This window comes from Mesorhizobium sp. BH1-1-4 (assembly GCF_020165665.1).
In the GTDB taxonomy this organism is placed as follows: domain Bacteria; phylum Pseudomonadota; class Alphaproteobacteria; order Rhizobiales; family Rhizobiaceae; genus Mesorhizobium.
Genome location: NZ_JAIUIN010000032.1, coordinates 1 through 54465, shown reverse-complemented (window position 1 = coordinate 54465; position 54465 = coordinate 1). Strand labels below are relative to the sequence as shown.

Sequence of the window (54465 nt, the reverse complement as noted above, 5' to 3'; positions counted from 1 at the left end):
GCGGCCACGGCGCGGCGTGGTGCCGACGGCGGCCGGACAGGCGCTGCTCCACCACGCGCGCGCCGTGCAGAACCAGATCGAGGCGATGGCCGGCGACCTCGGCGCCTATGCCACGGGCCTGCGCGCCCGCGTGCGGCTGATGGCCAACACGGCGGCGACCAGCGAACTTCTGCGCGAAGCAGTCCCTGCCTTCCTGGTCGCGCATCTCGGCATCGACATCGAGCTCGAGGAGCGCCCCAGCCATGAGGTCGCCGAGGCCGTGGCCAATGGTGCGGCCGATCTCGGCATCGCCGCGACCTGGGCCGGGCTTGCGCATCTCGAGCAGAAACCGTTCTTCGTCGACCGCCTGGTGGTGATCACCGCGCGGAACCGGCCCGGCCTCGCAGGGCATGGCGTCGGCATGGCCGATATCCTGGGCGAAGCCTTTGTCGGCTTGAGCGCCGGCCATCCCTTGCAGGAACACATCGCCCGCCAGGCGGCCCGGCTCGGCGGCCACCTGCACTTCCGCATCCGCGTGCCCGGTCTCGACAATGTCTGCCGGCTGGTCTCGCAAGGCGCAGGCATCGCCATCGTGCCCGAAAGTGCGGCGCGCCACGCAGGCCGCACGCTGCGCGCCTTGCGGCTCGGCGATGACTGGGCAACGCGCCAGCTCAATCTCTGCGCCCGCAGCTTCGAGGCGCTGACGCCGCAGGCGAAACTGCTGGCGGCGGCGCTGGCGTGAGGCCAAGCCCCTTGCTCACACCACTTCCAATACCTTGCCGGTATCATGCTGGCGCACGAAATCGACGCGGCCGCCGTCCCAGTGGTAGCTGTAGTGGCGGCCCTGGACCGGGACACCGATGACGTCGGGCCAGAAGATGCCGATGCACGCTCCGTCGGGCATGCGCACGCTGTTCCACACCAGCCCGTCGCTGCCCGAGGCCCGCAGCGCCCGTCCTTCGGCCTGCGAGGCGCTGTAGTCGTCCGGGTCGAGCACGCCGGGCACGGCGTTGACGTCGTCGAGGTCGCGGTCGACGCTGCCGATCAGCACGCGGAAATCGGCCGTCCAGCCCGGCGCCTCATGGGTGGCGCGCATGAATTTCTGGTGATGGTGGATGGTTTCTGCGAGCGCCACATCCTCGCTGTCGCCGGCATAATAGATTCCGTAGCTGCCATCCGAGAAGCGGCCGGGCCGTAAGGTCGAACAATGCACGAAAGGCGCCATGACGAAGCTGGCGCCGGGGCCGGAGACCCGCCTTGCGGCCGGCACCTTGCCGAGGTCGCCGAGTTCGAGCCGGATGCGCGGATTGGTCTTCTCCTCGACGGCGGCCAGCGCCTCCCAGTCGCGCGGGTCGGCGATGTCCTCGAACAGGTCGATCGGCGGATGGATGGAGCGGATGATGCGAAAAGTCTGGGGCCAGTGGACGCGACGCCGGACCGCGAGCCCACTCACCATGCACCACGCTCCGCGTCCAGCCATTCGCGCATCGCCGCGAGATCGGAGATGTCGCCGCGCAGCATCAGATCGAGCGCCGACTGGCCGCCGAATGTGGCATTGGGCTTGCGGATCCAGGCATAGCCGCGCGCCGGCTCGGTGAAGAGATAGCGCAGCCCTTTGTGGATGCCCATCAGATGCGCCATGCGGGTGCGCAGGTCGCGGTCGATCCGGCCGACGCCCCCTTCCTTCCAACGCGCCCAGGTGCGCGCCGAGATGCCGCCAAGCAGCACGCAGGCCTCGAAGTCGGTGAGATTCCACGCCTTGAACAGATTGACCGTGGTACGCGCCAAGGCGCCCGCCTCTTCATCCGAAATGGCCGAGCCGACCGTGGCCGGCGTCGTGGTGATGGCTTGAAGCTGCATGTTTAGACCTCGCTAATGGCAGATATATAGCATGTATCTGCCAATTGGCAAGGATGGTCTGACTGAGCGTCCCTCTCCCCGTCTATACGGGTAGAGGATGCCGCAGGCAGGTGAGGGGCGGCGCCGGCGCCTCTCCAGCTATGCTGCAGCCAAAGAACTACTCCGCCGCCTCGTAGCCCGCGATGCCCTTGATCTCCAAGAAATCCTCCAGGCCGTATTCGGCATACTCCCGGCCATTGCCCGACTGCTTGTAGCCGCCGAAGGGCAGGCCGGCGTCCCATTGGGGATAATTGATGTAGACATTGCCCGAGCGCATGCGCGCCGCCACGTCGCGCGCCTTCTGCAGGTCCTTGGCCTGGATATAGGAGGCAAGGCCGTAGACGGTGTCGTTGGCCTGCTCGACGGCCTGTTCCACCGTGTCATAGGGCAGGATCGCCAGCACCGGCCCGAAAATCTCCTCGCGCGCGATGCGCATGTCGTGGGTGACGTTGGCGAACACGGTCGGCCTGATGTAATAGCCGCGGTTGAGTTCGGCCGGACGGCCGGGGCCGCCGGCGACCAGTGTCGCCCCCTCGTCGATGCCGGCCTGGATCAGGTCCTGGATCTTGTCGAACTGGACCTGGCTGACGACAGGGCCGAGCTTGGTGTTGGCGCCGTCGGCCGGGCCGACCGTGAATTTTTCAGCCGCGACCTTGGCGTATCCGGCGGCCTCGTCGTGGCGGTCGCGCGGCACGAACATGCGCGTGGGCGCGTTGCAGGACTGGCCGCTATTGCTGAAGCAGCCGGCAACGCCCTTGGAAACGGCGGTGGCGAGGTCGACATCCGGGAACAGGATGTTGGCCGACTTGCCGCCAAGCTCCTGGTGCACGCGCTTGACCGTATCGGCGGCGGCCTTGGCCACCAATATGCCGGCCCGCGTCGAACCGGTGAACGACATCATGTCGATGTCGGGGTGGCTGGACAGTGCCTGGCCGACGCCTGGACCGTCGCCGTTGACGAGGTTGAACACGCCCTTCGGCACGCCGGCCTCGTCGATGATCTCGGCGAAGATGATGGCGTCGAGCGGCGCGATTTCGGACGGCTTCAGCACCATGGTGCAGCCGGCGGCGAGCGCGGGACCCACCTTGCAGGTGATCTGGTTCAGCGGCCAGTTCCACGGCGTGATCAGGCCAACGACGCCGATCGGCTCCTTGACCACGAGATGATTGCCCTTGACGTGGCGGAACTGGAAATTCTTCAGCGTCTCGGCCATCTTGGCCAGATGCGCCAGCCCAACGCCGACCTGGCTGTCGAGCGCCATCTGGCGCGGCGCGCCCATCTCGCGCGACACCGCGATCGCCAGGTCCTTGGAGCGCTTCTTGTAGACTTCGATGACGCGGTTCAGAATGTCGAGGCGCTCCTCGACCGAGGTGAAGCCATAGGTGTCGAAGGCGTGCTTGGCGGCGGCCACCGCCTTGTCGACATCGGCCTTGGCGCCGAGCGAGATCTGCGCGAAGGCGTCTTCATTCGACGGATCGATGACGTCGAGCGTGTTGGGCACGACAGGATCGACCCACGCGCCGTCGATATAGAACTGCAGATTGTGTGACATGGTTTTCTCCTGGGGTGCCGCTTGGCCGGTCCGGCCGTAATATCGGGTCAGAAATAACGATGCGCGAACGGCGCTGTCAAACGCAACCCCCGAAGTGGTTGAGCCAGCGCGCCAGTGGTTGATCCAGCGCGCCAAGTTGATCAGGGCCAGCGACGAGCGGACTATAGCAGCGTATGCCCGGCTTCGCCCAGCAAGCCTCTCGCCTTGGGCTCGTCCGCCGCTTTCACCAGCAGGTGATCGCCATCGAAGGTCGATACTAGGAAGATGCCCAGTTCGTTCTCCGACAGCGGCTGGATGACAGACAGCACGATGCCGGTTTCGTCGAAGGCAAACGGCCCCTGCAATTTGAAGGCGACCCAGTCGTGATCATGCTTGACGGCATCCGGCACGCGATCCTGAAGGCAGGTTATCGAAAGCTCGTCATCGGTCCTGGTGATGCTGACGAAGCCTGGTCCGTCCGCCCAGGCAGGAATGCCGTCACCGGCCTGAAGCCGCGAAATCGCATACAGGCCGGGGAGTTGCCTGAGCTTGATCCTGGCGGCCATCCTCACGCTCCGGTCGGTGGGCATCCAACAAGCCGCTTGCTCATGTAGACGGTCGTTCCGTTCAGGAACGGCTCCTCGCGGTCGACCGTATAGCCAAGCTTGCGATAGAGCGACACATTGGCTTCGAAGGCACCGTTGGTCAACAGGCGGAGCTCCGGGCGGCCTGCCGCGCGCGCCTTGGTTTCCGCGCGCTCCAGCAGCAGCCGGCCGATGCCCCTGCCCTGCGCCTGCGGCGCGACGCAGACATTCTCGATCCAGAGGTGATCGTCGGCGAGCAAAGTCTCGATCATGCCGACGATGCGGCCGTCGTCGATGGCAAGTTCGAACGGATGCGCGGCGACGGCCTTGTCGTAATCGGCACGCATCGGCAGCGGCTCGCGGCCGATCACCGGCACCCATTTGCCATAGGCGGCGCGCACGATGTCGCGGATGGCGGCAGCGTCGGCAGGCTCGGCCGGCCGAAACCGGATGGAAGGATTGGTGGTCATCGGAAAGGCTCCAGGCATGAAAAAGCCCGCCGGCGTATTTCGCGGGCGGACTGTGGAAACGAAGCGGATTTAGGAAGCCGGTCTTCGTCGTCGCACAATCAGCCTGCCGGCCCGCACGGGGCGGCCTCGCTTGCTGTCGGGGGGCGCGAGATCAACCATGGTGGCAGGCTGGAGCGGCAACCGTCACGCGTCAAGGCATCGTCTCGCCCGGTCATTGGGCCAACCGCCCACAGCGCCTGGCAGAGCAGTTCAAGCGAACCCTGCCAGAAACCGTTTCCTGTCGGATTCGTCTTTCTTAACGTTCGCACTGCTGTATACGGAACCGTTTTAGCCCGCCGACGTTCACGGTGGTTAAATGGAACCTTGCGCATGACGGACCTGTCGAACAGCTCGACGCTCGATCTATCCCATCAAATCCTCGATAATCTGCCCGTCGCCATCTACACGACCGATAGCGAAGGCAGGATCACCTATTTCAACCGGGCCGCGGCCGATTTTGCCGGGCGCGAGCCCGAGCTCGGAAAAGACCAGTGGTGTGTCACGCACAAGCTGTTCACGACCGACGGGCAGGTGTTGCCGCACGACCAATGCCCGATGGCCGTTGCCTTGCGGGAGAACCGGCCGATCAGAAACCAGTCGGCCATCTCGCAGCGCCCGGACGGCACGCGCGTGCCTTTTCTTCCCTATCCCACCCCGCTCCATGACGAGCAGGGCAGGCTGGTGGGCGCGGTCAACATGCTGTTCGACCTCACCGATCGCCATCTTGCCGACGAGGCCAGGCATCATCTGTCGGCCATCGTGGAATCCTCCTTCGATGCCATCGTCAGCAAGGATTTGAACGGCGTCATCAAGAGTTGGAACGCAGGCGCCCAACGCCTGTTCGGCTACACCGCCGACGAGACGGTCGGCAGGTCCGTGACCATGCTGATACCGGACGACCACCTGGACGAGGAACCGCGCATACTGGAGCGCATCCGCAAAGGCGAGCGGGTCGAGACCTACGAGACCATCCGCCGCCGCAAGGACGGCAGCCTCGTGCCCGTGTCCCTGACCATCTCGCCGGTACGCAACGCCGTCGGCCAGATCATCGGAGCCTCCAAGATCGCCCGCGACATTTCGCTGGCCAAGGAGAACGAATATCGCATCCGCATGCTGATGCGCGAGGTCAACCATCGGGTCAAGAACCAGTATTCCGTCATCATCTCGATGATCCGGGAAACCAGCAAGCGGTCCTCGACGCCGACGGAGTTCGAACGCCAGGTGCGCGAGCGCATCATGGCGCTGTCGCTCTCGCATGACCTGCTGGTGTCAGGCGACTGGAGAGGCGCGACGATCTTCGAACTGCTGCTGGCACAGGCCAAACCGTTCGGCAACGAGGAGCGGATTTCCATGGCGGGCCCTTCCCTGACGCTGAACCCCAATGCCGTCCAGTATCTCGGCATCGCGTTTCATGAACTGGCGACCAATTCAGCCAAATACGGCGTGCTTTCGGCCGCTGAGGGAACGATATCGGTGCAATGGAAGGTGACCGGGGCAGGCGACCTGAAACGGTTCCAGCTGATCTGGAAAGAGCGCGATGGTCCCCAGGTGCAGAACATCGGCCATGGCGGTTTCGGAACCGTCGTGCTCCAGCGCGTCGCTCCAGCCGCTGTAAGCGGCACCGGCGTTCTCGAATATGACAACCACGGCGTCACCTGGACCCTTGAAGCACCCTCGTCGCAGCTCGAAGCCTCGGTCGACAGCGAACACGTCGACTCGCAGGCGATCGACGAGGTGATCGGCGAACCGGAATTGGCAGTCCTTCCCTGATGCCGCACTCGCAATCCGGCATTGGCGCGCTATGTCTCCCCCGAAAGCATTTCTCGCCGTCTGGAACAGTCGCATAACGATGCGGGTGGGGCAAAGCGCCGGAGCATGCCGTGACCGATGAAGATCTTGCCAAGAGCTATCGTGGCTACATCGCCTGCCTCAACGCCCAGGACTGGCAGAACCTCGGCAGCTTCGTGCACCAGGAGGTGCACTACAATGGCGACCGGGTCGGGGTATCGGGTTACCGCGACATGCTGGAACGGGATTTTCGGGAAATTCCCGATCTTTATTTCGACATCCAGTTGCTGATCGCGGATACGCCTTTCATCGCCAGCCGCCTCCAGTTCAACTGCACGCCAAAGGGGACTTTTCTCGGCCTGCCCATCAACGGCAAGAAGGTCTCCTTCAGCGAGAACGTCTTCTACGAATTTCTCAACGACAGGATCAGGAACGTCTGGTCGGTCATCGACAAGGCGGCGATCGAAGCGCAGCTTTGATGTCATGCGCCACCTATCCTCTTGCGGCTGGTGGTAAACCACGATGCGCGAGGTCGTTGCGGCGGGCGAATACGCTTCGGCGAGCGAAGTCATGCGCGAGGCCTTGCGGAAGTTTCGTCGGACGCAACGCGACAAAGCCATCGACGAGTTAGGCCGGCTATGGGACGAAGGCATGGCAAGCAGCGATCCCGTCGACGGCCGCGATGCCTTTGCCCGGATCAAAAGCAAGCTTGATGCTGGGATCGCCGAGCGCACATCGCGATGACGCTGCGCCTACGGGTTTGCGTACATTCCCTGCGGGAAACTACTTGATCATCTATCGCCAAACGGACGACGGTGCGGAGATCGCGCGTGTTATTCGTGGCGCGCGGCGGTGGCAGGAATTGTTGTAGCCCAACGGGTTGCGTCCTCGTGGTTGGTGCGCTTGCTTTGGCCGCCAAGCCACCCAGCATCGCCCGCAGGCGCGCTTAAGGCTGTTTGGAAGACCAACCGTTCGCAAAAACAGATCATTTCAACTATAATAATTCGTTGGAAAGATCGGTTGTGAAATGGCATTTCCCCGGCATTCCCGCCTGGAGAATTCCATTGTCTTCCCTGAGCCGCATCGCGAACGATATTCCCAAGACCACGATTTCCGCCGATCTGGCGCAGGGCCGCAAGCGCCTCGATTCGCTGTGGAACGGCGTCATCCCCGGCATCGTGCTGGTGGCGATGATCACGGCCGTCGCCTTCTCGGCCCGCAATGTCTCCGGTTTCGCCTTGTTCAGCCCGATGATCCTGGCCGTGGTCGCCGGCATGATCTATTCCAATGTGCTGGGCACGCCGGCGCATGCCAAGGCCGGCATCGCTTTTTCGCAGAAGCGCCTGCTGCGCTTCGCCATCGTGCTGCTCGGCTTCCAGCTGACGCTCGGCCAGGTCGTCTCGATCGGCGCCGGCGGCGTCGGCATCGTGGCGGCGACCCTTGGCGCCACCTTCCTGTTCACCATCACGCTCGGCCGGTTGATCGGCGTCGATGCCAAGCTCACCCAGCTGATCGCCGCCGGCACCTCGATCTGCGGCGCCTCGGCGATCGTGGCCACCAACATCGTCACCGAAGCGCGCGACGAAGACGTCACCTACGCCGTCGCCTCGATCACGCTGTTCGGCACCGTCGCGATGCTCGGTTTCCCATTGCTGGCGCCTTTGCTCGGCCTCGACCAGCACGCCTTCGGCCTGTGGGCTGGCGCCTCGATCCATGAAGTGGCGCAGGTCATCGGCGCCGGCTTCCAGAACGGCACCCAATCGGGCGAAATCGCCACCGTGGCCAAGCTGACGCGCGTTGCCATGCTGGCGCCGATGGTCATCGCGCTCGGCCTGATGGCGCGCCGCGGTTCAAGCGGCCAGTCGGCGGCACGGCCGCCCATGCCATGGTTCGTCGTAGCCTTCGTCGCCGTGGTGGCGCTGAACAGCCTGGTCACGATCCCGGCCGAAATGAAGCAGGCGATGGCGCTCGCCACCACCGTCATGCTGACCATGGGGCTGGCCGCCATGGGCCTGCAGGCCGACATTTCGCAGCTTCGCTCGCGTGGCCTGCGCCCCCTGGCGCTCGCCTTCTGCGCCTTCCTGTTCATCGGCTGCTTCAGCCTGATGCTGGTGAAGCTGATCTGACACGGGCTGTCCTGCGCGCGAGGCGCTCGGCACATGCTGTACGTCAAAACAAGGGCTTTGGAGGCCCTATCTGAATCTGTTTGTGAGCCGGCGCTCAGTCCTCGAACGAACTCGACGCGGCATAGATCGCCGCCAGCGACTCGATGCCGGCCTGGTCGGCCGCGTCGAAGCGGCCGGGCGTCGGGCTGTCGAGGTCAAGCACGCCGAAGACGCCCTCATCGTCTTCCAGAAGCACCACCAGTTCCGAGCGCGAGGCGGCATCGCAGGCGATGTGGCCGGGAAAATCATGCACGTCCTTGATCAGCATCGAGGTGCCGAGTTCGACCGCCGTTCCGCACACGCCCTTGCCGACCGCGATGCGTACGCAGGCCGGCTTGCCCTGGAAGGGACCCAGCACCAGTTCCTCGTCCGAGGCCAGGAAGTAGAAGCCGGCCCAGTTGAGGTCGGGCACCATCTGGAAGATCAGCGCCGAGGTGTTGGCGGCATTGGCGATGGAATCGCCCTCTCCCTCGAGCAGCGCCTTCAATTGTTTGGCGAGGTCACGATAGAACGCGGCCTTGTCCGACGTGTCGATGGCCTTGGCGGCAAACATGGCTGGTCTCCGAATTTCAGCATCGCGGTTCCGTTTCGACCAGTTGCCAAATCAGGCAAAGCTCCGCACCAGACGACCACGGGAGCAGTCTAGCGTGAATTCCATCCCCCGCGAAAGCCGCAAGATCAGGACCGCCGTCGAAATCGAGGAGATGATCTGGCTGGATCCGAAGCGGCCCAAGGCGTCGAACCTCGCGCCGCTGACGCGCGGCGTTTCAGGGTCGAGCAGGAATTGGCGCCGGCGTCAGTCGCCTACATCGGGCGTTTGGGTTCGGCCTTTGGCGGGGCTGCCGTATCGAAATCGGACTTCTTGTGCTTGTCGGCGGCAATCCTGCGGATGCGGTCGAAGCGGCTTTCCTCGGTCGTCTCGGTCGTGACGACCGTCTCTGGCTTCCGCGCGAACACGATCATGGATCGATCTCCTGGGCTAGAGGCCTACGCGCCGGCAGAGGATCCCCCGGCGGTCGTGTCGAACTTCAGAGGTTGGGCCTGAAAAGGTGGCCTCTACGAAACCACCCTCGCAAGCCCGCTGAATCCTTAGTAACCGCCCATGCCGCCGCCCGCGGGTGCCGCGTCCTTGGCCGGAATGTCGGTGATCATCGCTTCGGCGGTGATCAGCAAGGCCGCGATCGAGCCGGCGTCCTGCAGTGCGGTACGCACCACTTTCGCCGGATCGACGATGCCGGCCTTGATCATGTCGACATAGGTCTCGTTCTGGGCGTCAAAGCCTTGATTGTGGTCCTTGCTGTCGGCGAGCTTGCCGACGACAACAGAGCCTTCGACGCCGGAATTCTCGGCGATCTGGCGGATCGGCGCTTCGAGCGCGCGAAGCACGATGGAGATGCCGGCGGTGACATCGGCATTGGCGCCATTCAGGCCCGATAGCGCCGACCTAGCACGCAGCAGGGCGACGCCGCCGCCGGGCACGATGCCTTCCTCGACCGCGGCGCGTGTCGCGTTCAGCGCGTCGTCGATACGGTCCTTCTTTTCCTTCACTTCCGACTCGGTGACGCCGCCGACGCGGATGACGGCAACGCCGCCCGACAGCTTTGCCAGCCGCTCTTGCAGCTTTTCCTTGTCGTAGTCCGATGTCGTTTCCTCGATCTGGCCTTTGATCTGGGCGACACGCGCCTGGATCGTGGCCTTGGTGCCGGCGCCATCGACGATCGTGGTGGTGTCCTTGTCGATCAGCACGCGCTTGGCACGGCCGAGCATCTCGATGGTGACGTTTTCGAGTTTGATGCCGAGATCTTCCGAAATCATCTGGCCGGCGGTGAGCACGGCAATATCTTCCAGCATCGCCTTGCGGCGATCACCGAAGCCCGGCGCCTTGACGGCCGCGACCTTGAGGCCGCCGCGCAATTTGTTGACGACCAGCGTCGCCAGCGCCTCGCCCTCGACGTCCTCGGAGATGATCAGCAGCGGCCTGCCGCCTTGCACCACGGCTTCGAGGATCGGCAGCATGGCCTGCAGATTGCCGAGCTTTTTCTCGTGGATGAGGATGTAAGGGTCCTCGAGTTCCGCGCGCATCTTGTCGGCGTTGGTGACGAAATAGGGGCTGAGATAGCCGCGGTCGAACTGCATGCCTTCGACGACGTCGAGCTCGGTCTCGGCGGTCTTGGCTTCCTCGACGGTAATGACGCCGTCATTGCCGACCTTGTCCATCGCCTTGGCGATCATGGCGCCGACGCTGGCATCGCCATTGGCGGCGATGGTGCCGACCTGCGCGATCTCGGCCGACGACTTGACCTTCTTGGCCTTCGCCCTGATTTCCCCGACCACGGCGGCAACCGCCTGATCGATGCCGCGCTTGAGGTCCATCGGGTTCATGCCGGCGGCGACCAGCTTGGCACCTTCGCGCAGGATCGAGGCGGCCAGCACCGTGGCGGTGGTGGTGCCGTCACCGGCGAGATCGTTGGTCTTCGAGGCCACTTCGCGCACCATCTGGGCGCCCATGTTCTCGAACTTATCGGCAAGCTCGATTTCCTTGGCGACGGTAACGCCATCCTTGGTGATGCGCGGCGCGCCATAGGCCTTGTCGATGATGACGTTGCGGCCCTTGGGACCCAGCGTCACCTTCACCGCATCGGTGAGGATCTCGACGCCGCGCAGCATGCGGTCGCGCGCGTCGGTGGCGAATTTGATTTCCTTGGGGGACATTTTTTTCAATCCCGTTCGTATGGTGAAGTGAGGCGCGAGCCGAAACCTGGCAAGGACCGGCTTTTCGTGGGGTTAAGCGGCCTTCTTGGCTTCGACGCTCTTATCGATGACGCCCATGATGTCGGCTTCCTTCATGATCAACAGGTCCTCGCCGTCGATCTTGACCTCGGTGCCCGACCATTTGCCGAACAGGATCAGGTCGCCCGTCTTGACGTCGAGGGGAACAAGCGCGCCATTTTCATCGCGTGCGCCCGGGCCGACGGCGATGACTTCGCCTTCCTGCGGCTTCTCCCTGGCATTGTCGGGAATGATGATGCCGCCTTTGGATTTGGTGTCGCCTTCCGCGCGCCGGATGACGACGCGGTCGTGGAGGGGCCGAAACTTCATGAGAACTTCCTTCTGGGCCGGCACAGGCGGCCACGCCCTTCCTATAGGCTCTTTGGCACTCGATAGATAGGAGTGCCAAAAATTATTCGAGCGACCGATTAAATATTCAAAGTATTATTTCAGCTTGGCGTTTCGTGATATCCGCAATGTGGCAAATAATTCAAAAGATTGAATTTTACGACGCGCGCGCCTATTTAGTGGTAGAGTTCATTTTCACCATTTTCAGACGCAAGGAGATTTTAGCGATGGCCGAAGGCAATCAGACGATCATGGAAAAAGCTGAAGCCCGCTTTGTCGACAAGCAGAAGAAGACCGCGGAGCGCAACAAGGCAACCGCTGAATATGTATCCGAGGCGCGGGCCAGGGAGATCAAGACGGCAAGGTTGAGGGAGTTGCGGCTGGCCAAGGAAGAGGCCGACCGCGTCGCGGAAGCCCTAAACCCGACGCCGAAGAAGAAGCGAGCGGTGAAGAAGGCCTAGAGCAATTCCAGGCAAAGTGCGAGGCGGGTTTCCCGCCCGCCATCGCGTCAAATCGAGGAGGCCAAGATGAGCCTGACATTCCCCAATCGCAGCCGCAGCTACGACGAAGCCGGCAAGCGCATCCGGTTCGTCGGCCATGACGGCATGTTCCAGATTTCCTTTTCCGTCGCCGCCGACGCGATGTCGAAAATTCAGCCGTCGACCGTGGCCAATGAAGCAGGCTACCTGGCCACATTCGACACCGAGAGCGGTGCCATTCGCGACGTGGCCTCGAGGGCCTACGACCGCACCCGCAAGAGCATCTATGTGCTGACATCGGACGATTTCGGCTGAGCCGGCTCGCGTGCCGGTATCGAACAACGGCTTGGGGCGGTTCGCCGTTTCCGTGAACCGCCGAACTGCTCCAGCCCTCACGCCGCCGCGCTGCGGCCTTTCATTCCAGCCTCGGCCTTGAAGATGCGGAACGTGTTGCGGCCTGCCGCCTTGGCCGCATAAAGCGCGGTGTCGGCCTGCGCGAACAGGTCGCAAGGCTGCCCTGCTTCCGCGAAGGCGATGCCGATCGAGGCGCCGAGCCTGAGCGACTGGCCGCGGGCGGCGACCGGTTTGCCCATCGCCTCGACGATGCCGCGCGCCACGCCGGAGACGGCGCCCCGGTCGAGATGGGTCCCGAGCAGCACCGCGAACTCGTCGCCGCCGACGCGCGCCACCAGTTCGGCCTCGCCGCACGCGCCGGCAAGACGCAGGGCCGCCTCCTTCAGGCACTCGTCGCCAATGACGTGGCCGAACGTGTCGTTGACGGCCTTGAAGCCGTCGAGGTCGATCAGCAGCAGTGCGCCGAGCGGTCGACCCTCTTCCACATGCCCAAGCCGCGCCTGGAAGCGGGCACGGTTGGCAAGCCCGGTCATGGCGTCGAATTCGGCCAGATAGCGCATCCGGTCCGACAGGATCTTTTCCTCGGTGATGTCCTGCTTCATGCCGAAGATGCGCACCGGCTCGCCCGCCTCGCACTCGACGGTGGCGGTGATGCGGATCCAGCGGCAATGGCCTGCCAGCGTGGTGATCTCGGCATCGAGGGTGAAGCCGTTGCGTTCGGCAATCGCGCGGCTGCGCAAAGTGGTCAGCGCCTTGCGCGACTCCCGCGGATAGCACTTGACGATCTCCGAGCGGTCGAGCGCCGAGCCGCGCGGCAGGTCGAACAGGTCGTAGACGACGTCGGTCCAGGTAAGCTGCTCGTCGGGCAGGCTGCATTCCCACACGCCGATGCGCGCGGCCGCCGACGCACGGTCGAAGATCTTGCGGCTGTGCGCCAGCGACACCTCCTGCCTGGCGATCAGCGCCGCCTGCGCGGCAAGGTCCGCCTTCAGCCCCGCGATGGTCGCGGCATCGCCGCGGTGGTCGTCGGCGCTGTCGTGCCCTGCCCGCTTGCCGGCCTGCGCGGCCATGCCTTTCGGAGTGCAGGATGTATCGGGCATGGCGGAGCTCCAGCGGAGGGCCACCTTGGCGCAACAGCGATTAAGACTTCGCTGACAATCCGTGGGTCCCTCGCCCCATAAAGGCGGCTACGGCATGCACACAGGTGGCTGGTCTTTGGCGATGGCGTGGATGGCAGCTTCGCGCATGCATTGTGTTAGGCTGCGCTGGTCGACCCCCACTCCGTCTCGGCTTCGCCGAGCCACCTTGCCGGGGCGAGCCACGGGTCTCGCCCGTCCTTCGGACCCCCCGATCGACGGGGTAGAGGAAGGGTGCCAAGCTTTTTGCCGTCAACGCTTTTCCAACGGGGCTCCCTTCCTTTCCCTCCGGAGGGGGGAAAGGTGGCGCTGCGAAGCAGCGACGGATTGGGGGAACCACGTGGCAATCAAGCCCCGAGCAGATCAGCACGCCAATACAGAGGACCGGTGCATAGCGTAGACGGGCGTTGGGGGCGAGGAACCAAGTCTTGCTAGCCTCAGCCTCTCTCTTCCCACCGCTGGAGCTTCAAACCACTTTCCCTCTTGAACGCTCCTCCGATCTGGCCTAGCCTCATCTGAGAAAAGGTTTTTCCATCCACCTCCGATCAGGCTAGGCCATTGGCCGACCTTCTTCCGGCGATTAAGAGAAAACCTTTTCCCAACTGAGGATTTGCGCCGCGATGGCATCGGACGATCAGCCAGTTCCGGTCTTTCCCAAGCCCGTCACCTTGCGTGACGTGGCCGCCCAAGCCGGCGTCAGCGTCGCCACCGCCTCCAAGGCGCTCAACGACCAGGGGCGCATGACGGCCGAGACCCGCGAGCGCATCCGCGAGACGGCGCGCGGCCTGGGGTTTCGGCCCAACAGCCTGGCGCAGAGCTTGCTCAGGCGCCGCTCCTTCACCGTCGGCCTGCTCACCAACGATACCTATGGCCGCTTCTCGCTGCCACTGATGTCGGGCATATCGGACGCGCTGGTCGATGCCGGCGTTTCGGTGTTCCTGTGCAATGTCGAGGAGGATCCGCGCCTCGGCCAGCTCCATGTCGAGGCGATGCTCGACAAGCGCGTCGACGGCATCATCGCCACCGGCAAGCGCATCGACCGCCATCTGCCGGTAGACCTCTCCAACCTGCGCGTCCCGGTGATCTATGCCTTCACCCAGCCCGATCCCGACGCCGTCGCCTTCGTTTCCGACGATGACGGCGGGGCGCGGCTGGCGGTCGAGCATTTCCGCCGGCTCGGCCGCAAGCGCATCGCCCATGTAACTGGCCCGGCGAGCTTTGCCGTGGTGCACGAACGGGCGCGGGCTTACCGCGCCGTGCTGGCGGAAACCGGCCTGCCGGTGATCGAGCCGCTGCTCGGCGCCTGGTCGGAAGCCTGGGGACATGACGCCGTGGCAAAACTGTTCGATGGCAGCGGCGAAAGACCGGATGCCGTCTTCTGCGGCAACGACCAGATCGCGCGCGGCGTCATCGATGCCCTGCGCGAGCGCGGCCTCGGCGTGCCCGACGATGTCGGCGTCATCGGTTTCGACAATTGGGAGATCGTGGCCGAGGCGACCCGCCCGCCCCTGACTTCGGTCGACATGAACCTGGCGGCCCTCGGCCGCGAGGCCGGCCTGACCCTGCTTTCCCTGGTCGGCGGCAAGCCCGCCACGCCAGGCATTCGAAAACTGCCGTGCCGGCTGGTGGTGCGGCAGTCCTGCGGCCGCCTGCCGGATGGTTGAGAAAGACGGCTGAAAAACGAAACGCCGCGATCGGCGGCAAGCTGCGCATCGCGGCCAATGTGGAGGAGGAAAACATGAGGACTTTGACTGCCAAACTGGCCCTGCCCAAACTGGCTCTGACCAAACTGGCTTTGACGGCCGCTATTCTGGGCGGCGGCCTGCAACTTGCCGCCGCCGAGACCGCCAACATCTGGGTGCGCGCCGACGGCTCGAACTTCATGCCGAGGATCGTCGACGCCTTCAACAAGGCGCACAAGGACCAGGTCAAGCTCGACATCATCCCCAATGCCGAGATCATCCCGAAATATGGCGCGGCGGCCGCGGGCGGTACCGCACCCGACGCACTGTCGCTCGACCTGATCTACACGCCCTCCTTCGCCGCTGCCGGCCAGTTGGAGGACATCACCGACTGGGCCAAGTCCCTGCCCTATTTCGCCAGCCTGTCGCCGGCGCATGTGAAGACGGGTACCTACAAGGACCATATTTACGGCCTGCCCTTCTCGGCCGACGCCTCGGTGCTGATCTGGAACAAGAAGCTGTTCAAGCAGGCCGGCCTCGATCCTGAAAAAGGCCCCGCCAACTGGGCCGAGATTGAAGCCGACGCCGAGAAGGTCAACGCGCTGGGCGGCAACATCAAGGGCTTCTATTTTTCCGGCAATTGCGGCGGCTGCAACATCTTCACCTTCACGCCGCTGATCTGGGCTTCGGGCGGCGACATCCTGTCGGAGGACGGCTCGAAGGCGACGCTGGACAGCCCGCAATTGCGCGGCGCCATCGATCTCTACCGTTCGATGGTCAAGAAGGACCTGGTGCCGGCGGGCGCGCAGACCGACACCGGCGCCAATTTCTTCGCGGCGTTCGCCGCCGGCAATATCGGCATCTCGCCCTCCGGCGCCTTCGCCATCGGCGCGCTCAACACGCAATATCCCGACGTCGACTATGGCGTCACCTTCCTGCCGGGCAAGGACGGCAACTGGTCGTCCTTTGCCGGCGGCGACAATTTCGTCGTCACCAAGGGCACCAAGAAGCTCGCCGTGGTGAAGGCCTTCCTGGACTTCGCCTATTCGCTCGAAGGGCAGACGATCCTGGCCAAATACGGCAGCCTGCCGGTGCGCGGCGACATCGCCAAGGACGCGCTCAAGGATCTCGACCCGCGCTACCAGATCGCCGCCGAGGCCATGGCCAAGGGCAAGACCCCCTACTCCGTGGTGTTCAACGATTTGATCAACTCCGCCAACGGCCCGTGGACGCAGATGATCAACGAGGTGTTCTTCGGCGACGACGTCGATGGCGCCATCGCCAACGCCCAGGAAACCATGCAGTCGATCATCGACCAGGCGCCGCAGAAGTAGGCGCCTGTCCGGCCGCCCGCCTGTCTCCCTGGGCGGGCGGCCGGGAATTGCTTTGGTTCAAATGGCAGGGCTATCGCTTTGAGACAAGACCCCCTCATCCGGCCGCTACGCGGCCACCTTCTCTCCGCTGGGGAGAAGAGGCTGGCCCCCGCGCCGGCGCCCTCCTCTCCCCTCGGGGAGAGGTCGGATTGCCCCGAATTGCCCTTCGCAATTCGGTTGGCAATCCGGGTGAGGGGGTGCTTGGCCAATGCCGTAACAGCATCGAGCGCCCAGCCATGACCACAATCACCACCACGACCACTGCCCCACCCCGCGTCCGCAAACGCGTCGGCTACGGGCGCCGGCAATGGATCGGCCTCATCTATGTCGCGCCGGCGGTCGCGCTGGTGATGGTGTTCTTCGTCATACCGCTCGGCACGACGGCGTGGATGTCGCTGCACAACTGGCCGCTGATGGGCGAACATTCCTTCATCGGCCTCGGCAATTATTGGGCGATCCTGCGCGACACCAGGTTCTGGAACGCGCTGAGATTCACCGGCTACTACACGCTGATCGTCACCATCGCGATCTTCGCCGTCGCCTTTCCGCTGGCGATCTTCATCGAGCGGCCGCGCCCGTTCACCAATCTCTACCGCACCATGTTCTTCATGCCGGCCGTGGTCGGCTTCGCCTCGGCGAGCCTCTTGTGGTCGTGGCTGCTCAACGTCGATTCCGGCCTGTTCAGCCCGGCCGCCTACGATCTTGGCCTGATCGACAGGAAATTCAACCTGCTCGCCACCTTCCAACCGGCCTTCTGGTCGATCATCGCCATGGTGGTGTGGAAGGTCGCCGGCTTCACCATGATCATCCTGATGACCGGCCTGCAATCGATCCCGCAGGACCTGCAGGAGGCGGCCGTCATCGACGGCGCCGGGCCGTTCGCCAGGTTCCGGGCGATCACCTTGCCGCTGATGCGCCGCACTTTGGCGCTGGCGCTGATCCTGTCGGTCGCCGGTTCGATCCTCGCCTTCGACCAGTTCTACATCATCCTGCGCGGCGGCCCGCGCAACCAGACGCTGACGGCGGTCTACTGGATCTTCAACCAGTCCTTCGTGTCGTTCAAGCTGGGCTATGGCGCGGCACTCTCGATGGTGCTGCTGGTCATCCTGGTGGCGCTCAGCCTCGTCCAACTCTGGCTGCTGCGCAAGCCCGAGGGGCTCGACTGATGGCGCGGGCGATATCAGCCAGGGGCAACAAGCTCGCCGCCCGCCTCGCTAGGCACTCCACCGGCATCATCGCCTCGCTGCTGTTCGTGGCGCCGATCGTGTGGACGGTGCTGTCGGCCTTCAAGCCGGCGGCCGAGGCCCGCCTGCCGCCGCTGCCGCCCTGGCCGACCACGGGCTTCTCGCTGGAGAACTACGCCACACTGAACAGTTTCGGCGACGGCCTGTGGGTGTCGGCCCAGAACAGCATCTACGTCTCGGTGATGACCGTCATACTGTCGGTCATCGTCAGCGTGCTGGCCGGCTACGGTTTTTCGCGCTTTCGGTTTCCGTTCAAGGACCTGTTCTTCGTCCTCATCCTGTCGACGATCATGATCCCGTTCCAGTCGATCCTGACGCCGATCTTCCTGGTGCTGACCAAGCTTGGCCTGCACAACACGCTGACCGGCCTGGTCGGCGTCTATGTGACGCTGCAGCTGCCGTTTTCGATCTTCATGATGCGCAACGCTTTCGACGCGGTGCCGCGCGAGATCGAGGAGGCCGCGCGCATGGACGGCGCCAACAACGCCACCATGCTCGTCAAGGTGATGCTGCCGCTGGTCTGGCCCGGCGTCGTCACCATCGCGCTGTTTGCCTTCCTCGGCGCCTGGAACGAGTTTTTGGCCGCCTTGGTGCTGATGACCGACCAGTCCAAATTCACGCTGCCGGTGATGATGACAGCCCTTCAGTCGGGCCGCTTCGGCGCCATCGACTGGGGCGCCGTGCAGGCCGGCGTCACGGTGATGATGGTCCCCTGCCTGATCCTGTTTCTTGCCCTGCAGCGCTTCTACATCCGCGGCCTGATGGCCGGGGCCGTCAAGTAATCGATCGAATGGAGTAAGTCATGACCGCATCGCCATCCCCCCGGCCCGCCACCGCAGCCAAGCCGAAGCTCGCCTTCCGCCCGCTGCCGGTGCCGCAGGTCGACGTGCACGGCTTCTGGGGCGACCGCGCCGAGGCGGTCGCGACGCGCACCGCCGACATCCTTTACGACCGCTGCGTGGAGGCGCGCATGCTGGATCAGATCGACCCCGACCGCCCCTCGCCCGGAATCGTCATTCCGTTCCACTCGCCCTCGCCCGACGAGGCGGCCTCCCCCGGCTTCACCGGCTCGACGGTGACCACGCAGATGTTCTGGGATTCCGATCTCGGCAAGACGATCGAGACCGCGGCCTATTCCCTCTACCGGCGCAAGAATCCTGACCTGGAGAAGAAGATCGACGCCGTCATCGACATGTACGGCAGACTGCAGCAGGACGACGGCTATCTCTCCAGCTGGTACCAGCGCGTCCAGCCCGGCCTGCGCTGGACCAATCTGCGCGACTGCCACGAGCTTTACTGCGCCGGCCACCTGATCGAGGGCGCGGTCGCCTATTACCAGGCCACCGGCAAGCGCAAGCTGCTCGACATCATGTGCCGCTATGCCGACCACATCGCCTCGGTGCTCGGCCCCGAGCCCGGCAAGAAAAAAGGCTATTGCGGCCATGAGGAGATCGAGCTGGCGCTGGTCAAGCTGGCGCGGGTGACCGGCGAGGCGAAATACATGGAGCTGGCCAAGTACTTCATCGACCAGCGCGGGCAACAGCCGCATTATTTCGACGAGGAGGCGCGCGCCCGTGGCGCCGACCCCAAGGCCTATCATTTCAAGACCTATGAATACAGCCAGTCGCACATCCCGGTGCGCGAGCAGGACAAGGTCGTCGGCCATGCGGTGCGGGCCATGTATCTCTATTCGGGCATGGCCGACATCGCCACCGAATATGGCGACGACACGCTGCGCGTGGCGCTCGACCGGCTGTGGGACGACCTCACCACGAAAAACCTCTACATCACCGGCGGGCTCGGTCCCTCGGCGCACAATGAGGGCTTCACCAGCGACTACGACCTGCCCAACGAAACCGCCTATGCCGAGACCTGCGCTTCGGTCGGGCTGGTGTTCTGGGCGAGCCGCATGCTCGGCATGGGGCCGAACGCCCGCTATGCCGACATGATGGAGCGCGCGCTCTACAATGGCTCGATCTCCGGCCTGTCGCTCGACGGCTCGCTGTTCTTCTACGAAAACCCGCTGGAAAGCCGGGGCAAGCACAACCGCTGGAAATGGCACCGCTGCCCCTGCTGCCCGCCCAATATCGGCCGCATGGTCGCTTCCATCGGCAGCTATTTCTACAGCCTGGCCGACGACGCGCTTGCCGTGCACCTCTACGGCGACTCCACCGCCCGTTTCGACATAGCGGGTGTGCCGGTGACGTTGACACAGGCAAGCCGCTATCCCTGGGACGGCGCCGTCGAGATCACCGTCGAGCCGCAAACGCCGGTCGAATTCACGCTGCATTTGCGGGTGCCGGGCTGGAGCTCCGCCGCCAGGCTGGAAATCAACGGTCAGGCGGTCGACCTCGAGGGCGCGACCAGCGACGGCTACGCCGCTATCCGCCGCGTCTGGCAAAAAGGCGACCGTGTCAGGCTCGACCTCGAAATGCCGATCGAGCGGCTCTACGCCAATCCCGAGGTCCGGCAGGATGTCGGCCGCGTCGCGCTCTCGCGCGGGCCGCTGATCTACTGTGTCGAGGCGACGGACAATGATATCAGCCTGCACCGACTGACCCTGCCGCGCACGGTCGGAATCGAGGCGCATGACGAACCGGGCCTGCTCGGCGGCGTGGTCACGCTTTCAGCCACGGCGCAAGCCGATGCCGGCGACGGCTGGCAGGACGGGCTCTATCGTTGCGAACCGCCGGCCAAGGTCGAGACGCGCCTGACCGCCATCCCCTATTTCGCCTGGGACAACCGCGAGCCCGGCGAGATGCTGGTGTGGCTGCGGGACGGCTGAGGTTGGCAGCGACGCCCGCGCCTTCTGCCCTCGACTGTTTGGAACGTCACTCGGCGGCGACAGGCTGCGGTGCCTTCGGTGCCGCGCTGCCGTCGACATGCGCCCAGCCCGGCCGCTCGAACAGGAACATGCCGAAACCGATGCGCTGGACGACAAAGTAGAGGATCACCGGGCTGATGATCGAGACCAGCAGCACCGCCAGGCTGAGCATTCCGGTGTCGGTCAGCAGGCCGCTGGCCAGCGCGGCGCCGCGAAACAGCGACATCGGGATGGTGAAGGCGACATAGACGACCAGAGAATGTTCGCCCAGCCAGCGAAGCCATTCCATGGCGGGAAACTTCGACAGGAAGCCGCCAAGCACGCACAGCGCCACCGCGCCGGCGACGGCTAAGGTAAGATGCAGCGGCGGCCATGCGGCCAGCCCCATCTGCATGCCGACCGGCTGCATGGCATAGTCAGGCGAATAGACCAGCAGGCCGTTGATGACAGCCCACAGGACGAGCCCGGCGACGGCCAGCGCCGGGCGGCCTTGCGTCCAGCCGACAAGCCGGAACACCAGCGGCGCCATGACGAAGCCGACGTAGAAAAAGACGAAATAGGCCGCGAATTGTTCGACCGCGTAGCTGTCGGGACGCGGCGCCCACATCTGCAGCGCGGCTGCGATCGGGATGACGATCCAGGCGGGAACCGCGAACTGGCGCAGCAGTTTCGCCGCTAGGCCGAACACCGCCAACATGTAGATGAACCACAGCACGCCATAGGGCTGCACGACAGCCATCGCCAGGTCATGCAGCATGCCGGCGGGATCCCGGCTGAAGATGCCGATCTTCAGCCCGATCGAGATGATCGCCCACAGCACGTAGAAATAGAGGTAATGAACGACGCGCCGGTCGACATAGCGCCGCCACGGCCGGTCGATCACCTGCGACAGGAAAAGTCCGGAGATCAGGAAGAACTCCGGCATCCGGAACGGCGTCGCGAAGCCGATGACATAGTGGAGGAAGCCGACGCCACCGGTATACTCGCCGGTGTTGTAGGCCGAGTACATCATCACCACGAGGATGATCGAGAGACCTTTGGCCGTGTCCACCCACGGCATGCGCATCGGGCTGTTCATGGCGGCGAATCCAAACCGGGCCGGCCCGGCTGGCCAGCCTTCATCCGGCTAGATCTAGCACCATCAAGCTTCCCAGATGGTAAACGCGGCGGGTCTTTGGGATGGGGCTGGCAGCGTCCGGGGGCCACTCCTGCCGTGTTGAAGTCGTTGGCAATCATCCGCCGTCAGCGCTGCCCCTCACCTGCCTGCCGGCATCCTCTCCCCGTAAACGGGGCGAGGGACGCCGTTGTCGCCGATTTCGCCAATCGCCAGCGTTGCAGAAAGAGCGTCGGCCTCGCGGTAGCCCTCTCGCCCCGTTTACGGGGAGAGATGTCCGGCAGGACAGTGAGGGGCAGCGCCGACCGTGACCGCCATGCGCAATGGACGATTACTTTCGGGCCTTCGACTTGTTCAAGGCAACCGCCGCGCGGACCAGCGCCTTGAAAGCCTCCTCGTCGACATCCTCGCCCTGCTGGAAATCGATGGCGCGGCGCGTGTTGCCTTCGAGGCTGGAGTTGAACAGGCGAGCCGGATCGGGCAGCGCCGCGCCCTTGGCGAAAGTCAGCTTGACGACGGCCTTATAGGTCTCGCCGGTGCAGACCATGCCGGCATCCTCCCACACCGGAACGCCGCGCCATTTCCAGGTCTCGACCACGTCGGGATCGGCCTGATGGATCAGCGCGCGCAGCCGGGCGAGCATCTCGCCGCGCCAGTCGCCCAATTCCTTGATCCGGCCATCGATCAGCTCGGAGGGAGATTTGCTTTCTTGCGATCCCGTGGTCGTCATGATGTTTCCTCCTTCGAACTGAAATAGAGCGCTTACATGCGCTCGCCAGGCAATTGGCTGGCCTGCTTCACCCAGGCGCTGAACCGCGCCTCGTCCAGTCCATCATCCTCGCGGATGTCGAGATAGCGCGTATCCCCGCTCTTGGACGCGCCAGGCGGCGCCGGATCGAGCGACTGGCCGCGAAAAAAGGCCACCTTGATGTATCTGGCGAAGCAATGGATGCCGAGGAACCAGCCCTCGCCCTCGACGCCGTAGAGCGACGAGTTCCATTTCACCGCCTTTTGCACGCCGGGAACGGCGCGCTCGATGAGCGCGTCGAGGCGCTCTCCCACGGCACGCTTCCAGCCCGGCATGGCCGCGATATAGGCCTGCACCGGCGCATCGCCATGGCCCTTGGCGATCCGAGGGTTGCCGCCGGAGAGTGGCTTCACCGGCGGAGCCTCAGGGACGGGTTTTGTCGATTGCGCCATCCGTTCCTATCCGTTGGCGCGCTGCGCGACGCGCCCTTTCGCAGCGTAAGGCAGCACGAACATATAGAGGCCGCTGAACAGCATCAGGAACAGCGGCGGCAGCGGCGAATAGACCACCCAGGCGGGCGGCTGCCCGAAGGCCATGGTGGCGAAGTTCGCGGCCACGGTGATCGTGAAGATGATCGACAGCCAGCGATGCGCCTGCCGTATCCATTTGCTCCAGTCCAATTCCGCCTCCTCTTGCACTATGCGTTGAAACCCAGGCGCACTACCAGCGCGCCAGTTCCGTGATCTGGACGAGATTGCCGCAGCCATCGTTCACCTGCGCGATGGTCGAGCCGGTCACTTGCGTCGGCGCCATGGCGAAGACACCGCCATTCGCCTCGATGCGCTCATGGTCGCCCTTGATGTCGTCGGTGAACAGCATCAGCGCCGGCTGGCCTTGGCTGAAGATCGCCTGCTGGTAGGTTTTGGCCGCCGGATTGTCGTTCAGCGCCAACTGCAATTCGGTCCCCTCAGGCTCTTCGGCCGGAACGACCGTCAGCCAGCGGAACGGCCCATTGCTGAAATCGGCCTTCTTGGTGAAGCCGAGCACGCCGGTGTAGAAGGCAAGCGCCTTTTCCTGATCGTCGACATAGATGCTGGTCAGTTTGATCTTCATTGCTTTTCTCCATGGGTTTTGCTGGCGGAGAACCGCCCTATAAAGTGCTGTGTGGCTTTCAGTCTGGCCGCGAGGCCTCAGTCCGTTCGCGCCAGAAGCTCTTCCAGCTTCCCCAGGAATTGCGGCCAGCCCATCTTGGCGCCACCATATGCGCGTCTCTGGTCGGGCCGGAAACCGGCCTGCTCCATGCGCAGATGGGTTCCCGTCGGTGTCGGCGTGAGCGTGAAGGTCACCACGCTCCTGAGATCGAAGGCCGGATCCTGGTGCGCCAGGTTCCAGCTGTAGGACAGCGTCCTGTGCGGCTCGACGGCAAGCACCTCGCAGTCCAGCACGCCGCCCCAGTCGGCGCTGATGTTGAAGCGGTGGCCGACGGCGGGCTTGAAATCGTTCCTCATCAGCCACTCCTCGATCAGATGTGGTTGCGTCAGCGCGCGCCAGAGTTTTTCGGGCGGATGGGAAATCTCCCGCTCGACGACGACAGTGCGGGTTTCCTTTGCACTATCGTTCACTGGTCCATCCTTTTGAGCAGATTCTCGAGGTCGTCGAACCGGCTTTCCCAGAATCCGGCCATCTCCCGCGTCCAGTCCATCAGCGGCGCCAACGCGGCAAGCTGGGCGCTGTAATGCGTCTGGCGGCCCTCATGGCGGTCGCGCACCAGCCCGGCCTGCTTCAGCACGCCCAGATGCTTCGACACCGCCGGCTGCGAGACGCCGGCCTGTGTCGTCAGCGCTCCGACCGTCTGCTCGCCCTGGCGGCAAAGCCGTTCGAAGATCGCTCGCCTGGTCGGGTCGGCGAGCGTCCTGAAGATCATGTCATGAGCGTCTGGCATTCCCAATCGATAACCCGTTGGCTATTGGTTGACGTATAACCACAGGGATATATGTTCGTCAAGCGGAAGATTTTGGACTGACGCCAGACGGACTGGGCAGAGACGGAGCCAACTGATGATCCTCGTCACCGGAGCCACCGGCCATGTCGGATGCGCCGTCGTCTCGAGGGTGGTATCATCAGGCCACGAGGTCGCAGCACTTGTCCGCAACGCCGAGGCCGCGCAAAAACACCTGCCTCGGAAAACAACGTTGCGCGTCGCCGATTACGAGAATGCCCCGGCGCTAAAGACAGCCTTCACCGGCATCGACGGGCTGGTGCTGATTTCAAGCGATGGCGATGTGGATGCGATCATGCGGCACCACGCCAACGCCATCGCGGCAGCAGTGGCGGCGGGTGTCGGCCACATCACCTTCACCAGCATCGTCGATGTCGCCCAATCCTCACCCTTCTACTACGCGCCTGCCTACCGCGACGCCGAGCACCGGCTGGCCAGTTGCGGCGTGCCCTCGACCATTCTGCGCTGCGGCCTTTACAGCGACTTCATCCTCGACACCTGGCTTGCGCCCGCCTCGGGAGAATTGGCATTGCCCGCCGGACAAGGTCTGGTTGCCCCGGTCTCGCGCGCCGATGTCGCGGCCGCAGTCGCCGCTGTGGCGGCCAGGCCGGACGCATCCCGCGCTCTCTACGCGATCACGGGAGACCGGGCGATGAGCTTCGACGAGATCGTGGTCGCCTATGCCGACGCGACGGCACGGCCCCTGCGCTATCGCCCCTGTTCCCCCGGCGACTATCTGGCCTCGGCGTCGGCACGCCTCGTGGACCCTTGGCCACGGGTCTTCACCAGCCTGTGCGCCTCGATCGCCGAAGGCCGCTATGCCTCGACATCAAGCGATTTCGCCACGCTTACGGGCAGGCAGCCGGAAAGCGTTCGAGATTTCCTGAATCGCGTGGCGCCCGGAGAGCCTGCGCACGACTAGACGCCCGCATGCAGGTTCCCGATCTCCCGCGCCACCAGTTCCTGTAGCTGCCACAGATTGCGGTCGCGTATGCCGCGGGCGTCGAGGTGGCGGATCGTCTCGAACAGATATTGCGCGCCTGAGCCCCAATGGCCGACGGCGCTCGCCAGCGTCGCGGCGACCACGCTCTTGTCGAGCTTGCCGGCATAGCGCGGATTGGCGGGGTCGACGACGAAGCCCAGCGCCCGGCATGGCCCCGATGATGTGGTGACCCGCAGCCAGCGCGGCACGTTGACGGCGGGCAGGATGGTCATTTCGCGGCGCAGCAGTGCTTCCAGATTTTCGTCGACCGGTTCGGCGATCTCGAACACCATGCCCTGGCACTGGCCGCCACGGTCGAGCGCCATCATCAGCCCGGGCTGATCGAGCGTGCCGCGAAAGCGCTGCACCGTGAAGCAGAACGAGCGGTGCCAACCCCGCGCCACCGCCCGCTCGCCGCCCCTCACCTCGCCGGCCGGCTTCCACAGCAGCGAGCCATAGGCGAACAGCTTCAGCGGCCCGGCCGGTACCGAGGCCAGGATCTCATCGCGAACCCGCGCATAGTCGGCATCGGTCATCGGGATCATGCCCGGCACCGGCCCGGCGTCCTCGACCGCCCGCAGCGTACGCGCGACAAGCGCCTCGGTCAGCGCCATGGGTGCCTTGCGTGGCGCGATGGAAGTTGGCTTCTTCATGTTCGTCATGTTGCTGAAGGCAGAGGGATTCTCAAGGGTGCTGGACGCTCGGGCATCGCTTCACGTTCCGAGTTCTCTGAGTGCTTTTCCGCAAACGTTGCGCTGAGGTGAGTTAGCCCGCCCAAGCGCTTGAAAAGACTCCTATCGCCCCGGCGCCGCGCTCAGCTCGCTGCGCCGCCAGGCGGCTGGCGAGATGCCGACCGAGCGTTTGAACTCGCGGCCGAAATGGTAGACGTCGCAGAAGCCGCAGGCTTCGGCCACTTCCGCCAGCGGTTGCTCGCCCTGCACCAGCAGCGACTGCGCCTGCATCAGCCGCTCGCGCATCAGCCATTGGTGCGGGCTGGTGCGCAGGTGCTTCTGGAACAGCCGGCGCAATTGCGAGGGACCGAGGCCGGTCACCGCCAGCAGATCGGGCGCGCCCCAGGCAAAGCCGGGCTCGGCGCGCATGGCGTCGAGCGCGGCGGCCAGCGGCCCGGGCAGATCGTCATGGCTGGCGCCGCCTGTCGCGCGGTCGACCAGAAGCAGGAACTCCGCGACCAGCTGGTTGAGGCGCAGGTCAAGCCCGGCGTCGCGCCGCCGCAGCGCCGAAAACAGCCGCTCGAACCAGGGCGCCGGGCTCGCCGCCTCCGCGAACACGGCGCGCGGCGCGCCGTCGCCGAACAGCTTGCGCCGCAGCGCCACCGGATCCGGTCCGTCGAGCCTGAACCAGAGCAGCGTCCAGGGGTCGGCGGGATCGGCGCAATGCACATGCGGCGCTTCATTGGCCATCCACACCAGGTGGCCGGCGCGAATCTCCAGCCGCTGCCCGAGCGTCTCGACATGGCCCCTTCCGGAGACGCAGTAGAGGATGTCCTGACCGGGATAAAAAGGCCGTTCTATGCGGTAATCGCGCGCCGCCGCGACCTTGCCGGCGCGCGGCACGCTGAACGCCGCGCGCGTCCAGCCGCCGGCCGGCACATAGTGAAAACTCTCGATGACGGCGTTCTTTTCGAGCATGCGCGTTTTATACAAAAAGATCGCCCTGCTTTCCATTTCGTTGGCCGCCGGGCGTCGCTATGGTTGCTCTCATGAGGCCGGGGATAACGGCAGGCAACGGCCCAAACCCCCGATTTTCCAGCCGTTCGCGGCGCATCGCGCCAGGGAGTGGCCGCTGTCAGGCATGCCAGGGAGGAAAGACGAATGTTGGCGATGACGAGGAAAGAAGCGGAAGACTACGCCCGCGACGGATACATTATCCGCAGGGGCCTGCTCAGCGTGGCGGAGGTCGACGATTTCCGCGACCATGCCCGCAGGCAACTCGAGGCGGAAAACAAGAGCGGCGCCGTGATGGCCAAGGGCGACAAGGAGGGCAAGACCACCCTCCTGAAAATGTGGACCAAGGCCGAGGACGACAAATACGGCCTGCTCGCCCGCGACGAGCGCATGGTCGATCTCGCCGAAGACGCTGTCGGCAAGCCGATCTACCTCTACAGCCACAAGATGACCATGAAGCAACCCAATGAGGGCGGCGCCTGGGAATGGCATCAGGATTTCGGCTATTGGTACAATTATGGCTGCCTGGCGCCGGAGATGATGAGCATCTATGTCGCGCTCGACAAGGCGACCCGGCAGAATGGCTGCCTGCAGGTGCTGAAGGGCACGCACAAGCTCGGCCGCCTCAACCACATCCGCGAGAACGACCAGACCAATGTCGAGCAGGAACACCTCGAAGCGGCACTCAAGCGCTACGAGCATATCTATGTCGAGATGGAAGCCGGCGACGCGCTGATCTTCGACGGCAATCTGCTGCACCGCTCGGACGCCAATCGTTCCGACACCTATCGCTGGGGCTATATCTGCTCCTACAACGCCATCGAGAACGCGCCCTTCAAGAAGGTTCGCGAATACGGAAACTTCGACGAACTGCGCAAGGTGCCGGCCGGCTCCTTCCGCAAGGCATCGTAACGCGACGACATCGGCATGGGCGGCCACGCCCAAGCCTGGCCATGATCCCCTTTCGAAAGATCATGGCCGAACAGGGAGATAGAGCCTCATCCTGAATCACTTCGGGAACGGCTTCGAGGCATCGGCCCGCGCCCGAGCTCGGCGGGGTCGATGAAACGCAGAAGTGGCCATGCCGGTGAGGACCGGCGGCCGCGCTGAGGGAGGATAATGTATGACCCATGCGGTCAGGACCGGCGCGCGCGCGCCAGCCACCGACCGATTCACGCTGGCGCGGCTGTTGCGGGCGCGCGAGGCGGGCGTGTTCATCGCGCTCCTCGTGATGTGCCTGTTCCTGTCCTTCGCCACCGATGGATTCCTGACATCGCTGAACCTGCTCAATGTCGGGCGCCAGGTCTCCCTGCTCGGGATCATGGCGGTCGGCATGACGTTCGTCTTGATCGCCGGCGAGGTCGACCTTTCGGTCGGCTCGACCTACGCGCTGTCGGGCCTTGCCACCGGCATGCTGATCATCGCCGGCTGGGCGCTGCTGCCGGCCATCGGCGCTGGCCTCGCCACCGGTATCGTCATCGGCCTGATCAATGGCGTGCTCTCCACCTATGGCCGCCTGCCCTCGCTGATCGCCACGCTCGGCATGTTGTCGATCGTGCGCGGCGCCGCGCTGATCCTGACCAACGGCCAGCCGGTCACCGTCAATGCCCGCAACGGCGCGCTGCCCGATGTGCTGGCGAGCTTTGGCTTCATGGGCCAGGGCTATCTGTTCAGCGTCATCCCCATGCAGCTCGTGTTCTTCGTCATCGTGGCCGCCCTTGCCTGGCTGGTGCTGTCCTTCTCCAATTTCGGCTTCCGCGTCTATGCCGTCGGCGGCAGCGCCAAGGCAGCGCGGGTTTCCGGCATCTCCGTCAACAAGGTCAAGATTTCGGCCTTCGTGCTGATGGGCGTGCTTGCAGCCTTCGCCGGCATTCTCGGCCTTGCCTTCCTGCCCTCCAGCCAGGCCGGACGCACCGGGCTTGGCCTGGAGCTCGACGTCATCGCCGCCACCATCGTCGGCGGCGCCTCGCTATCGGGGGGCGAAGGCACCATCCTCGGCACCATCCTGGGCGTGCTCATCATCGGCGTCATGCGCAACGGGCTGGTGCTGATGGGCGTGTCGCCCTTCGTGCAGGAACTGATGATCGGCCTGGTCATCATCATAGCGGTCGGCATCGACAAATGGAGCACGCGCCGACCCACTTAATCCAAAAAACAACGGGTTAGATCCACGACACAGAAGCAACCAGAACCAAAAAGGGAGGACTATCCATGAACATCAGACACGTCATTCTCGCGGCGGCAATCGGCCTGTTTCCGCTCTCGGCGCACGCCGCGTCCAAGCTCGCCGATTTCCAGCTCGCACCGCGCATCAAGGCCAAGATCGACGCCGGCCAGCAGCTCGATTTCTACGTCTCCTACCATGACGTCTCGAACGAATTCGCGCCCTTCATGAAGGCCGGCGTCGAGCGCGCCGCCAAGGAGGACAAGGTCGGTGCCCAGTTCATCGGTCCGGTCGGCGCCGATGCCGACGGCCAGATCTCGGAGATCGAGACGCTGATGGGCAAGATGGACGGGCTGGCGATCTCCTCGGTTTCGACCGACGCGCTGGCGCCGGTGATCGACCGCGTCATCGCCGCCGGCATCCCGGTCGTCACCTTCAACACCGATAATCCCGACAGCAAGCGCCTCGCCTTCGCCGGCCAGGACCTCGTCCAGTCCGGCCGCGAGGCCGGCAAGCTGATGGCGAAAGTGCTTGATGGCAAGGGCAAGGTGATGATCACCACCATCGACGCCGCCGCGCAATGGTCGCTCGACCGCGAAAAGGGCGCACGCGAGGCGCTCAAGGCCGAATCCGGCATCGAGGTGGTCAACACGCTGAACACCGGCACCGACCCGCAGAAGATCTATTCGGCGATCGAGAACGCCATGCTCGCCAATCCGTCGATATCAGGCGTGCTGTCGCTCGAATGCTGCTCGACGCCGGCCGCCGGCACCTGGGTGGAGCGCAACAAGGCCGCCGACAAGGTCAAGGTCGTTGGCTTCGACCTGCTCGACCAGACGGTGCAGCTCGTCCAGGACGGCAATGTCGATGCCACAATCGACCAGGCGCCGGAGAAGCAGGGTTTTGCCGCCGTCGACCTCCTGGTCAAGTTCCTCAAGGGCGAGCCGATCGACAATGTCGACACCGGCGTCGGCATCTACACCAAGGAAAACATCGCCGAGGTCGTCAAGAAGTAAGCCGCGGTTCGGCACGGCCGCCGATCCCCGTGGACCGGCGGCCGCTTGCGCGAATTCAGCCAGCCCCAAGCCAGCAGGCCCATGACAGAGCAACCGCCCCCTGCCCCGATCGTCGAGATTTCCGGACTGACCAAGCGGTTCCCCGGCGTGCTGGCGCTCGACCGCATTTCCGTCGCCTTCCGGCCCGGCGAGGTCCATGCCGTGATCGGCGAGAACGGCGCCGGCAAGTCGACGCTGATGAACATCCTGGCCGGCGACCTGCAGCCCGATGGCGGCGAGATCCGCATCGACGGCAAGCCGGCCACCATCGCCTCGCCGCTTGCCAGCCGCGCCGCCGGCATCACCGTCGTCTACCAGGAACTGGCGCTCTGCCCGACGCTGACCATCGCCGAAAACATCATGATGTCCGACATGGCGGCGCGTTCCGTGGTGTCGCTGGTGCCGCGCGACGAGATGCGGCGCGAGGCACGCGCGGCACTCACCCGGCTCGGCATGGGCACGCTCGACCCCGACACCAAGGTTGGCCGCCTGTCGGTCGCCGAAATGCAGCTGGTCGAGATCGCCGGCGCCATCCGCCAGCGCGCCCGCGTGCTGGTGCTGGACGAACCCAATTCCGCGCTCTCCAAGCGCGAGAGCGACCGCCTGTTCGACATCGTCAAGCAGTTGCGCGGCGAAGGCGTCACCGTCATCTACGTCTCGCATCATCTGAAGGAAGTGCTCGACCTTGCCGACCGCATCACCGTGGTGCGCGACGGCCGCACCATCGAGACCATGGACAATTCGGGCCTGTCGGAAGAGCGGCTGATCCGCGCCATGGTCGGCCGCGAGCTGGACACCGCGCGGCAGTGGTCGCTGCAGGCCGAGGCGCGCTCGCATGAGGCACCGGTCGTGCTCGCCGTCGAGAAGCTGACCGCGCCCGGCCTGCACGAGGTGAGTTTTCATGCCCGCGCCGGCGAGATCCTCGGCATTGGCGGCCTGCCGGATTCCGGCAAGGACATGCTCGGCGAAGCGCTGTTCGGCCTCTGCGCCCGGCATGGACGTGTCACCATCGACGGCAAGGAATTGCGCGGCGGCGACCCCCAGGCCTCGATCCGCAACGGCATGGCGCTGGTGCCGGCCGACCGGCGCGGCGCCGGCGCGCTGTTGACCATGAGCGTCGCCAACAATGTCGTCTCGGCCTCGTTGCCGCGCTTTTCGCTGGCCGGCTTCATGCGGCGTGGCGCCGTACGCCGCGAGGCGCGCGCGCAGGTCGCCCGGCTCGATGCGCGCATTTCACATCTTGGCCAGAAACTGGCGACGTTGTCGGGCGGCAACCAGCAGAAAATCATCCTCGGCCGCAGCCTCGTCACCAACCCGCGCGTGCTGGTGCTGCACGAGCCGACGCGCGGCGTCGACGTCGGCGCCAAGGCCGAGATCTACGCGATCTTGCGCGGCATCGCCGGCGAAGGCGTGGCGGTGGTGATGATCTCGTCGGAAATTCCCGAATTGATCATGAACGCCGAACGCGTTCTGGTGCTGCGCAATGGCCGCGTTTCGGGCGAACTGACCGGAGCCGGCATCAACGAGGAAGCGATCCTGGCGCGCGCCATGGCGTCCTGAACGAGGGGATTGATGAGCAAGACCGCACCCAAGATCACCATCGTCGGCAGCTTCGCCGTCGGCCTGACCATGCGCGCGCCCAAGCTGCCGATCTTCGGCGAGACCATGCTCGGCACCGATTTCGACATGGGCGCCGGCGGCAAGGGTTCGAACCAGGCGGTGGCCACCGCCAGGCTGGGCGCCAGCTCCTCGCTGGTCGCCATCATCGGCACCGACAAGCTGGCCGGCATCGCCACCGACCTCTACGCGGCCGAGGGCGTCGACGCCAGCCTGGTCTCGACGCGCACCGAACGCGCCACCGGCGTCGGCTTCATCATCCTCAACGACAAGGGCGAGAACTTCATCATCCTCGACATGGGCGCCAACGAACTGATGGACGCGGCGGTCGTCGACACCGCCGAGGCGCGCATCGCCCAAAGCGACGTGGTGATGACCGTGCTCGAAGTGCCGATCCCCGCCGCCGCCCGCGCCATGGAGCTTGGCCGCCGGCATGGCGCGCGCACCATCCTCAATCCAGCGCCCGCGCGCCAGCTTCCCGACGCGATCTTCAGGGATGTCGACTATCTCACCCCCAACGAGAGCGAATTGCGCATCCTGCTCGGCCTGCCCGCCGACGATCCGCGCTCATCGCGTGAACTCGCCGGCGAGTTGCGCCGGCGCGGCGTGCGCAATGTGGTGGTGACGCTCGGCCGCAGCGGCGCGCTGATCCTGACCGACGAGCTCGACGTCATGGTACCGGCGGTGCCGGTGGAAGTGGTCGACACGACGGGCGCCGGAGACGCCTTCAATTCCGGCTTCGCCGTGGCGCTGGCCGAGGGCCGCGACATCGTCGACGCGGTGCGCTTCGGCGTCGTCTGCGGCGCCATCGCCTGCACCAGGCTCGGCGTCATTCCGGGCCTGCCCGAGCGCGCCCAGGCCGACGCGCTCTACGCCGACGCAATCAAGACGACATGGCCCCAAAAGACAGCACAGAAGGAAAAAACATGAACCGGAACCGGCTGCTCAACGCCGAACTGTCGCACGCCATCGCCTCGATGGGCCATGGCGATCTGATGATCGTCTGCGACGCGGGCTTTCCGATCCCGTCGAGCGCCTGGCGCATCGACCTCGCCATCTCGCCCGACGTGCCGGATCTCGAAACCGTGCTCGGACCGATCGCCGAGAACCTGATCGCCGAGCGCGTCGGCTATGCCGACACGTTGCCGGTGCACAACGCGCCACTGCTGGCGAAACTGAAGCGCCTCTTCCCCGACGCCGATTTCGAGACGGTGACGCACGAGACCATCCTCGGCGAGATGGCGAAAAAGGCCAAGGTCATCGTGCGCACCGGCGCTTTCGACCCATGGGGCAATATCCTCATCTATTCCGGCGTAGACGTGCCGGCATGGTTCTCCAAGCCCGGCGTAGTGGCGCCCGATTATTACGCGAAGAAATTGAAAGGCTGACATGCCGCGCATCTTCGACTTCGGCGGCCGCGAGGTCGAGCGCTCGGTGACGGTGGCGAGCCTGCGCGCGCTGAAGGGCAGCGGCCGGCACGTCGCGCAGGTGACGGCCGAAACGGGAGAGGAAGCGGCGGCCGCGGAAGCCGCCGGCATCGAAATGGTCGTCTGCCGTGCGGCCAATGTGGCGCGCGTGCGCGAAGGCTCGCGCCGCGTCTTCGTCACCGCCGCCCTCGGCTTCGCCGACGCGGTGACGCCGGACGAGATCCTGCGTACCGCCTTCTCCGCGATCACGGCCGGGGCCGACGCCTTGATCACGGGACGCGGCCACGACACCGTGCGCATGCTCGCCGACGAACAGATCCCGGTCATGGGCCATCTCGGCTTCGTGCCGCGCAAATCGACATGGGTCGGCGGCATCAGGGCGGTCGGCAAGACCGCCAACGAAGCGCTGGCGCTCTGGGACCGTTTCCAACGGCTTGAGGATGCCGGCGCCTTCGCCGTCGAATGCGAGATCATCCCGGCTGAGGTGATGGCCGAGATCAACCGCCGCACCGGCCTGGTCACGGTCTCGCTGGGCTCCGGGCCGGCGGCGGACGTGGTGTTCCTGTTCACCTCCGACATATCGGGCGAAAGCGCCCGCCTGCCCCGCCACGCCCGCGCCTGGGGCAATCTGGCCGCGCTTCACAAGGCCGTTCGCGACGCGCGCATCGAGGCGCTGTCGGGGTTTCGCAAGGAGGTTGCGAGTGGCGGCTATCCGGCGGAGGCCGAACTGGCCGGGATTGCCGACGCAGAGTTGGAAGAGTTTCGCGCCCGGTTGGGGGCGGTTGGAAGCAAGCGCGAGTCCTAAAGATCGGTTGGAACGAGAAACGGTGCCCGACAAACAAACGCCTCGTTCCTTCGCGTATCCGAAGATCGCGCGAGCAAACATGGCTACGACACCAGCGGCATCGGCACCTTCAGCCCGTCGATCAGCGCATCCCGAAACAGCGCGATGGGCCGGCTGAGACGCCCGGCCGGTGGGCGGTGCAGCAGCCAGGCGCGCACTTGCGGCTTGAAGTCGGGGCAGTCGATCACCTCCACAGCGTCGCGCCAGCGGCTGTCGGCGAAGGCGCCCGGCGTGACGATGCCGATGCCGTGGCCGCGCGCCACCAGCGACATTCTGAGGTCGACGCTGAGCGCCTCCACCCCGACCTGGAACGGCAGCCGCGCGGCCTCGAAACTCTGCCTTATGAAGGCGCGAAAACCGCAGCCATTCTCGTTCATCACCCAGGCGAAACGCGACAGCTCGGCGAGCTTCGCCGGTTTCGGCACGCCAAGGCCGGGGGACGCCACAAGCAGCACCGATTGCGCGCCGAGATCGTCGCAGACCAGTTCGTCCGGCGGGGCCAGGCCTTCGGCAAGGCACACCGCCACCGCGTCGAGTTCGCTGCGCGACACCTGCTCGACCAGCCTTGGCGACCAGCCGGAGGTGATGCGCAGCGTCAGTTGCGGAAAGGCGGCGCGCAGGCTGTCGAGCGGCAGCGCAAGTGCCGCATCCGAGAGATAGGGCATGATGCCCAGCCGGAACTCGCCCTTGACCGCGCCTTGCGGCGAGACGCCGGCCTTCAGATCCTCGAGCGAGCGCAGCACGCGGCGGCCGTGCTCATAGGCTTCGCGTCCGGAGGCCGTCGGCTTGAGCGGCTTCGACTGGCGGTCGAGAAGTGCCGTCGACAGCCCGTCCTCGAGGTTCTGGATGCGGCGCGTGACACCCGGCTGGGTGAGGTTGAGCCTGGCCGAGGCGCCGACGATGGAACCGGTTTCCACAACGGCGACGAAGGCTTCGAGATCATGGATGTTCATGCGTACCTCGCATAATCATTATCGAATTCATTGAATTGTAGCATGATAAAGCTTTGGCATAAAGTCCTCGGACGATATGCAATTCTTGAGGACCCAATGCCCGACACCAATGACGGCCAGTTGTGCGAGCCGCTGCCGCCTGCAACCATCACCGGCCCGCAGACGCTGCTGTTTGCCGCCTCCACCGGCATCATCGTCACCAATCTGTTCGCGCCGCAGACACTGGTTGGGCTGATAGGCCCGTCGCTCGGCGCTGGCGCCGCGAGCGTCGGTCTTGTCGCCATGGCGACGCTGCTCGGCTATGCCGCCGGCCTGTTCTTCCTGGTGCCGATGGCCGATCTCGTCGAGAACCGTGCCTTGATCCTGCGCATGCTCGCCGCGGCCGCGTTGGCGGCCGGCATCGCGGCGCTGGCCCCCACGACCGCCTCGCTGCTGATCGTCCTTTTCATCCTTGGCGCCGCCTGTTCGGCCATCCAGATCCTGGTGCCGATCGCCGCCTCGATGGCACCGCCCGGCGAGGCCGGGCGCGTCATCGGCGACGTGATGAGCGGGCTGATGATCGGCATCCTGCTGGCACGGCCGCTGGCCAGCCTCGTCGCCGACGCCTTCGGCTGGCGCGCCTTCTACGGACTCAGCGCCGCTGCCCTCATCCTGCTCGCCTGCGTGCTCGCCTTCACCTTGCCGCGGCGGCGGCCGGAGGCGAAATCGTCTTATGGCGCGCTGATCGCCTCCCTGTTCAGCCTGCTGCGTAACGAGCCGGTGCTGCGGCGCCGGGCACTGACGGCGGCGCTGGTGATGGCGGCGTTCAGCCTGTTCTGGACGGCGGTCGCCCTGCGCCTCGCGCAGCCGCCCTTCGGCCTCGGCCAGCGCGGCATTGCGCTGTTCGCCCTAGTCGGCGCCGGCGGCGCCGTCGTCACGCCGCTGTTCGGCCGCGCCGGCGATCATGGCTGGACCCGGCCGGCGACGATCTTCTGCCATCTCGTGCTGATCGGCGCACTGGCGCTCGCCGCCTGGGCCGGATCCTCCCAATCCGGATCGTCGTGGACGCCGCTCGTGCTGATGGGCGTCAGCGCCGTGCTGCTCGACATCGGCGTCACTGGCGATCAGACGCTTGGCCGCCGCGCCGTCAACCTCTTGCGGCCCGAGGCGCGCGGCCGCCTCAACGGCCTGTTCGTCGGCATTTTCTTCATCGGCGGCGCCATCGGTTCACTGCTGGCCGGTATTGCCTGGGCCTGGGCAGGGTGGCCGGCCGTCTGCACCATCGGCGCCGCCTTTGGGCTCGCCGCACTGCTGGTCGACTGGATCGGCGGGCCGGAATGACCGCCAGCCGCGACGATCCGCCAGTCACGACAGAGCCTCCCCTTGGCGCGGGCCACCATCATGGAACGAGATCGCTTCCGCCACGTTTTATCAGGCCGGGAGGAACTCATGAACGATGCGCCGGCAACGCCCGTCGGCAGGCCGCTTTCGCCAGGCGAACTGGTCACCGTGATGTCCCATTTCCATCGCGCCGAGATCGCCCGCATGGCCGGCTGGCGCGACCGCCTCGACCGCACCAGCAATTGGGCGATCACGGTTGTCGCGGCGATGCTGTCGGTGTCGCTGTCGACGGCCAGCGCCCATCACGGCGTGCTGCTGTTCGCCATGCTGCTGGTGCTGCTTTTGTTGTGGATCGAGGCGCGCCGCTACCGGTTCTTCGATGTGTACCGCGCCCGCGTGCGCCAGTTCGAGCGCCATTATTTCGCGCAGATCTTCTCGCCGCAGCCCGACTTCGCCTCCGACTGGCTGCTGGTCGTCGGTGAAAGCCTGCGCACGCCGAAATTCCTGGTTTCGCAACGCGTGGCGCTGGCGCGCCGTCTGCGCCGCAACTACCTGCACATGATGTTGATCCTGCTGCTCGCCTGGATCCTCAAATTGTCGACCCCGAGCCTGATCGACCAAGGCGTGCCGGTCGGCTTTGCCGGCACATTGCGTGAGGCCGTGAGTGCCGCGGCGCTCGGTCCCATTCCGGGCATCGTCATCGTCGCCGCGGTTGCCCTCCTCTACGCCGGCCTGGTGGCAGCCGCCTTCCTGACGCCGGGCGACGACGGCGAACTCTCCTTCGGCGACGTCCACGTCTGAGTTCGATGTCTGAGTTCGATGCTGGGCCAACACCTCGCGGCGGATGGCTGCAACGCAAACCTCAGCCGCGCGTTGTGATGGTCAGTCCGCGGCGGCGTCTTGAAGGGACCCATGATCCACCCACTGGCAACAAGGTCGCACGGCACCGCGGCCGCTCTTTCGCTGGCCTTTCTCGCACTCGCACCGGCAAACCAGGCGCTGGCCGCGCAGCCGGCCGGCCACGCCTCGGGCATGGGCGGCTCGGCCGAAGGGCTGTTCGTCGCCGAGATCGTGCTCCTCCTTCTGGTCGGCCGTGGCCTCGGTGAAATCTTCCAGCGCTATGGCCAGCCGGCGATCATGGGCCAGCTGATCGGCGGCATCCTGCTCGGGCCCTCGCTGTTCGGCTGGCTCTGGCCCAACGCCCAGCATCTGATCTTCTCCACCGACCCGGCGCAAAAAAGCATGATCGATGCCGTCTCGCAGCTCGGCATTCTGCTGCTCCTCCTGCTCACCGGCATGGAGACGGATCTGCGCCTCGTGCGGCGGGTGGGCGCGGCCTGTTTTTCGATCTCGATCACCGGCGTCGTACTGCCCTTTGCCTGCGGTTTCGCGCTGGCGCAGGTCTTGCCGGACACGCTTCTGCCAGAGCCGAGCGAGCGCATCGTCGCCGGGCTGTTCCTCGGCACGGCGCTGTCGATTTCCTCGGTGAAGATCGTCGCCATGGTGGTGCGCGAGATGAACTTCATGCGCCGCAATCTCGGCCAGGTCATCGTCTCCTCGGCGATCATCGAGGACACGATCGGCTGGCTGGTCATCGCCGTCACCTTCGGCATCGCCACAAATGGTAGCCTGCAGGTGCTGCCATTGTTCCTGACGGTCGCCGAAGTGGCGCTGTTCATGGTGTTCTCCTTCACCATCGGCCGCCGCCTGGTGTTCACCCTGATCCGCTGGAGCAACGACTCCTTCCGCAGCGAATACGCCGTCATATCCGTGATCCTCATCATCATGGGCGTGATGGCGCTGATCACCAATCTGATCGGCGTCCACACCGTGCTCGGCGCCTTCGTCGCCGGCATACTGGTCGGAGAATCGCCGATCCTGTCAGACCATATCGAGGGCCAGCTGCGCGGCGTCATCACGGCACTGTTCATGCCGGTGTTCTTCGGCATGGCCGGCCTGTCCGCCGACCTCACCGTGCTTGTCGACCCGACGCTGGCGCTGCTGACGCTGGCGTTGGTGCTGATCGCCAGCATCGGCAAATTCTCGGGCGCTTTCCTCGGCGGCAGGCTGGCCGGCATGTCGCTGAAGGAGTCGACCGCCGTCGGCAGCGCCATGAACGCGCGGGGCTCGACCGAGGTCATCGTCGCCTCGATCGGCCTGTCGATGAACATCCTCTCCCACAATCTGTTCACGATGATCGTCACCATGGCCGTCATCACGACGCTCGCCATGCCGCCAATGCTGCGCTGGGCGCTCGGCCGGCTGCCGGTTGGCGACGCCGAAAAGCAGCGCGTCGACCGCGAACTGCTCGACGAGCGCGGCTTCGTCTCCAAGCTGGAGCGCTTGCTGCTGCTTGTCGATGACAGCCCGGTCGGCAAGTTCACCGCGTATCTCGCCGGTCTCGTCGGCGGCGGCAGCGGCATGCCGACCACGCTGCTTCACCTGGAGGGCGGCGAACTGCCCGGCCCTGCCCGCGACAAAGGTCCCGAGCGAGCCTCCAAGCAGGTCAAGAGGGGCGCGGCCAAAAGTGCCCGGGCTGTCAGCAAGGCCGAGGATACGCCCGTCGACAAGGTCCACCTCACGGCCCGCACCGAGCTTGCAGCGACCACGGAGACGATCGCCGCCGAGGCCCGCAAGGGCTACGGCCTGCTGCTGGTCGGGCTGGACAACGCGCTGACCGCCAAGGGCACTTTCAGCGCCACGTTGAACGACATCACCGGCGGCTTCGACGGCCCGCTCTGCCTGGTGCTGAATGGCCCCAAGGCTGATGGCAAGATGCCGATGCTGCGCGCCGGCGCGACCATCCTGGTTCCCGTCAACGGCACCGAGGTGGCGCGGCGCGCGGCCGACTTCGCGCTCGCCCTGGCGCGGCCGCACCGGGCGCGCGTCAAAGTCCTTTATGTCTCGCAGGCGCGCAAGGGCGGCCGGCCAGGCTCGGTCTCGCACCGCCGCGAGGAGGCCGTGCTCAAGGATGTCGCCGATCTCGCCGACCGCTACGGCGTCGCCGTGGAAACGGCGATCAGGACACGCGCCACGCCCGACAAGGCGATCGCCAGGGAAGCGGCCAAGGGCGCCGCCATGGTGGTGATGGGCGTCACCCAGCGACCCGGCGAAGAGCTGTTCTTCGGCGACACGGCGACCGCCGTACTGGCCGCCATCGCCTGCCCGGTCGTGCTATTGGCCAGCGAGCGCGTCCGCCGAACCGACGCCGCCGCCGAGGAAGCGGCAGCCGAGGTCGGCGCCTGACGCGTTTTCGATCTAAAGCCCGAAGAACTGCCGCCCGATCATGTAGCCCAGCGCCGCCGCGACGAGCGGGAACAGCGCCGGCGCGACCTTGCCGAAGAGGGAAATGCTTGCATCCTTGGGCGGCACATAGCGTGCGTTGCCGAGATTCTTGGTCATTGCCTACCCCACGCGCGCCGATAATTAGCGAATGCTTATTGACGCATGGCCGCATTAACGGTTGGCAAAGAAATTCGATCGAATAGCCGACTATTGCCTAGGGAGCCGGTAGCCGCGCAACGAAAATTCTCTTATATCGGGAACCGATCGGCCCTCTCCCGGGTTTGCCCCGAGGGGACAGGCATGTGATCACGATCTCATCGACTGCGAGACAGCCCGGCAATGCGCCCGTGGCGCGAAACCTCGGCTCCTTGGCGGCCCATCCTTGGCAATGTCGGGCGGCCGCCGACACGTTGGCGACCACCGGCCTCGCATGACGCCGATCGATCCACGAGACACCATGCCAGCCAGCACGGGCGCCATAACCGAGCTTCGTCATCCCTTTCTTTCGGGCGGCGGGCGGCTTGGCTGCCTGATCGCGGACTTCGACTGGGCCTCGACCTCGATCGGCCCGATAGAGGGCTGGTCGCAGAGCCTGAAGACGGCGGTGTCGCTCATCCTGCGTTCAAAGGTGCCGATTGTCATGCTGTGGGGCGAAGACGGCATCATGATCTACAATGACGGCTATTCGGAATTCGCCGGCGGGCGTCATCCCCAATTGCTCGGCTCCAAGGTGCGCGAAGGCTGGCCCGAAGTGGCCGACTTCAACGACAACATCATGAAGGTCTGCCTGGGCGGCGGCACGCTCGCCTATCGCGAGCAGGTTCTGACGCTCAACCGCACCGGCAAGCCCGAGCAGGTGTGGCTGGACCTCGACTATTCGCCGGTGCTCGACGAGAGCGGCGAGCCAGCCGGTGTCATCGCCATCGTCATCGAGACGACCGCGAAGGTCGCGGCGGAACGCTGGCAGGCGGGCGAGCGCGACCGGCAGCGCCAGATGTTCGAGCAGGCGCCTGGTTTCATGGCCATGCTGTCGGGTCCGCGGCACATCGTCGAACTGACCAACGCCGCCTATATGCAGCTTGTCGGCCATCGCGACATCATCGGCCTGCCGATCCGTCAAGCGCTGCCCGAGATAGAGGGCCAGGGCTTCTTCGAACTGCTCGACCGGGTGTACTCCTCCGGCGAAGCGTTCATCGGCTACGCCTTGAAGACCGAGTTGCAGCGCACACCCGGTGCCGCGATCGAGGACCGCTTCATCGACCTCGTCTACCAGCCGGTGCGCAACCCCGCGGGCGAGGTGTTCGGCATCTTCGTCCAGGGCGTCGACGTCACCGACCGCCTGCTCGCCGAACAGGCGCTGCGCCAGAGCGAGACCCAGTTCCGCACCTTCGCCGAAGCCATGCCGAACCACGTCTGGACGGCGACGCCACAAGGGCTGCTCGACTGGTTCAACCCGCGCGTCTACGATTATTCGGGCGCCGCCGCCGGTGCGCTGGATAGCCAGGGCTGGGCCGCGATCGTCCACCCCGACGACATCGGGATGGCCGAGGGGAAATGGCGGCAGGCATTGGCCGCCGGCACATTCTACGAGACCGAATTCCGCCTGCGCCGGCATGACGGCCTCTATCGCTGGTTCATCGCCCGCGCCGTTCCCATCCGCGACACGGATGGCGCCATCGTGCGCTGGATCGGCACCAACACCGACATCGATGACCAGAAGCAGGTGGCGCAGGCCCTGCTGCAAAGCGAACGCCGCTTGCAACTGTCGCAAAATGCCGCCGGCATCGCGGCGCTCGAACTCGACATAGCCACGGGGACCGTGGTCGGCTCCGAAGGCTTCTGGGGGCTCTGGGGGCTGCCGCCGCGTGACAGCGTGCACATCTCGGTGCTGGAAAACATCGTCATTCCGGAGGACAAGGACGTCCGCTCCAACCCCCGGACGCGGGAACAAGGCACGGCGGCACCCGCCGTGGAGTACCGCATCCGGCGGCCCGACACCGGCGAGCTTCGCTGGCTGTCGCGCCATATCGACTTCGTCCATGACGAGACCGGCAAGCCGCTCAAGATGTTCGGCGTCATGCAGGATGTCACCGACCGGCGCGAGGCGCAGGCGAGACAGGAATTGCTGACCCACGAACTCGAGCACCGCATCAAGAACATCCTGGCGATGGTGGCGGCGATCGCCTCGCAGACCCTGCGCAACACCGATATCGCCACCGCGAGCGCCACCTTCAACGAACGCCTGCGCGCGCTGGCCAACGCGCACGACATCCTGAACAAGACCCGCTGGACCAGCGCCTCTATCCGCGAAGTGGTCGACAACACCATCGCCGCCTTCCCGGTGGCCCAGATCACCGTGTCCGGTCCGGCGCTGCCGATCAATCCGAAGATGGCGCTGACGCTGGCTCTGGCCGTCAACGAGCTTGCCACCAACGCGCTGAAATATGGCGCCCTGTCGACCGCCGAAGGCAAAGTGGTCATCGAATGGTCGCTGCGGCCGTCGCATGACCGGCCAGGCAACATCAGGCTGATCTGGCACTGGCGCGAAAGCGGCGGACCACCGGTGACGCCGCCCAGCCGGCGCGGCTTCGGACGGTTCCTCATCGAGCGTGTGCTGGGCACCGATTTCGGTGGCGCGGTCCGGATCGACTACCATCCCGACGGCGTCGAATGCGTGCTGGACGCGCCGGCACCCCAGTTGCCGACGGCCCCTTACTGACTAGATAGGCATGCCATGACCAGTCAGCCCCCCGTCACAGTCCTTGTCGTCGAAGACGAAGCCTTTTTGCTGTTCGCCATTGCCGATGAACTGCGCGAGGTGGGGTTCGACGTGCTGGAGGCGAGCAACGCCGACCAGGCGATCCGCATGCTGGAGAGCCGGCCCGACATCGCCATCCTGTTCACCGACATCGACATGCCGGGTTCGATGGACGGCCTGCGCCTGTCGGCCGCCGTGCGCGACCGCTGGCCGCCGGTCAAGATCATCATCACCTCGGGCAAGCAGCAGCCGTCCCGGGACGCGATGCCGAGCGGTGGCGTCTTCCTGCCCAAGCCCTACGCGCCGGCAGCCGTGGCCGCCACCATTCACGGCCTGCTCGCCTAGGTTTTACAACTCACTTGTCGCTGTTCTCAAACGCGCCGATCCCTTGCGCGATCAGGTTGGTGGCCATGACCAGCGAGATGATGGCGGCGGAGTTGAACACCACCACCCACCATTTGCCGCCGGTGAGAAAACCGTAGCCGTCGGCGATCGCCAGCCCCCAGTCGGCCGATGGCGGCTGGATGCCGAGGCCGAGGAAGGAGAGCGTCGCGATCGAGAAGAAGGCGTAGCCGAGCCGGGTGATCAGTTCGATCAGGATGGTCTCGCGCACATTGGGCAGGATTTCCAGGAACATGATCGCCAGCCTCCCTTCGCCGGCCAGCCGTGCGGCGCTGATATAGTCGCGCTCGCGCTGTTCGCGCGCCGCGGTGCGCACCGTGCGCGCCACCAGCGGCGCATAGGCAAGACCGATCACCGCGATGACGGTGAAGTTGGACGGGCCGATCGCCACCAGCGCCATCGTCACCAGGACGATGAATGGCAGCGACATGACGGCATCAAGCAGCCGCGCGCCGACGGCATCGACCAGGCCGCCGAAGGTGCCGAGCACCAGTCCGATGACGCTGCCTGTAGCAACGCCCGCCAGCGTCGCCAGCGGCGCCACCAAAAGGATATCACGCGAGCCGACGATGATGCGCGAAAGCACGTCGCGGCCGAGCTGGTCGGTGCCGAACCAGTGCACCGCGTCGGGCGGCGTCATCATCGACAGGAAATCCTCGGCATAGGGATCGAACGGGACGAACAGCGCACCGAACAGCGCGCAGGCGACCCAAAACAGCGGCACCGTCGAGCCAATCAAGGTCGAGGGCGCCACGCCAAGCAAAAAGCCGCGCAATCTGCCGACCCAGGAGAGCCTGATGTCGCCGCGCATCGGGGATTGCGCCAAATCGGTCATGGCGTGGCCCGGCGGCGCTGGCGCGGATCGAGCAGCGCCTGCAGGAGATCGCCGATCGCGGCCGTCGACACGAAGATCGCCGCCATCACCAGCACGCCGGCCTCGAGCATCGGGAAGTCGCGCGCCTTGGCGGCGCTCAGCACCAGATTGCCGAGCCCCGGTATGCCGAACAGCGCCTCGATCACCACCAGCCCGCCGAGCAGGAAGCCGCTCTGCGTCGCGATGACCGCCACCGTCGGCACCAGCGCATTGCGCAGCACATGCTTGAACAGCACTTGCGAGGGGCTGAGGCCCTTGAGGATCGCAGTGCGCGTATAGTCCGCGCCACGCGCCTCGATCACCCCTGCCCTGGTCATGCGCGCGACATAGCCGATCAGGTTCAGCACCAGCGGCAGCGCCGGCAGGATGAGATAGTAGCTGGTCGTCCAGAAGCCGGCCCCATCCGGCGCCGCACCGGTGATCGGAAACCAGGCCAGCCACAGGCCGAAGACCATCAGCAGCAACAGTCCGGAGACGAAATCCGGCACGATCGAGAGCGAGACGCCGGTCAGCACGATCGCCCTGTCGAGAAGGCTCCCCGAGCGCAGGCCGGCGGCGACACCGGCGCCGATCCCGATCGGCACCAGGAACAAAAGCACGATTCCGGCGAGTGCGGCGGAATTGCGGATGCCTTGCAGGACGAACGGCGCCACCGGCGCGCCCATCGACAGCGAGTCGCCGAAATCCCCCGTGATCGCCTTGCTGAACCAGTGCCAGTATTGTTCGAGGATCGGCTGGTCGGTGCCGAGCTTGCGGTTCAACTCGGCGACCGCCTGCGCGTCCGCGAACGGACCAAGCATGACGCGGCCGACATCGCCGGGCAGCACCTGCCCGGCGAGGAAGACCAGCGCGCTGACCAGCCACAGCGTGAGCAGCAGCGAGCCTGCCCGCGCCGCCACGGGCCGGACGATCGCGATCGTGGCGATGCCGCTCAAACGAACGACACTTTGTCGAGCAGCAGGTGCGAGATGGCGGTGAAGCGCACGCCTTCGACCCTGGCGCTGACGATGCGGCTGTATTGCGAGAAATAGCTGATGATCAGCGGCGTCTCGTCGAGCAGCAGGGTCTGGATCTTGCCGGCGGCGAGCCGCTGCGCCTGCAGGTCGCGCGCCTTGCCATAGTCGATGAGCAGCGCATCATAGTCCGCATTGTTGAAATGCGCCGCGTTCCAGGCGCCCGAACTCTTCAGCGTCGCGTTGAGGAAGATGTCGGGCGTGCCGCGATGGCCGAAATCGGTGATGCCGAGATTGGAGTCCAGCCAGGGCGAGGAGCCGAACGTCGCCGAGCCGTAATAGGCATCCTGCGGCAGCACGTTGAGCTTGATGTCGATGCCGGCCTTCTTCGCGAAATTCTGGATGATCACCGCGTAGTCGGGAATGTCGTAGGCGCGCTCGGTGGTCAGCGTCACCTCGAACCCGTTGGGCACGCCGGCCTCGCCGAGCAGGCGCTTGGCCTCGGCGATGTCCTGCTTGCGCTGCGGCACCGACGGATCGGCCGAGGGGAAGATCGGCGCGAAGGGCGTGTCGTTGCCGATGACGGCGCGGCCCTTGAGCAGGCCCTTGACCACGGCTTCGCGATCGATGGTCAGCGCCAGCGCGCGGCGGATGCGCTTGTCGGTGAACGGCGCCTGGTCGGTTCTCAGATGCGCCGGATCATGCGAGCTTGCCTGCACGCTGAGCAACTTGAAATTGGGATTGCCCTCGATCGCCAGTTCCAGCCGTGTGGTGCTGGGGATGACGTCGAGCTGGCCGGCCTGCAGCGCCAGCACCTGCGCCTGTTCGTCGTCGAAGAACTTGATCTCGACGCGGTCGGGGAGCGCCTTGTCGCCCCAATAGTCGGGATTGCGCACGAAGCTGGCGCCTTGCTTGGGGCGGAAGCTTTCCAGCTTGAACGGGCCGGTGCCGTTGAAGGTCTTCTCGAAATCGCCGGCATAGTCGGCCGGCACGATGACGGCATTGTAGACGTCGGAGGAGACATAGAACGGGAAATTGCTGTTCGACTGGTCGAGATCGAAGGCGACGGTTTCGTCGTCGACGACCTTGGCACCGCCCTTGGAGAGGATGCCCTTATAGGCCGACAAGGCCGAGGAGCCGCTGGCCGGATCGACAAGCCGTTCGAAGCTTGCGACCACATCCTTGGCGGTCACGGTGCGGCCATCGTGGAATTTCACGCCTGGCCTCAGCTTGAAGGTCCAGCGCTTGGCGGTCTCGTCGGCTTCCCACGACAGGGCAAGCTTCGGCTGCAGCCCATCCTTGGGATCGTCGAGGATGAGATACTCGCCGACCTGGCTGATCACGCCGATGCTGGCCGGATCGGTGATGGTGACCGGATCGATCGCCTTGGTCGGCTGTCCAAGGCCGACGCGCACCGTGCCGCCGGCGGTCGCCGCGCGTGCGCCAGATGTGAACAGCCCCTGCGAGGCGGCAAAGCCGGTGAGGCCGAGCAGTGCCGCGTATTTCAGGAGGTCGCGGCGCTTGAGGAAGCCTTGCGCGTATTCGTCGACCGCGACATTCCAGATGTCACTGGACGCATTGCGGCGGGATTGATTGCGCAAAAGGTCGATGTCGGAACGTCTCGTCATTGTTTTTCTCTCTTGAAAGGGGAGCTGGAAAAAAGCCGCCGTCAGGCCGGCTGGCCGTCGAGATGGATGCGGTCGACCGCTTGCGGATAGAAGGCGATCAGGCCCTTGATTTTGGAAACCTCGTCGATCGGCTCGCGATAACTCCAGGCGATGCCGGGGCGAACCGAACCATCACCGAGCAAGCCCGACCAGTAGGAGGCGATGCCCTTGTAGGGACATCGCGTCGTCGAACTGGACGCCGTCAGCCGCTCCAGCCTGATATCCTCGGCCGGCAGGTAGAAACGCGTCGGCAGATGGGTCTCGAACAGCAGCACCGGGCGGTGGCTGTCGGCGATGATCTCGCCGTCGAACCAGACCTCGACATGGCTCGAACTCTGCAGCACGTCGATGCGCGCATAGGGGTCGCGGGCGTGGACGAAGACTTCCTCTTCCTCCTCGAACCACTGGTCGACCGCCTTCCAGGTGAAGGCGATGCGGCCGGCGAGCGGCGCCAGGTTCTCGTCCGGCGGCGCCGTGAACGACCAGGCCGCGTTGGCGGCGCGCCTGTCGCCGCTGTCGATGTCCCAATAGGCGGTCTCGCCGCCGACCGCATGCGGCTCGCGATGCAGCGACGGTTTCAGCACCGACGGATCGACCTGGGATGGCGGGAAGAAATAGATCGGCAGGAAATGGTTGGAGCGCAGCACCAGCACATTGCGGCTGTCGGCGATGGTGCGGCCGCCGAATTTCACACGCACGCGCTTGGGGCTGGTGAGCACGTTGACGAGGCGCGGAGCGCTGGCTTCGCGAGGCTGGAGGTTCGGCGCGGCGGTCATGATGGCCTCCTCAGGACACGGCGCGCTGATTGGCGCGCTGCTCGGCGAAGCGGTTGGCGGGGCGGGCAAGGCCGAAGCGGTCGCGCAGCGTGCCGGGCGCGTATTCGGTCGGCACGAGGCCACGCCGCTGCAGTTCCGGCACCACCTGTTCGGCGAAATTCACCCAGTCTTCCGGCAGCAGCGGGAACATCAGGTTGAAGCCGTCGCAGGCGCCGGCGACGTACCAGTCTTCCAGCTGGTCGGCGATCTGCTTCGGCGTGCCGGCGACCGTCGGCACCGAGCCGCTGTTGGCGAGCTTGCGGGCGATGTCGCGCAGGCTGAGATTCTCTCTCGACCACTGCTTGACCCGGTTCAGCGAGGTGCGCCCGCCATTGAAGGTGCTTTCGTCAGGCAGCGGCGGCAGCGGGCCGTCGGGCGGGTAGACGGACAGGTCGATGCCGCTCCAGCTCGACAACAGATCGATGCCGACCTGGTCGGGCAGCAGCGTCTGCAGGTACTCCTGCTTGTCGCGGCCCTCGCCTTCGGAAGCCGCGACGATGGGCAGGATGCCGGGCAGGATCTTGAAGCTTTCCGGCCGCCTGCCATGGCGGGCCAGCCGCTCGTTGATGTCCTGCCGGTATTTGATGCCGTCTTCGCGCGTGGAGAAGATGGCGAAATGCACGTCGGCCTGGGCGGTGGCGAAATTCTTGCCGTCCTCCGACGAGCCCGCCTGCACGATCAGCGGATGGCCCTGCGGCGGCCGCGACACGTTGAGCGGCCCGCGCACCTTGAAGTGCTTGCCCTTGTGGTCGATCGGGTGGACCTTGTCGGGGTCGGCGAAATAGCCCGTCGCCTTGTCGATGAGGAGCGCCTCGTCCTCCCAGCTGTCCCACAGCGCCTTGACGATATCGAGGAATTCGCCGGCCCGCTCATAGCGGAAGGCGTGCTCGATATTGCCGTCGCGGCCGAAATTGCGCGCCTCCTCGTCCATCGCCGAGGTGACGACGTTCCACGACGCCCTGCCCTTCGAGATATGGTCGAGCGAGGCGAACAGCCGCGCCACATTATAGGGCTCGCTGTAGGAGCTCGACGCCGTGGTGATCAGGCCGATATGCTTGGTCACGCCGGCCAGCGCCGACAGCAGCGTCAGCGGCTCCAGCCGCGCATTGGCGTAATGCGCGACCCCGCTCTTGACCGAATCCCAGATCGACACGTGGTCGGCGACGAAGATGGTGTCGATCGTCGCCCGCTCCGCCGCCTGCACCAGCTCGCGATAATAGTCGAAGTCGAGCACTTCGCGGCCCGGCGCGCGCGGGTGGCGCCAGGCCATGCGGTGGTCGCCCTGCGGGTTGAAGAAGAACGCGCTGAGGATCATGTGCGACATGCCGGTAGCCTTCCCTGTCCATGCGAAAATCTCAGGCGCGGCGGCGTGTGGCCGTGCCCTGAAAACCTTCAGTCGGTAAAAGTTAGATTGCGCCCGGGCTTAATTCGAGTAATTTTATAGAGATTGTTCCATGTGAAAGCGGAAGCGATTGCCCCTGATCGCCGCGCGGACAGAAAGTGGTTTCGGGCATGTCCTCTTCATCGTCGTCTTCGGTTCTGAACGTCGAGCACCTCTCGGTTTCCTACCGGGGCGCCCGGCGCATCCATCGCGCGGTCGACGACATTTCGCTGGAGATCGGCCAGGGCGAAGCACTCGGCCTGGTCGGCGAATCCGGTTCGGGCAAGAGCTCGGTGGCGCTGGCCGTGCTGCGCTATTTGCCCAAACACGCCCGGGTCGAGGCCGCGCAGCTCGCCTTCGAGAACCGCGAGATCCGCGATCTCTCCGCCGTTGAGCTCCGCCGGCTGCGCGGCGACCGCATCGCCGCCGTCTACCAGCATCCGGGCTCGGCGCTGAACCCGAGCATGACCATTGGCAGTCAGATCACCGAGACGCTGCTGCGCCACCGCCCGATGCATCATGACGACGCGCTTGGCCGCGCGGCGCAACTGCTCGGCCGCGTCCGCGTCGCCAATCCCGAGCGCGTGCTAAAACTTTATCCGCACGAATTGTCGGGCGGCATGCAGCAGCGCGCCAACATCGCCATCGCGATCGCGCTCGACCCGGCGCTGCTGGTGATGGACGAGCCGACCACGGCGCTCGACGCCAGCGTCCAGTCGGAGATCATCGCCATCCTCGACGATCTGCGCCGCGAGCACCGCACCTCGATCCTGCTGATCAGCCACGACATCAATCTGATCCGCCGTTCCTGCGACCGCGTCTCGGTGATGCAGGCGGGCGCGATCGTCGAGACGGGTGTCGCCACGGAGGTGTTCGACAGCCCGCGCCACGCCTATACCCGGGCGCTGGTCGCGGCGATCCCGACGCTCGCCCGCACCAAGCGCGATGGCAGGCTGGCCGAGGATGCCAGCCCCATCGACCTCGCCGCGCCCGCGCCGACCACCGACAGCATCCCCGCCCGGCCGCGCGAGATCGCCGTCTCCTGCCGGGGCATAAGACAATCCTTCGGCGGCCAGCCGGTGCTGCACGGCATCGACCTCGACATCGCCGCCGGCGAGACCTTCGGGCTGATCGGCGAATCCGGTTCCGGCAAGTCGACGCTGGCCCGCATCGTCACCGGCCTGCAACCGCCGACGGCGGGCAGCGTCGAACTGTTCGGCAAGACCGTCGCGCCGCTGGTCGAGCGGCGCCAGCCGGGCGAGCGGCGCGACGTGCAGATGGTGTTCCAGTCGCCCGACCGCACGCTCAACCCGCGCCAGCGCATCGGCCGCATCCTCGGCCGCCCGCTGCGGCGGCTGGCCGGCCTGCCGCGCCGCGCCGTACCGCAACGCGTCGGCGACCTCCTGGCCTCGGTGCGCCTTGCCCGCACGACATCGGAGCAGAAGCCCGGCACGCTGTCGGGCGGCCAGCGCCAGCGCACGGCGATCGCCCGCGCCTTCGCCGGCGTGCCGAGGCTGGTGGTGCTCGACGAGCCGACCTCGGCGCTCGACGTCTCGGTGCAGGCGACCGTGCTCAACCTGCTCAACGACCTGCAGAGGAGCAAGCAAACCGCCTATCTCTTCATCAGCCATGATCTGCGCGTCGTGCGCTACATGGCCGACCGCATCGGCGTGCTCTATCGCGGCCGCCTGGTCGAGACCGGCACCTCCGACCAGATTTTTGCCGGCCCCAACCACCCCTACACGCAAATGCTGCTGGCGGCGTCTTCCAACGAGGGACAGGCCGCGACGATCACCGAGGCGTCACCCGCCATCGAAGCCGGCCCCGACGCAAGCCTTGCCGGCTGCGCCTTCGCCGCCCGCTGCCCGCTGGCCGACGACGCCTGCCGCAAGGCGGAGCCCGTGAAACGCGAGGTCGAGCCGGGCCACGTCATCGCCTGCTGGAAACGCGCCGGCTGAGGTTGGCCCTTCCGCCGAGCCGTGCGGCTGGCAGCGCGTACTCAGTCGCTTCCCGCTTGTCTGGGACCATTGCTTGGAGGGGTAAGGAGAAGCGTTGTCCGCCACCCGCGCCTCGGCCTCGATCTGCGAAATTGCCTTTGCCTGTGGCTTCACTCCAGCGCCCATTTCTTGCGCGCCTTCAGCGCCGCCATGATTTGGGCTGGATATTCTTTGTCGGATTTGAATGATCGAGGACCATTACACGAATGTTTGAGTTGGCCAGCAGTATTATGCTTCTCCGTATCCAAAAATGACCGCAATAATATGCCTCTGTAGACGTAAGAATTTTATAACATTCCTTCAATGGTAGGACTGATTTGCTAAGAACGTCTACAAAAGACTTATATCATATTGATATTAATCTAAGTCATATCGCCTTGTAAAAAACATTTATGGAAGACCATGGCCGCGCATAGACTCATTCACTAACAAAGATTAAAGTTAAATCATTTATTAACCATAGCAATGGTGGGGACCATGGTTAAAAAGTCGATTTATGCCTACAGCTTGAGTGGGAAGAACATCCGCGTCAGCATTGTGTCGGCTCGCCTGAGAGTGATACTGGATCCAACCGGCAAGATCGGGGTCGACACGCTCGACCCGCTGACCGATTTCTTCGATGGCGCGAATCCCGCACTCGTCCTTCCGGATATGATCAGCAGCTACAAGCCTTTTCGCGATGATGGCCTGAAGATCACGGTGGCGGATCTCAGCAAGGCGACGACCGTCCATGATGTCACGACGATCGTTTTGCGAAAGTACAAGAAGATGGGCTGGAAGGTCCTGATCGGATGAGGACCTTGCGATTGTTGACGGTGCCCGTCGTGTCGCTGCTGGCACTGAGTTCCGCAGCGGCCGCGGAAGAGTCTGTGGCTGAACGGTACGACCTCAACCACGATGGCTATCTCGACGAGCGGGAGATGCACATTCTCGCCCTCCACTATGCCAGCCCGGTATTGCGCGCCTACGATGTCGATCCGACCGATGGCAAATTGAGTGCAAAAGAAATCCACGCGATCTACGAGACGGCGGAAAGCCGCCTCACCGACGACGAATCCGTACAGGCCACTGTCGGCCCGCTTTATGATAAGCTTTCGCAAGACAAAGGTCGTGTGCCGATCAAGGATGCCAACATCGACTTCGATGGCATCGATGCGGCGATAGAGAAAGACCTCGAGCCGGAGTGTTCTGCCAAGCAGAAACTGTTCCTACGTCGCGACAAGGTCGACATGTCGCTCTATGACAACACCCTCGGCGCCGAGCAGGCGAAGGGCGCGTCGATTCAGGTCGATCATGACTACATAGCCGGTCAGACGACAGCGACCATCGACGCCGCCACTGCCATTGTCCTCTTTCGCAATGCATGCCCGGATCCGGGCGCGCAGGACATAGCGGAAGGCTTCCTGGCCGGCTATTCACTCGCCGCCTACTCTGACTTGGCGGGCGAATTCGGGACGGGCAACCGAGATCTCGAAAGCAACGCCGAGATCGGCCTCGATGCTCAGCTCCAGCTTCAGGGTGGTCTCCTCCGATACACCTACGTCACTGCCGGCGCGTATTATCTCACTGACTTTCATGGTGAAGCCAGCGGCTATGGTTTCCAGGCAACGGTCCAGCCTTACGACGAGCGGTACCATCTGGGCATCACGCGCAAGGATAATCCTTACATCAGCTGGTATGTTACACCCATCCTTCGGGTGGACAGCGTTCAGGTCAACGATGGCGGCTTCACAGGCCTGGCTGACAACACACGATACCTTTGGCTGGGCGGGGATTTCGAACTCACCGCATTCCTCTATCCCGAGAAGTTCGGTCACCGCTTCTATGCCAAAGCCAATGCCAACCTCTACTGGGACGCGATTGGCGAGCGTTTCGTGGATCAATACGGCGCCGGTCTTTTCTACAACGTCGACACTGCCGGAAACACCTCCGTCTCGGCGGAGTACGTATACGGCACCGACCGCAAGAAGCTTCAGCACGAGGAAAAGGTCACACTCAATTTCAACGTCAAATATTGAGCTTGAGCCTGACGGCGGCGGCGCGCCAGCAAGTTGGCGGAAGTCACCGCCTGCCCAAATGGGCGGGCGGTTGTGCCTCAAGGGCAAACCTGCGATCGCTGCGGTCGCCACAACGGCTACGCCAGTGCGACGGCCGCGTCCTTGGTCGTCCGCTGGCCGACGAGGCCTGCCGCAAGGCCGAACCCGTGGCGAACGAGGTCGAGCCGAGCCATGTCATCGCCTGCTGGAAACGCGCTGGCTGACTACAGACAAGCCGTCCATGCTTCGGCTAAAGTTCCCTCGGGGCCTCACCCCGGGGAGGATCGAGATGGGCGAAGCCAGTTCAACGCCGGCCGGGCAGCCGGCCAGTCCAAGACAACTCGCCGAGATCGCCAGCTACCACGCTCACATCTACCATGATGGAGAGGCGCAGCGGCGGCATGCCGAATGGCTGCGCCAGCGCATCGCCGAGCGTTTTCGCGTGCGTCTGGGCAATTGGCGCGACGAGCCGGTCGGCCCGCACGAGCAGGCCATGTACCAAATCTCCTTCGCCACCGAGATTTTCGCCACGCTGGTGCCCTGGCTGATGCTGAACCATGGCGGCCTCAGCATCCTCATCCACCCCAACACCACCAACCCCAAGCGCGACCATCTGGTCGACCCGATCTGGATCGGCCGCGCGCTGGGCGTGCATGGCGAGGTGCTGGGCGAGGACGACGAGGCGGAAGAGGCGCTGGAGGTGAATACGGAGCCGACGCTGGAGGCGTGAGGCGCCCCTACCCGCGACGCGCCGTTTGGCCCTCTCGCGGGGTCTGATGTTCCCATGACAGGATGAAACCCTTGGCCGCCGAAACCTTGCCCTATTTCTCAGCCGCGCTGCTCGACCGCCTGTCGATCTCGACAGCCGACATGGTCGACGAGATCGAACGCCAGATATCAGGCCAGCGGCGCGGCGAGGTCTGGTGCGCGCCGAAGGCGGTCGTGCAGCCGGGCGACGACCGCTACATCATGGCGACGCTCGGCGTTGCGTCCACGCCACCGGTGCTGGCGACGAAATCGCTGGTCGTCAATCCGCGCAACGCCGCGCGCGGACTGCCGACGCTGAATTCCCTGATCACGCTGCTCGACGCCGAAACCGGGCTGCCGCTTGCCCTGGTCGACGGCAATTGGGTGACCGAGAAACGCACCGCCGCCTTGAGCGCCGTTGCCGCGAGGCGCATGGCGAGCAGCGATGCGTCATCCCTGGCCTTCATCGGCTGCGGGGTGCAAGCGCGCGGCCACCTCGAAGCGTTCGCCGACCTCTTCCCCTTGCGCGAAATTCGCGCCTTCGGCCGCGGCACGGCCAATCGCGACGCGCTGTGCCAGATGGCGCGGTCGCGAGGACTGCAAGCAATCCCCTGCGACAGCGCACAGGCCGCGATCGAAGGCGCCGACATGGTGGTGACGACAGTGCCCCTGGTGCCCAGGCCCACGCCCTTCCTCGACGCGAACTGGCTTAAGCCGGGAAGCTTCACCGTGATGACCGACCAGGCCCTGCCCTGGCTGCCCGAAACGATGCCCCGCTTCGACCGCATCATCGTCGACGATCTGGAGCAGGAGAGGAATATGGCCAAGCCCATGGTTGAGCCCGCCCTGGTTGTGGGTGACCTGACGGGGTTGGTGTGCGGGGATTTTGTGGGGCGGCAGAGCCCGGGCGAGACCACGGCGTTTGTTTTCCGGGGGCTGGCGGTTGGGGAGCTGGCGGTGGCGGGGTTGGCGTATGGG

The 54465-nt window shown here is 65.1% G+C and carries 57 protein-coding genes; 31 read left to right on the top strand and 26 right to left on the bottom strand.

Annotated elements, in window-relative coordinates:
- Nucleotides 1–721 (top strand): LysR substrate-binding domain-containing protein (locus tag LB569_RS29875; RefSeq protein ID WP_224695134.1); only part of this gene is annotated, 721 nt, incomplete at its 5' end.
- Nucleotides 722–736: 15 nt separating this feature from the next.
- On the opposite strand, the gene LB569_RS29870 is transcribed toward LB569_RS29875, so the two are convergent.
- The 5 genes from LB569_RS29870 to LB569_RS29850 all read right to left on the bottom strand — a co-directional run bounded on the left by LB569_RS29870 (nucleotide 737) and on the right by LB569_RS29850 (nucleotide 4463).
- Nucleotides 737–1435 (bottom strand): RES family NAD+ phosphorylase, encoded by a 699-nt coding sequence (locus LB569_RS29870; protein ID WP_224695133.1) that lies wholly within the window; start codon nucleotides 1433–1435, stop codon nucleotides 737–739.
- Nucleotides 1429–1839: an MbcA/ParS/Xre antitoxin family protein gene (locus LB569_RS29865; RefSeq protein WP_224541525.1), complete on the bottom strand. Its 411-nt coding sequence runs from the start codon at nucleotides 1837–1839 to the stop codon at nucleotides 1429–1431. Before LB569_RS29865 ends, LB569_RS29870 begins: the two co-directional genes overlap by 7 nt.
- Before the next feature lie 157 nt (nucleotides 1840–1996).
- Nucleotides 1997–3430 carry an aldehyde dehydrogenase family protein gene (locus LB569_RS29860; RefSeq protein WP_224695132.1) on the bottom strand — a complete coding sequence of 478 codons (1434 nt, stop codon included), beginning with the start codon at nucleotides 3428–3430 and terminating at the stop codon, nucleotides 1997–1999.
- Between the two features lie 161 nt (nucleotides 3431–3591).
- On the bottom strand, nucleotides 3592–3975 hold the full coding sequence (locus LB569_RS29855; RefSeq protein WP_224541532.1) for an ACT domain-containing protein: 384 nt from the start codon (nucleotides 3973–3975) through the stop codon (nucleotides 3592–3594).
- Between the two features lie 2 nt (nucleotides 3976–3977).
- Complete coding sequence (locus tag LB569_RS29850) at nucleotides 3978–4463, bottom strand: GNAT family N-acetyltransferase (RefSeq protein ID WP_224541534.1); 486 nt, start codon at nucleotides 4461–4463, stop codon at nucleotides 3978–3980.
- 369 nt (nucleotides 4464–4832) lie between these two features.
- On the opposite strand from LB569_RS29850, the gene LB569_RS29845 reads away from it, so the two are divergent.
- The 5 genes from LB569_RS29845 to LB569_RS29825 all read left to right on the top strand — a co-directional run bounded on the left by LB569_RS29845 (nucleotide 4833) and on the right by LB569_RS29825 (nucleotide 8416).
- Nucleotides 4833–6272, top strand: a complete 1440-nt coding sequence (locus tag LB569_RS29845) for a PAS domain S-box protein (RefSeq protein WP_224695131.1) — start codon at nucleotides 4833–4835, stop codon at nucleotides 6270–6272.
- A 110-nt stretch (nucleotides 6273–6382) separates the two neighbouring features.
- The gene (locus tag LB569_RS29840; protein ID WP_224541538.1) at nucleotides 6383–6769 is read left to right on the top strand and encodes an ester cyclase; all 387 of its coding nucleotides are present in this window, start codon (nucleotides 6383–6385) and stop codon (nucleotides 6767–6769) included.
- A gap of 43 nt (nucleotides 6770–6812) precedes the next feature.
- On the top strand, nucleotides 6813–7034 hold the full coding sequence (locus tag LB569_RS29835) for a type II toxin-antitoxin system ParD family antitoxin (protein ID WP_224541540.1): 222 nt from the start codon (nucleotides 6813–6815) through the stop codon (nucleotides 7032–7034).
- A complete protein-coding gene (locus LB569_RS29830) occupies nucleotides 6973–7161 on the top strand; it encodes a type II toxin-antitoxin system RelE/ParE family toxin (RefSeq protein ID WP_318013151.1) in 189 nt (62 codons plus the stop codon). Before LB569_RS29835 ends, LB569_RS29830 begins: the two co-directional genes overlap by 62 nt.
- A gap of 193 nt (nucleotides 7162–7354) precedes the next feature.
- Nucleotides 7355–8416: a YeiH family protein gene (locus LB569_RS29825; protein WP_224695130.1), complete on the top strand. Its 1062-nt coding sequence runs from the start codon at nucleotides 7355–7357 to the stop codon at nucleotides 8414–8416.
- A gap of 94 nt (nucleotides 8417–8510) precedes the next feature.
- Here LB569_RS29825 and LB569_RS29820 read toward each other — a convergent pair whose 3' ends face one another.
- The 4 genes from LB569_RS29820 to LB569_RS29805 all read right to left on the bottom strand — a co-directional run bounded on the left by LB569_RS29820 (nucleotide 8511) and on the right by LB569_RS29805 (nucleotide 11554).
- Nucleotides 8511–9008 (bottom strand): GAF domain-containing protein, encoded by a 498-nt coding sequence (locus LB569_RS29820; protein WP_224541548.1) that lies wholly within the window; start codon nucleotides 9006–9008, stop codon nucleotides 8511–8513.
- A gap of 251 nt (nucleotides 9009–9259) precedes the next feature.
- Nucleotides 9260–9418, bottom strand: a complete 159-nt coding sequence (locus LB569_RS29815) for a hypothetical protein (protein ID WP_224695129.1) — start codon at nucleotides 9416–9418, stop codon at nucleotides 9260–9262.
- Nucleotides 9419–9544: 126 nt separating this feature from the next.
- The gene (gene groL, locus LB569_RS29810) at nucleotides 9545–11167 is read right to left on the bottom strand and encodes a chaperonin GroEL (RefSeq protein WP_224695128.1); all 1623 of its coding nucleotides are present in this window, start codon (nucleotides 11165–11167) and stop codon (nucleotides 9545–9547) included.
- 72 nt (nucleotides 11168–11239) lie between these two features.
- The gene (locus LB569_RS29805; protein WP_224695127.1) at nucleotides 11240–11554 is read right to left on the bottom strand and encodes a co-chaperone GroES; all 315 of its coding nucleotides are present in this window, start codon (nucleotides 11552–11554) and stop codon (nucleotides 11240–11242) included.
- A gap of 245 nt (nucleotides 11555–11799) precedes the next feature.
- Here LB569_RS29805 and LB569_RS29800 point away from each other — a divergent pair, with 245 nt between their 5' ends.
- Together LB569_RS29800 and LB569_RS29795 are read left to right on the top strand one after the other, a co-directional pair.
- Complete coding sequence (locus tag LB569_RS29800; RefSeq protein ID WP_140709001.1) at nucleotides 11800–12033, top strand: hypothetical protein; 234 nt, start codon at nucleotides 11800–11802, stop codon at nucleotides 12031–12033.
- Between the two features lie 66 nt (nucleotides 12034–12099).
- The gene (locus tag LB569_RS29795; RefSeq protein ID WP_140709003.1) at nucleotides 12100–12366 is read left to right on the top strand and encodes a DUF1488 domain-containing protein; all 267 of its coding nucleotides are present in this window, start codon (nucleotides 12100–12102) and stop codon (nucleotides 12364–12366) included.
- Nucleotides 12367–12443: 77 nt separating this feature from the next.
- On the opposite strand, the gene LB569_RS29790 is transcribed toward LB569_RS29795, so the two are convergent.
- Nucleotides 12444–13505: a diguanylate cyclase domain-containing protein gene (locus LB569_RS29790; RefSeq protein WP_224695126.1), complete on the bottom strand. Its 1062-nt coding sequence runs from the start codon at nucleotides 13503–13505 to the stop codon at nucleotides 12444–12446.
- Nucleotides 13506–14161: 656 nt separating this feature from the next.
- Here LB569_RS29790 and LB569_RS29785 point away from each other — a divergent pair.
- The 5 genes from LB569_RS29785 (at nucleotide 14162) to LB569_RS29765 (ending at nucleotide 20625) form a co-directional block, all read left to right on the top strand.
- Complete coding sequence (locus tag LB569_RS29785) at nucleotides 14162–15205, top strand: LacI family DNA-binding transcriptional regulator (RefSeq protein ID WP_224695125.1); 1044 nt, start codon at nucleotides 14162–14164, stop codon at nucleotides 15203–15205.
- A 74-nt stretch (nucleotides 15206–15279) separates the two neighbouring features.
- Nucleotides 15280–16557: an ABC transporter substrate-binding protein gene (locus tag LB569_RS29780; RefSeq protein WP_224695124.1), complete on the top strand. Its 1278-nt coding sequence runs from the start codon at nucleotides 15280–15282 to the stop codon at nucleotides 16555–16557.
- Nucleotides 16558–16832: 275 nt separating this feature from the next.
- A complete protein-coding gene (locus LB569_RS29775; RefSeq protein ID WP_224695123.1) occupies nucleotides 16833–17762 on the top strand; it encodes a carbohydrate ABC transporter permease in 930 nt (309 codons plus the stop codon).
- Entirely contained in the window at nucleotides 17762–18622 is an 861-nt protein-coding gene (locus LB569_RS29770; RefSeq protein ID WP_224695122.1) for a carbohydrate ABC transporter permease, read from the top strand. Before LB569_RS29775 ends, LB569_RS29770 begins: the two co-directional genes overlap by 1 nt.
- Before the next feature lie 20 nt (nucleotides 18623–18642).
- Nucleotides 18643–20625 (top strand): glycoside hydrolase family 127 protein, encoded by a 1983-nt coding sequence (locus LB569_RS29765; protein ID WP_224695121.1) that lies wholly within the window; start codon nucleotides 18643–18645, stop codon nucleotides 20623–20625.
- A gap of 46 nt (nucleotides 20626–20671) precedes the next feature.
- On the opposite strand, the gene LB569_RS29760 is transcribed toward LB569_RS29765, so the two are convergent.
- From LB569_RS29760 to LB569_RS29730, 7 genes are all read right to left on the bottom strand, one after another.
- On the bottom strand, nucleotides 20672–21742 hold the full coding sequence (locus LB569_RS29760; RefSeq protein ID WP_224695120.1) for an acyltransferase family protein: 1071 nt from the start codon (nucleotides 21740–21742) through the stop codon (nucleotides 20672–20674).
- A gap of 367 nt (nucleotides 21743–22109) precedes the next feature.
- Complete coding sequence (locus LB569_RS29755) at nucleotides 22110–22508, bottom strand: DUF1801 domain-containing protein (RefSeq protein WP_224695119.1); 399 nt, start codon at nucleotides 22506–22508, stop codon at nucleotides 22110–22112.
- A gap of 32 nt (nucleotides 22509–22540) precedes the next feature.
- Nucleotides 22541–22978, bottom strand: coding sequence for a DUF1801 domain-containing protein (locus tag LB569_RS29750; protein WP_224695118.1), 438 nt, complete (start codon nucleotides 22976–22978; stop codon nucleotides 22541–22543).
- Nucleotides 22979–22984: 6 nt separating this feature from the next.
- Entirely contained in the window at nucleotides 22985–23206 is a 222-nt protein-coding gene (locus LB569_RS29745) for a hypothetical protein (protein WP_224541570.1), read from the bottom strand.
- A 40-nt stretch (nucleotides 23207–23246) separates the two neighbouring features.
- Nucleotides 23247–23639: a VOC family protein gene (locus LB569_RS29740; RefSeq protein ID WP_224695117.1), complete on the bottom strand. Its 393-nt coding sequence runs from the start codon at nucleotides 23637–23639 to the stop codon at nucleotides 23247–23249.
- 77 nt (nucleotides 23640–23716) lie between these two features.
- Nucleotides 23717–24148, bottom strand: coding sequence for an SRPBCC domain-containing protein (locus LB569_RS29735; RefSeq protein WP_224695116.1), 432 nt, complete (start codon nucleotides 24146–24148; stop codon nucleotides 23717–23719).
- Complete coding sequence (locus tag LB569_RS29730) at nucleotides 24145–24468, bottom strand: ArsR/SmtB family transcription factor (RefSeq protein WP_224695115.1); 324 nt, start codon at nucleotides 24466–24468, stop codon at nucleotides 24145–24147. Before LB569_RS29730 ends, LB569_RS29735 begins: the two co-directional genes overlap by 4 nt.
- A gap of 115 nt (nucleotides 24469–24583) precedes the next feature.
- On the opposite strand from LB569_RS29730, the gene LB569_RS29725 reads away from it, so the two are divergent.
- A complete protein-coding gene (locus LB569_RS29725; protein WP_224695114.1) occupies nucleotides 24584–25447 on the top strand; it encodes an NAD(P)H-binding protein in 864 nt (287 codons plus the stop codon).
- On the opposite strand, the gene LB569_RS29720 is transcribed toward LB569_RS29725, so the two are convergent.
- Both LB569_RS29720 and LB569_RS29715 read right to left on the bottom strand, forming a co-directional pair.
- Nucleotides 25444–26160, bottom strand: a complete 717-nt coding sequence (locus tag LB569_RS29720) for a gamma-glutamylcyclotransferase (RefSeq protein ID WP_224695113.1) — start codon at nucleotides 26158–26160, stop codon at nucleotides 25444–25446. The genes LB569_RS29725 and LB569_RS29720 overlap by 4 nt on opposite strands.
- Nucleotides 26161–26301: 141 nt before the next feature.
- Nucleotides 26302–27156 carry a helix-turn-helix domain-containing protein gene (locus LB569_RS29715; RefSeq protein WP_224695112.1) on the bottom strand — a complete coding sequence of 285 codons (855 nt, stop codon included), beginning with the start codon at nucleotides 27154–27156 and terminating at the stop codon, nucleotides 26302–26304.
- A 183-nt stretch (nucleotides 27157–27339) separates the two neighbouring features.
- On the opposite strand from LB569_RS29715, the gene LB569_RS29710 reads away from it, so the two are divergent.
- The 7 genes from LB569_RS29710 (at nucleotide 27340) to LB569_RS29680 (ending at nucleotide 34260) form a co-directional block, all read left to right on the top strand.
- Nucleotides 27340–28104 carry a phytanoyl-CoA dioxygenase family protein gene (locus LB569_RS29710; protein WP_224695111.1) on the top strand — a complete coding sequence of 255 codons (765 nt, stop codon included), beginning with the start codon at nucleotides 27340–27342 and terminating at the stop codon, nucleotides 28102–28104.
- A gap of 211 nt (nucleotides 28105–28315) precedes the next feature.
- Complete coding sequence (locus tag LB569_RS29705; protein WP_224695110.1) at nucleotides 28316–29338, top strand: ABC transporter permease; 1023 nt, start codon at nucleotides 28316–28318, stop codon at nucleotides 29336–29338.
- Nucleotides 29339–29403: 65 nt separating this feature from the next.
- Nucleotides 29404–30372 carry a sugar ABC transporter substrate-binding protein gene (locus tag LB569_RS29700; protein WP_224695109.1) on the top strand — a complete coding sequence of 323 codons (969 nt, stop codon included), beginning with the start codon at nucleotides 29404–29406 and terminating at the stop codon, nucleotides 30370–30372.
- Between the two features lie 81 nt (nucleotides 30373–30453).
- Nucleotides 30454–31971, top strand: coding sequence for a sugar ABC transporter ATP-binding protein (locus tag LB569_RS29695; RefSeq protein ID WP_224695108.1), 1518 nt, complete (start codon nucleotides 30454–30456; stop codon nucleotides 31969–31971).
- A 12-nt stretch (nucleotides 31972–31983) separates the two neighbouring features.
- Nucleotides 31984–32958 (top strand): ribokinase, encoded by a 975-nt coding sequence (gene rbsK / locus LB569_RS29690; protein ID WP_224695107.1) that lies wholly within the window; start codon nucleotides 31984–31986, stop codon nucleotides 32956–32958.
- Nucleotides 32955–33416: a D-ribose pyranase gene (rbsD, locus tag LB569_RS29685; protein ID WP_140709041.1), complete on the top strand. Its 462-nt coding sequence runs from the start codon at nucleotides 32955–32957 to the stop codon at nucleotides 33414–33416. Before rbsK ends, rbsD begins: the two co-directional genes overlap by 4 nt.
- 1 nt (nucleotide 33417) lies before the next feature.
- Nucleotides 33418–34260 (top strand): 3-methyl-2-oxobutanoate hydroxymethyltransferase, encoded by an 843-nt coding sequence (locus LB569_RS29680; RefSeq protein ID WP_140709042.1) that lies wholly within the window; start codon nucleotides 33418–33420, stop codon nucleotides 34258–34260.
- 83 nt (nucleotides 34261–34343) lie between these two features.
- Here the strand turns inward: LB569_RS29680 and LB569_RS29675 are convergent, their stop codons facing one another.
- A complete protein-coding gene (locus LB569_RS29675; RefSeq protein ID WP_140709044.1) occupies nucleotides 34344–35252 on the bottom strand; it encodes a LysR family transcriptional regulator in 909 nt (302 codons plus the stop codon).
- Nucleotides 35253–35348: 96 nt separating this feature from the next.
- On the opposite strand from LB569_RS29675, the gene LB569_RS29670 reads away from it, so the two are divergent.
- The 3 genes from LB569_RS29670 (at nucleotide 35349) to LB569_RS29660 (ending at nucleotide 39818) form a co-directional block, all read left to right on the top strand.
- On the top strand, nucleotides 35349–36572 hold the full coding sequence (locus LB569_RS29670) for an MFS transporter (protein ID WP_140709046.1): 1224 nt from the start codon (nucleotides 35349–35351) through the stop codon (nucleotides 36570–36572).
- Between the two features lie 108 nt (nucleotides 36573–36680).
- Nucleotides 36681–37373 carry a DUF2270 domain-containing protein gene (locus LB569_RS29665; protein WP_224541596.1) on the top strand — a complete coding sequence of 231 codons (693 nt, stop codon included), beginning with the start codon at nucleotides 36681–36683 and terminating at the stop codon, nucleotides 37371–37373.
- Nucleotides 37374–37484: 111 nt separating this feature from the next.
- On the top strand, nucleotides 37485–39818 hold the full coding sequence (locus tag LB569_RS29660; RefSeq protein ID WP_411970263.1) for a cation:proton antiporter: 2334 nt from the start codon (nucleotides 37485–37487) through the stop codon (nucleotides 39816–39818).
- Nucleotides 39819–39830: 12 nt separating this feature from the next.
- Here LB569_RS29660 and LB569_RS29655 read toward each other — a convergent pair whose 3' ends face one another.
- Entirely contained in the window at nucleotides 39831–39974 is a 144-nt protein-coding gene (locus LB569_RS29655) for a hypothetical protein (protein ID WP_181173799.1), read from the bottom strand.
- Nucleotides 39975–40314: 340 nt separating this feature from the next.
- Here LB569_RS29655 and LB569_RS29650 point away from each other — a divergent pair, with 340 nt between their 5' ends.
- Together LB569_RS29650 and LB569_RS29645 are read left to right on the top strand one after the other, a co-directional pair.
- Complete coding sequence (locus tag LB569_RS29650) at nucleotides 40315–42576, top strand: PAS domain S-box protein (protein WP_224695106.1); 2262 nt, start codon at nucleotides 40315–40317, stop codon at nucleotides 42574–42576.
- A 15-nt stretch (nucleotides 42577–42591) separates the two neighbouring features.
- Nucleotides 42592–42960, top strand: coding sequence for a response regulator (locus LB569_RS29645; RefSeq protein WP_224541601.1), 369 nt, complete (start codon nucleotides 42592–42594; stop codon nucleotides 42958–42960).
- Between the two features lie 10 nt (nucleotides 42961–42970).
- Here the strand turns inward: LB569_RS29645 and LB569_RS29640 are convergent, their stop codons facing one another.
- The 5 genes from LB569_RS29640 to LB569_RS29620 are packed head-to-tail and all read right to left on the bottom strand — an operon-like array spanning nucleotide 42971 to nucleotide 48650.
- Nucleotides 42971–43852 (bottom strand): ABC transporter permease, encoded by an 882-nt coding sequence (locus LB569_RS29640; protein ID WP_224695105.1) that lies wholly within the window; start codon nucleotides 43850–43852, stop codon nucleotides 42971–42973.
- Nucleotides 43849–44802, bottom strand: a complete 954-nt coding sequence (locus LB569_RS29635) for an ABC transporter permease (protein ID WP_411970264.1) — start codon at nucleotides 44800–44802, stop codon at nucleotides 43849–43851. The genes LB569_RS29640 and LB569_RS29635 overlap by 4 nt, the downstream gene beginning before the upstream one ends.
- A gap of 20 nt (nucleotides 44803–44822) precedes the next feature.
- Nucleotides 44823–46472 (bottom strand): ABC transporter substrate-binding protein, encoded by a 1650-nt coding sequence (locus tag LB569_RS29630; RefSeq protein WP_224695103.1) that lies wholly within the window; start codon nucleotides 46470–46472, stop codon nucleotides 44823–44825.
- Between the two features lie 41 nt (nucleotides 46473–46513).
- Nucleotides 46514–47287: a DUF427 domain-containing protein gene (locus LB569_RS29625; RefSeq protein WP_224695102.1), complete on the bottom strand. Its 774-nt coding sequence runs from the start codon at nucleotides 47285–47287 to the stop codon at nucleotides 46514–46516.
- 10 nt (nucleotides 47288–47297) lie between these two features.
- On the bottom strand, nucleotides 47298–48650 hold the full coding sequence (locus LB569_RS29620; protein ID WP_224695101.1) for an LLM class flavin-dependent oxidoreductase: 1353 nt from the start codon (nucleotides 48648–48650) through the stop codon (nucleotides 47298–47300).
- Between the two features lie 188 nt (nucleotides 48651–48838).
- On the opposite strand from LB569_RS29620, the gene LB569_RS29615 reads away from it, so the two are divergent.
- The 5 genes from LB569_RS29615 to LB569_RS29595 form a co-directional block, all read left to right on the top strand.
- Complete coding sequence (locus tag LB569_RS29615) at nucleotides 48839–50665, top strand: ABC transporter ATP-binding protein (protein ID WP_224695100.1); 1827 nt, start codon at nucleotides 48839–48841, stop codon at nucleotides 50663–50665.
- A 516-nt stretch (nucleotides 50666–51181) separates the two neighbouring features.
- A complete protein-coding gene (locus tag LB569_RS29610; RefSeq protein WP_140709063.1) occupies nucleotides 51182–51499 on the top strand; it encodes a hypothetical protein in 318 nt (105 codons plus the stop codon).
- 14 nt (nucleotides 51500–51513) lie between these two features.
- Nucleotides 51514–52722, top strand: a complete 1209-nt coding sequence (locus LB569_RS29605; RefSeq protein WP_224695099.1) for a hypothetical protein — start codon at nucleotides 51514–51516, stop codon at nucleotides 52720–52722.
- 307 nt (nucleotides 52723–53029) lie between these two features.
- Nucleotides 53030–53470 (top strand): DOPA 4,5-dioxygenase family protein, encoded by a 441-nt coding sequence (locus LB569_RS29600; protein WP_224695098.1) that lies wholly within the window; start codon nucleotides 53030–53032, stop codon nucleotides 53468–53470.
- A gap of 71 nt (nucleotides 53471–53541) precedes the next feature.
- Nucleotides 53542–54465: ornithine cyclodeaminase family protein (locus LB569_RS29595; RefSeq protein ID WP_224695097.1), on the top strand; the 924-nt coding region annotated here is incomplete at its 3' end.

Bases quoted from the DNA above. Each gene is read 5' to 3' on its own strand.
- LB569_RS29870 (WP_224695133.1), bottom strand. From the start codon at position 1,435: ATGGTGAGTGGGCTCGCGGTCCGGCGTCGCGTCCACTGGCCCCAGACT.
- LB569_RS29865 (WP_224541525.1), bottom strand. From the start codon at position 1,839: ATGCAGCTTCAAGCCATCACCACGACGCCGGCCACGGTCGGCTCGGCC.
- LB569_RS29860 (WP_224695132.1), bottom strand. From the start codon at position 3,430: ATGTCACACAATCTGCAGTTCTATATCGACGGCGCGTGGGTCGATCCT.
- LB569_RS29855 (WP_224541532.1), bottom strand. From the start codon at position 3,975: ATGGCCGCCAGGATCAAGCTCAGGCAACTCCCCGGCCTGTATGCGATT.
- LB569_RS29850 (WP_224541534.1), bottom strand. From the start codon at position 4,463: ATGACCACCAATCCTTCCATCCGGTTTCGGCCGGCCGAGCCTGCCGAC.
- LB569_RS29845 (WP_224695131.1), top strand. From the start codon at position 4,833: ATGACGGACCTGTCGAACAGCTCGACGCTCGATCTATCCCATCAAATC.
- LB569_RS29835 (WP_224541540.1), top strand. From the start codon at position 6,813: ATGCGCGAGGTCGTTGCGGCGGGCGAATACGCTTCGGCGAGCGAAGTC.
- LB569_RS29830 (WP_318013151.1), top strand. From the start codon at position 6,973: ATGCCTTTGCCCGGATCAAAAGCAAGCTTGATGCTGGGATCGCCGAGC.
- LB569_RS29820 (WP_224541548.1), bottom strand. From the start codon at position 9,008: ATGTTTGCCGCCAAGGCCATCGACACGTCGGACAAGGCCGCGTTCTAT.
- LB569_RS29815 (WP_224695129.1), bottom strand. From the start codon at position 9,418: ATGATCGTGTTCGCGCGGAAGCCAGAGACGGTCGTCACGACCGAGACG.
- groL (WP_224695128.1), bottom strand. From the start codon at position 11,167: ATGTCCCCCAAGGAAATCAAATTCGCCACCGACGCGCGCGACCGCATG.
- LB569_RS29805 (WP_224695127.1), bottom strand. From the start codon at position 11,554: ATGAAGTTTCGGCCCCTCCACGACCGCGTCGTCATCCGGCGCGCGGAA.
- LB569_RS29800 (WP_140709001.1), top strand. From the start codon at position 11,800: ATGGCCGAAGGCAATCAGACGATCATGGAAAAAGCTGAAGCCCGCTTT.
- LB569_RS29795 (WP_140709003.1), top strand. From the start codon at position 12,100: ATGAGCCTGACATTCCCCAATCGCAGCCGCAGCTACGACGAAGCCGGC.
- LB569_RS29790 (WP_224695126.1), bottom strand. From the start codon at position 13,505: ATGCCCGATACATCCTGCACTCCGAAAGGCATGGCCGCGCAGGCCGGC.
- LB569_RS29785 (WP_224695125.1), top strand. From the start codon at position 14,162: ATGGCATCGGACGATCAGCCAGTTCCGGTCTTTCCCAAGCCCGTCACC.
- LB569_RS29780 (WP_224695124.1), top strand. From the start codon at position 15,280: ATGAGGACTTTGACTGCCAAACTGGCCCTGCCCAAACTGGCTCTGACC.
- LB569_RS29775 (WP_224695123.1), top strand. From the start codon at position 16,833: ATGACCACAATCACCACCACGACCACTGCCCCACCCCGCGTCCGCAAA.
- LB569_RS29770 (WP_224695122.1), top strand. From the start codon at position 17,762: ATGGCGCGGGCGATATCAGCCAGGGGCAACAAGCTCGCCGCCCGCCTC.
- LB569_RS29765 (WP_224695121.1), top strand. From the start codon at position 18,643: ATGACCGCATCGCCATCCCCCCGGCCCGCCACCGCAGCCAAGCCGAAG.
- LB569_RS29760 (WP_224695120.1), bottom strand. From the start codon at position 21,742: ATGAACAGCCCGATGCGCATGCCGTGGGTGGACACGGCCAAAGGTCTC.
- LB569_RS29755 (WP_224695119.1), bottom strand. From the start codon at position 22,508: ATGACGACCACGGGATCGCAAGAAAGCAAATCTCCCTCCGAGCTGATC.
- LB569_RS29750 (WP_224695118.1), bottom strand. From the start codon at position 22,978: ATGGCGCAATCGACAAAACCCGTCCCTGAGGCTCCGCCGGTGAAGCCA.
- LB569_RS29740 (WP_224695117.1), bottom strand. From the start codon at position 23,639: ATGAAGATCAAACTGACCAGCATCTATGTCGACGATCAGGAAAAGGCG.
- LB569_RS29730 (WP_224695115.1), bottom strand. From the start codon at position 24,468: ATGCCAGACGCTCATGACATGATCTTCAGGACGCTCGCCGACCCGACC.
- LB569_RS29725 (WP_224695114.1), top strand. From the start codon at position 24,584: ATGATCCTCGTCACCGGAGCCACCGGCCATGTCGGATGCGCCGTCGTC.
- LB569_RS29720 (WP_224695113.1), bottom strand. From the start codon at position 26,160: ATGAAGAAGCCAACTTCCATCGCGCCACGCAAGGCACCCATGGCGCTG.
- LB569_RS29715 (WP_224695112.1), bottom strand. From the start codon at position 27,156: ATGCTCGAAAAGAACGCCGTCATCGAGAGTTTTCACTATGTGCCGGCC.
- LB569_RS29710 (WP_224695111.1), top strand. From the start codon at position 27,340: ATGTTGGCGATGACGAGGAAAGAAGCGGAAGACTACGCCCGCGACGGA.
- LB569_RS29705 (WP_224695110.1), top strand. From the start codon at position 28,316: ATGACCCATGCGGTCAGGACCGGCGCGCGCGCGCCAGCCACCGACCGA.
- LB569_RS29700 (WP_224695109.1), top strand. From the start codon at position 29,404: ATGAACATCAGACACGTCATTCTCGCGGCGGCAATCGGCCTGTTTCCG.
- LB569_RS29695 (WP_224695108.1), top strand. From the start codon at position 30,454: ATGACAGAGCAACCGCCCCCTGCCCCGATCGTCGAGATTTCCGGACTG.
- rbsK (WP_224695107.1), top strand. From the start codon at position 31,984: ATGAGCAAGACCGCACCCAAGATCACCATCGTCGGCAGCTTCGCCGTC.
- rbsD (WP_140709041.1), top strand. From the start codon at position 32,955: ATGAACCGGAACCGGCTGCTCAACGCCGAACTGTCGCACGCCATCGCC.
- LB569_RS29680 (WP_140709042.1), top strand. From the start codon at position 33,418: ATGCCGCGCATCTTCGACTTCGGCGGCCGCGAGGTCGAGCGCTCGGTG.
- LB569_RS29675 (WP_140709044.1), bottom strand. From the start codon at position 35,252: ATGAACATCCATGATCTCGAAGCCTTCGTCGCCGTTGTGGAAACCGGT.
- LB569_RS29670 (WP_140709046.1), top strand. From the start codon at position 35,349: ATGCCCGACACCAATGACGGCCAGTTGTGCGAGCCGCTGCCGCCTGCA.
- LB569_RS29665 (WP_224541596.1), top strand. From the start codon at position 36,681: ATGAACGATGCGCCGGCAACGCCCGTCGGCAGGCCGCTTTCGCCAGGC.
- LB569_RS29660 (WP_411970263.1), top strand. From the start codon at position 37,485: ATGATCCACCCACTGGCAACAAGGTCGCACGGCACCGCGGCCGCTCTT.
- LB569_RS29655 (WP_181173799.1), bottom strand. From the start codon at position 39,974: ATGACCAAGAATCTCGGCAACGCACGCTATGTGCCGCCCAAGGATGCA.
- LB569_RS29650 (WP_224695106.1), top strand. From the start codon at position 40,315: ATGCCAGCCAGCACGGGCGCCATAACCGAGCTTCGTCATCCCTTTCTT.
- LB569_RS29645 (WP_224541601.1), top strand. From the start codon at position 42,592: ATGACCAGTCAGCCCCCCGTCACAGTCCTTGTCGTCGAAGACGAAGCC.
- LB569_RS29640 (WP_224695105.1), bottom strand. From the start codon at position 43,852: ATGACCGATTTGGCGCAATCCCCGATGCGCGGCGACATCAGGCTCTCC.
- LB569_RS29630 (WP_224695103.1), bottom strand. From the start codon at position 46,472: ATGACGAGACGTTCCGACATCGACCTTTTGCGCAATCAATCCCGCCGC.
- LB569_RS29625 (WP_224695102.1), bottom strand. From the start codon at position 47,287: ATGACCGCCGCGCCGAACCTCCAGCCTCGCGAAGCCAGCGCTCCGCGC.
- LB569_RS29620 (WP_224695101.1), bottom strand. From the start codon at position 48,650: ATGTCGCACATGATCCTCAGCGCGTTCTTCTTCAACCCGCAGGGCGAC.
- LB569_RS29615 (WP_224695100.1), top strand. From the start codon at position 48,839: ATGTCCTCTTCATCGTCGTCTTCGGTTCTGAACGTCGAGCACCTCTCG.
- LB569_RS29610 (WP_140709063.1), top strand. From the start codon at position 51,182: ATGGTTAAAAAGTCGATTTATGCCTACAGCTTGAGTGGGAAGAACATC.
- LB569_RS29600 (WP_224695098.1), top strand. From the start codon at position 53,030: ATGGGCGAAGCCAGTTCAACGCCGGCCGGGCAGCCGGCCAGTCCAAGA.